At 70.4% G+C, this 57,671-nt stretch carries 46 protein-coding genes and 7 pseudogenes (2 of these 53 running past the window's edge); 32 read left to right on the plus strand and 21 right to left on the minus strand.

What is annotated here, in order from left to right; all coding sequences use genetic code 11:
- Positions 1-2,129, minus strand: partial view of a family 16 glycoside hydrolase gene (locus M2271_RS20675; RefSeq protein ID WP_280888821.1) — the 5' portion only. Its footprint begins 25 nt before the window's first position; 2,129 of the gene's 2,154 nt are visible here — the first part of the coding sequence; it begins with the start codon at positions 2,127-2,129; its stop codon lies off the left edge, out of view.
- Positions 2,130-2,185: 56 nt separating this feature from the next.
- Positions 2,186-4,681 carry a ThuA domain-containing protein gene (locus M2271_RS20680; protein ID WP_280888758.1) on the minus strand — a complete coding sequence of 832 codons (2,496 nt, stop codon included), beginning with the start codon at positions 4,679-4,681 and terminating at the stop codon, positions 2,186-2,188.
- A gap of 186 nt (positions 4,682-4,867) precedes the next feature.
- Between M2271_RS20680 and M2271_RS20685 the strand changes: the two genes are divergently transcribed.
- The gene (locus M2271_RS20685; protein ID WP_280888759.1) at positions 4,868-5,824 is read left to right on the plus strand and encodes a multicopper oxidase domain-containing protein; all 957 of its coding nucleotides are present in this window, start codon (positions 4,868-4,870) and stop codon (positions 5,822-5,824) included.
- A gap of 304 nt (positions 5,825-6,128) precedes the next feature.
- Positions 6,129-7,196, plus strand: a complete 1,068-nt coding sequence (locus M2271_RS20690; RefSeq protein ID WP_280888760.1) for a LacI family DNA-binding transcriptional regulator — start codon at positions 6,129-6,131, stop codon at positions 7,194-7,196.
- An 11-nt stretch (positions 7,197-7,207) separates the two neighbouring features.
- On the opposite strand, the gene M2271_RS20695 is transcribed toward M2271_RS20690, so the two are convergent.
- Positions 7,208-8,002: a VOC family protein gene (locus M2271_RS20695; protein WP_280888761.1), complete on the minus strand. Its 795-nt coding sequence runs from the start codon at positions 8,000-8,002 to the stop codon at positions 7,208-7,210.
- 318 nt (positions 8,003-8,320) lie between these two features.
- Between M2271_RS20695 and M2271_RS20700 the strand changes: the two genes are divergently transcribed.
- Positions 8,321-8,566 (plus strand): WhiB family transcriptional regulator, encoded by a 246-nt coding sequence (locus M2271_RS20700; protein WP_280888762.1) that lies wholly within the window; start codon positions 8,321-8,323, stop codon positions 8,564-8,566.
- A 277-nt stretch (positions 8,567-8,843) separates the two neighbouring features.
- On the opposite strand, the gene M2271_RS20705 is transcribed toward M2271_RS20700, so the two are convergent.
- The 3 genes and pseudogenes from M2271_RS20705 to M2271_RS20715 all read right to left on the minus strand — a co-directional run.
- Positions 8,844-9,821 (minus strand): acyl-ACP desaturase, encoded by a 978-nt coding sequence (locus M2271_RS20705; RefSeq protein ID WP_280888763.1) that lies wholly within the window; start codon positions 9,819-9,821, stop codon positions 8,844-8,846.
- 221 nt (positions 9,822-10,042) lie between these two features.
- Entirely contained in the window at positions 10,043-10,819 is a 777-nt protein-coding gene (gene ddaH / locus M2271_RS20710) for a dimethylargininase (RefSeq protein ID WP_280888764.1), read from the minus strand.
- 283 nt (positions 10,820-11,102) lie between these two features.
- Positions 11,103-11,726, minus strand: a pseudogene (locus tag M2271_RS20715) (LysR family transcriptional regulator); the annotation flags it as partial.
- A gap of 157 nt (positions 11,727-11,883) precedes the next feature.
- On the opposite strand from M2271_RS20715, the gene bla reads away from it, so the two are divergent.
- Positions 11,884-12,879 (plus strand): class A beta-lactamase, encoded by a 996-nt coding sequence (gene bla / locus M2271_RS20720; protein WP_280888765.1) that lies wholly within the window; start codon positions 11,884-11,886, stop codon positions 12,877-12,879.
- 75 nt (positions 12,880-12,954) lie between these two features.
- Here the strand turns inward: bla and M2271_RS20725 are convergent, their stop codons facing one another.
- From M2271_RS20725 to M2271_RS20745, 5 genes are all read right to left on the minus strand, one after another.
- Positions 12,955-13,707: an amino acid ABC transporter ATP-binding protein gene (locus tag M2271_RS20725; RefSeq protein ID WP_280888822.1), complete on the minus strand. Its 753-nt coding sequence runs from the start codon at positions 13,705-13,707 to the stop codon at positions 12,955-12,957.
- 80 nt (positions 13,708-13,787) lie between these two features.
- The gene (locus M2271_RS20730; protein ID WP_280888766.1) at positions 13,788-14,837 is read right to left on the minus strand and encodes an amino acid ABC transporter permease; all 1,050 of its coding nucleotides are present in this window, start codon (positions 14,835-14,837) and stop codon (positions 13,788-13,790) included.
- A 24-nt stretch (positions 14,838-14,861) separates the two neighbouring features.
- Complete coding sequence (locus M2271_RS20735) at positions 14,862-15,824, minus strand: ABC transporter substrate-binding protein (protein WP_280888767.1); 963 nt, start codon at positions 15,822-15,824, stop codon at positions 14,862-14,864.
- A complete protein-coding gene (locus M2271_RS20740) occupies positions 15,824-16,639 on the minus strand; it encodes a deaminated glutathione amidase (protein ID WP_280888768.1) in 816 nt (271 codons plus the stop codon). Before M2271_RS20740 ends, M2271_RS20735 begins: the two co-directional genes overlap by 1 nt.
- A gap of 19 nt (positions 16,640-16,658) precedes the next feature.
- Positions 16,659-17,654 carry a hypothetical protein gene (locus M2271_RS20745; RefSeq protein ID WP_280888769.1) on the minus strand — a complete coding sequence of 332 codons (996 nt, stop codon included), beginning with the start codon at positions 17,652-17,654 and terminating at the stop codon, positions 16,659-16,661.
- A 268-nt stretch (positions 17,655-17,922) separates the two neighbouring features.
- Between M2271_RS20745 and M2271_RS20750 the strand changes: the two genes are divergently transcribed.
- On the plus strand, positions 17,923-19,272 hold the full coding sequence (locus M2271_RS20750) for an aminotransferase class I/II-fold pyridoxal phosphate-dependent enzyme (protein ID WP_280888770.1): 1,350 nt from the start codon (positions 17,923-17,925) through the stop codon (positions 19,270-19,272).
- 242 nt (positions 19,273-19,514) lie between these two features.
- On the opposite strand, the gene M2271_RS20755 is transcribed toward M2271_RS20750, so the two are convergent.
- On the minus strand, positions 19,515-21,119 hold the full coding sequence (locus M2271_RS20755; protein WP_280888771.1) for an ABC-F family ATP-binding cassette domain-containing protein: 1,605 nt from the start codon (positions 21,117-21,119) through the stop codon (positions 19,515-19,517).
- A 299-nt stretch (positions 21,120-21,418) separates the two neighbouring features.
- Here M2271_RS20755 and M2271_RS20760 point away from each other — a divergent pair.
- A pseudogene (locus M2271_RS20760) lies at positions 21,419-21,664 on the plus strand (GPP34 family phosphoprotein); the annotation flags it as partial.
- 319 nt (positions 21,665-21,983) lie between these two features.
- Here M2271_RS20760 and M2271_RS20765 read toward each other — a convergent pair.
- Positions 21,984-22,400, minus strand: a complete 417-nt coding sequence (locus M2271_RS20765; protein ID WP_280888772.1) for an SsgA family sporulation/cell division regulator — start codon at positions 22,398-22,400, stop codon at positions 21,984-21,986.
- Positions 22,401-22,758: 358 nt separating this feature from the next.
- On the opposite strand from M2271_RS20765, the gene M2271_RS20770 reads away from it, so the two are divergent.
- A complete protein-coding gene (locus M2271_RS20770) occupies positions 22,759-23,799 on the plus strand; it encodes an oxidoreductase (protein ID WP_280888823.1) in 1,041 nt (346 codons plus the stop codon).
- A 43-nt stretch (positions 23,800-23,842) separates the two neighbouring features.
- Here the strand turns inward: M2271_RS20770 and M2271_RS20775 are convergent, their stop codons facing one another.
- Positions 23,843-24,139 (minus strand): YciI family protein, encoded by a 297-nt coding sequence (locus tag M2271_RS20775; protein WP_280888773.1) that lies wholly within the window; start codon positions 24,137-24,139, stop codon positions 23,843-23,845.
- A gap of 49 nt (positions 24,140-24,188) precedes the next feature.
- On the opposite strand from M2271_RS20775, the pseudogene M2271_RS20780 reads away from it, so the two are divergent.
- The 8 genes and pseudogenes from M2271_RS20780 to M2271_RS20810 all read left to right on the plus strand — a co-directional run.
- A pseudogene (locus tag M2271_RS20780) lies at positions 24,189-24,275 on the plus strand (endonuclease V); the annotation flags it as partial.
- Between the two features lie 212 nt (positions 24,276-24,487).
- The gene (locus M2271_RS20785) at positions 24,488-25,621 is read left to right on the plus strand and encodes a CaiB/BaiF CoA-transferase family protein (protein WP_280888774.1); all 1,134 of its coding nucleotides are present in this window, start codon (positions 24,488-24,490) and stop codon (positions 25,619-25,621) included.
- Positions 25,622-26,090: 469 nt separating this feature from the next.
- Positions 26,091-27,305 carry an acetyl-CoA C-acetyltransferase gene (locus tag M2271_RS20790; protein WP_280888775.1) on the plus strand — a complete coding sequence of 405 codons (1,215 nt, stop codon included), beginning with the start codon at positions 26,091-26,093 and terminating at the stop codon, positions 27,303-27,305.
- A 69-nt stretch (positions 27,306-27,374) separates the two neighbouring features.
- A complete protein-coding gene (locus M2271_RS20795; RefSeq protein WP_280888776.1) occupies positions 27,375-29,552 on the plus strand; it encodes a 3-hydroxyacyl-CoA dehydrogenase NAD-binding domain-containing protein in 2,178 nt (725 codons plus the stop codon).
- Between the two features lie 405 nt (positions 29,553-29,957).
- Complete coding sequence (locus M2271_RS20800; RefSeq protein WP_280888777.1) at positions 29,958-31,424, plus strand: amino acid permease; 1,467 nt, start codon at positions 29,958-29,960, stop codon at positions 31,422-31,424.
- A gap of 182 nt (positions 31,425-31,606) precedes the next feature.
- A pseudogene (locus M2271_RS42545) lies at positions 31,607-31,708 on the plus strand (Mobile element protein); the annotation flags it as partial.
- 266 nt (positions 31,709-31,974) lie between these two features.
- A complete protein-coding gene (locus M2271_RS20805) occupies positions 31,975-32,799 on the plus strand; it encodes a hypothetical protein (protein ID WP_280888778.1) in 825 nt (274 codons plus the stop codon).
- 191 nt (positions 32,800-32,990) lie between these two features.
- Positions 32,991-33,221, plus strand: a pseudogene (locus tag M2271_RS20810) (DUF1048 domain-containing protein); the annotation flags it as partial.
- Positions 33,222-33,339: 118 nt separating this feature from the next.
- On the opposite strand, the gene M2271_RS20815 reads toward M2271_RS20810, so the two are convergent.
- Positions 33,340-33,822, minus strand: a complete 483-nt coding sequence (locus M2271_RS20815) for an ATP-binding protein (RefSeq protein WP_280888779.1) — start codon at positions 33,820-33,822, stop codon at positions 33,340-33,342.
- A 285-nt stretch (positions 33,823-34,107) separates the two neighbouring features.
- Between M2271_RS20815 and M2271_RS20820 the strand changes: the two genes are divergently transcribed.
- The 3 genes from M2271_RS20820 to M2271_RS20830 all read left to right on the plus strand — a co-directional run bounded on the left by M2271_RS20820 (position 34,108) and on the right by M2271_RS20830 (position 37,062).
- Complete coding sequence (locus M2271_RS20820) at positions 34,108-34,560, plus strand: Scr1 family TA system antitoxin-like transcriptional regulator (protein ID WP_280888780.1); 453 nt, start codon at positions 34,108-34,110, stop codon at positions 34,558-34,560.
- Positions 34,557-34,802, plus strand: a complete 246-nt coding sequence (locus tag M2271_RS20825; RefSeq protein ID WP_280888781.1) for a DUF397 domain-containing protein — start codon at positions 34,557-34,559, stop codon at positions 34,800-34,802. The genes M2271_RS20820 and M2271_RS20825 overlap by 4 nt, the downstream gene beginning before the upstream one ends.
- Before the next feature lie 274 nt (positions 34,803-35,076).
- A complete protein-coding gene (locus M2271_RS20830; RefSeq protein WP_280888782.1) occupies positions 35,077-37,062 on the plus strand; it encodes a Xaa-Pro dipeptidyl-peptidase in 1,986 nt (661 codons plus the stop codon).
- 169 nt (positions 37,063-37,231) lie between these two features.
- On the opposite strand, the gene M2271_RS20835 is transcribed toward M2271_RS20830, so the two are convergent.
- Complete coding sequence (locus M2271_RS20835) at positions 37,232-38,194, minus strand: FAD-dependent oxidoreductase (protein WP_280888783.1); 963 nt, start codon at positions 38,192-38,194, stop codon at positions 37,232-37,234.
- Between the two features lie 66 nt (positions 38,195-38,260).
- Here M2271_RS20835 and M2271_RS20840 point away from each other — a divergent pair, with 66 nt between their 5' ends.
- Both M2271_RS20840 and M2271_RS20845 read left to right on the plus strand, forming a co-directional pair.
- Entirely contained in the window at positions 38,261-39,322 is a 1,062-nt protein-coding gene (locus tag M2271_RS20840; protein ID WP_280888784.1) for an oxidoreductase, read from the plus strand.
- A 79-nt stretch (positions 39,323-39,401) separates the two neighbouring features.
- Positions 39,402-41,042, plus strand: a complete 1,641-nt coding sequence (locus tag M2271_RS20845) for an ABC-F family ATP-binding cassette domain-containing protein (protein WP_280888785.1) — start codon at positions 39,402-39,404, stop codon at positions 41,040-41,042.
- A gap of 115 nt (positions 41,043-41,157) precedes the next feature.
- Here M2271_RS20845 and M2271_RS20850 read toward each other — a convergent pair whose 3' ends face one another.
- Both M2271_RS20850 and M2271_RS20855 read right to left on the minus strand, forming a co-directional pair.
- On the minus strand, positions 41,158-43,560 hold the full coding sequence (locus M2271_RS20850) for a Tex family protein (protein ID WP_280888786.1): 2,403 nt from the start codon (positions 43,558-43,560) through the stop codon (positions 41,158-41,160).
- Between the two features lie 78 nt (positions 43,561-43,638).
- Positions 43,639-43,863, minus strand: a pseudogene (locus tag M2271_RS20855) (zinc-binding dehydrogenase); the annotation flags it as partial.
- Here M2271_RS20855 and M2271_RS20860 point away from each other — a divergent pair.
- Positions 43,860-43,955 (plus strand): annotated as a pseudogene (locus tag M2271_RS20860) (transcriptional regulator); the annotation flags it as partial. The pseudogenes M2271_RS20855 and M2271_RS20860 overlap by 4 nt on opposite strands.
- Before the next feature lie 172 nt (positions 43,956-44,127).
- On the opposite strand, the gene M2271_RS20865 reads toward M2271_RS20860, so the two are convergent.
- A complete protein-coding gene (locus M2271_RS20865) occupies positions 44,128-44,877 on the minus strand; it encodes an enoyl-CoA hydratase/isomerase family protein (RefSeq protein ID WP_280888787.1) in 750 nt (249 codons plus the stop codon).
- A gap of 235 nt (positions 44,878-45,112) precedes the next feature.
- Here M2271_RS20865 and M2271_RS20870 point away from each other — a divergent pair, with 235 nt between their 5' ends.
- Complete coding sequence (locus tag M2271_RS20870) at positions 45,113-45,622, plus strand: ATP-binding protein (RefSeq protein WP_280888824.1); 510 nt, start codon at positions 45,113-45,115, stop codon at positions 45,620-45,622.
- A 9-nt stretch (positions 45,623-45,631) separates the two neighbouring features.
- On the opposite strand, the gene idi is transcribed toward M2271_RS20870, so the two are convergent.
- Entirely contained in the window at positions 45,632-46,225 is a 594-nt protein-coding gene (idi, locus tag M2271_RS20875; RefSeq protein ID WP_280888788.1) for an isopentenyl-diphosphate Delta-isomerase, read from the minus strand.
- A gap of 187 nt (positions 46,226-46,412) precedes the next feature.
- Positions 46,413-47,351 (minus strand): cation diffusion facilitator family transporter, encoded by a 939-nt coding sequence (locus tag M2271_RS20880; protein ID WP_280888789.1) that lies wholly within the window; start codon positions 47,349-47,351, stop codon positions 46,413-46,415.
- A gap of 620 nt (positions 47,352-47,971) precedes the next feature.
- On the opposite strand from M2271_RS20880, the gene M2271_RS20885 reads away from it, so the two are divergent.
- The 10 genes from M2271_RS20885 to hpnE all read left to right on the plus strand — a co-directional run.
- Positions 47,972-49,777 (plus strand): DUF5941 domain-containing protein, encoded by a 1,806-nt coding sequence (locus M2271_RS20885; protein ID WP_280888790.1) that lies wholly within the window; start codon positions 47,972-47,974, stop codon positions 49,775-49,777.
- Positions 49,774-50,526: a phosphocholine cytidylyltransferase family protein gene (locus M2271_RS20890; RefSeq protein ID WP_280888791.1), complete on the plus strand. Its 753-nt coding sequence runs from the start codon at positions 49,774-49,776 to the stop codon at positions 50,524-50,526. The genes M2271_RS20885 and M2271_RS20890 overlap by 4 nt, the downstream gene beginning before the upstream one ends.
- The gene (locus M2271_RS20895) at positions 50,514-51,575 is read left to right on the plus strand and encodes an iron-containing alcohol dehydrogenase family protein (RefSeq protein ID WP_280888792.1); all 1,062 of its coding nucleotides are present in this window, start codon (positions 50,514-50,516) and stop codon (positions 51,573-51,575) included. The genes M2271_RS20890 and M2271_RS20895 overlap by 13 nt, the downstream gene beginning before the upstream one ends.
- The gene (locus M2271_RS20900) at positions 51,553-52,332 is read left to right on the plus strand and encodes a CDP-alcohol phosphatidyltransferase family protein (protein ID WP_280888793.1); all 780 of its coding nucleotides are present in this window, start codon (positions 51,553-51,555) and stop codon (positions 52,330-52,332) included. The genes M2271_RS20895 and M2271_RS20900 overlap by 23 nt, the downstream gene beginning before the upstream one ends.
- 5 nt (positions 52,333-52,337) lie before the next feature.
- Entirely contained in the window at positions 52,338-53,222 is an 885-nt protein-coding gene (locus M2271_RS20905; RefSeq protein WP_280888794.1) for a glycosyltransferase family 2 protein, read from the plus strand.
- Positions 53,223-53,365: 143 nt separating this feature from the next.
- Positions 53,366-54,295 (plus strand): ABC transporter permease, encoded by a 930-nt coding sequence (locus M2271_RS20910; protein ID WP_280888795.1) that lies wholly within the window; start codon positions 53,366-53,368, stop codon positions 54,293-54,295.
- Positions 54,288-55,067 (plus strand): ABC transporter ATP-binding protein, encoded by a 780-nt coding sequence (locus M2271_RS20915; RefSeq protein ID WP_280888796.1) that lies wholly within the window; start codon positions 54,288-54,290, stop codon positions 55,065-55,067. Before M2271_RS20910 ends, M2271_RS20915 begins: the two co-directional genes overlap by 8 nt.
- A 387-nt stretch (positions 55,068-55,454) precedes the next feature.
- Positions 55,455-56,369, plus strand: coding sequence for a squalene synthase HpnC (gene hpnC, locus M2271_RS20920; protein WP_280888825.1), 915 nt, complete (start codon positions 55,455-55,457; stop codon positions 56,367-56,369).
- Positions 56,366-57,316, plus strand: coding sequence for a presqualene diphosphate synthase HpnD (gene hpnD / locus M2271_RS20925; protein WP_280888797.1), 951 nt, complete (start codon positions 56,366-56,368; stop codon positions 57,314-57,316). The genes hpnC and hpnD overlap by 4 nt, the downstream gene beginning before the upstream one ends.
- 136 nt (positions 57,317-57,452) lie before the next feature.
- A protein-coding gene (gene hpnE / locus M2271_RS20930) for a hydroxysqualene dehydroxylase HpnE (RefSeq protein WP_280888798.1) crosses the window boundary here: on the plus strand, positions 57,453-57,671 show its 5' end (the start). Its footprint extends 1,209 nt past the window's final position; 219 of the gene's 1,428 nt are visible here — the first part of the coding sequence; its start codon is at positions 57,453-57,455; its stop codon lies off the right edge, out of view.

Genomic DNA, 57,671 nt, shown 5'->3' on the forward strand with positions numbered 1-57,671 from the left:
CGGTACGAGACCACGTCCGTCGTGCTGTGCACCTGGAGCCCGATGTAGCCGGAGGCGAAGCGCCGGCCGTCCGTGCCCGGGTCGTCGGCGCGGGGTGGCGTGAACTCCTGACCGCCGGTGTTGTCGAACTCGTTGATCAGTACGCCGTTGCGGTAGACCGAGTAGTGCTGGTCGAACACCCGGACCTCGTAGTCGTTCCAGGTGCCCTTCTGGGTGACGCCCGCGCCGGCGAGCCCCACCCGGTCGAAGCCGTAGACCGAGCCCGTCTTGTACATGTCGCCGTCGGGCCGGTCGAGCACCTGCACCTCGTGCCCGTACTTGATGGCGACCCACTCCGGCCGCGGCTCGTCCGGATGGTCGAGGACCCACGGGAACCGCACGAACACACCGGAGTTGGCGTTACCGGTGCCCGGAGCGTCGTCGCGCCACTGCAGCTTGAGCGAGAAGTCGCCGTACTTGCGTTCGGGGAACCACAGCATGCCGAGCCCGTCCCGCGTGGTGCCCGAGGTGATCGACCCGTCCGGGTTCGGCGCGAACGAACCGCCGCCCACCTGCTGCCACTTGGCGAAGGAGTCCGCGGTGCCGTCCAGGATCGTCCGGTAGCCCTCGGTCTGGCCGGGCTTGCCGAGCCCCGACTGGCGGGCGGCCTTCTGTACGGCGTTGTACTCGCGCTGGTCGACGACCCCTTCCTTCAGGAGCTTGTCCAGAACCGTCTTCACATGCTTGAGGAACAGCGCGTGGGAGGTCCACTCCTTCTCGTCCTCGATCAACTCGCCTATCCGGCACCGGTTGTTGGTCACCCGGTTGGGCACGCCCGAGTCGACGGTGCCGACGATCACCGTCAACCGTTCGTCGTACTCGGGACAGTCGGGCGCGGGCACCCCACCCCCGGCCACCACCGTGAAGCTCGCGGTGCGGGCGGCGGACGTGTTGCCCGCCTTGTCGCTCGCCCGGTACGCCACGGTGTGCGCACCCGGACGGTCGACCAGCACGGGGGCCGTGTACGCGAGATAGGGTCCGGCGTCGAGCGAGTAATCGATCCGGTCGATCCCCGACCCGCCCTCGTCCGTCGCGTTCACGGTCACCCTGGCGCTGCGGACGTAGGCCCCTGCTGAGTTCCGGGTGCCGTCGATGGTCACCCCCGTCACCGGCGGGTTCGTGTCCTGCGGGGTCGCCGCGGACACCGTGAACTGTGCGCTCTTCTCGGCGGACACGTTGCCCGCCTTGTCGGTGGCCCGGTAACGGACCGTCTGGGCGCCGACCTGATGCACCATCACGGGGGCGGTGTACGGCTGCCAGGCACCGGAACCGACCGCGTACTCGACGGTGTTGATCCCGGAGCCGGTGTCGGACGCGCTGACGGTGACCGTGGCCATGTCGACATAGGTCCCGTCCGCGTTCTGCTCGCCGCTGACCGTCGCCGAGGTCTCCGGCGCTGTCGTGTCGCCGGAGTCCGGCGCGACGACCGTGAACCGCACGCTCTTCTCCGCCGACACGTTGCCGGCCTTGTCGAGGGCGCGATAGCGGATCGTGTGGCTGCCGACCTCGTCGACGACGACCGGCGTGGTGTACGGCAGCCACGCACCCGTCTCGCCGACCGCGTACTGGACGGCGTCGACACCCGAGCCGCCCACGTCCGTCGCGCTGAGCGCCACGCTCGCCGAACCGACGTACTCACCCTGCCCGTTCTGCGCCCCGGTCACCTGCGCGGCCGCCTCGGGCGGTGTGGTGTCCTCGCCGCTGCCCTCGGTCACCACGAGGATGCCCTGCATCTGGCCGTGGCCGGGAATCGTGCAGTGGAAGAAGTAGCGGCCCGGGGTGAGGGTGACCTCGGTGGTGTAACGGCCGCCCTGGGCGTCGTTCGGGTTGGCGAGGATGTTCAACTGGACGTCGTTGTTGAACTCGGGGTCCGAGGTCGCGAACGTCAACGTGTGCGGCATCCCGGTGGTGTTGCCGGTGGCCACGCTGTTCTCGAAGACGATCGTCGCCGGACCCGCCGTGGCCGTCAACGGTGCCGAGACGTACTTGGTGATGTCGTCACCGGCCGTCCAGGTGAGGACCTGGGCCGCGGCCTGCTCCTGGGCCTGCTGCGTCTGCCCCGCCGCGGGCAGCGCCTGCAGCCCCAGCATGACGAGCACGGCGGCCAGCAGGGCCGTCCAGATTCTTCGTTGGCCTCTTCGGCGTGTCACTGCGTCCCCCTCGCCAGCTGATCGGCGGCCGGAGTGGGCCCGCCGCCCTTGTAAGTGACCCGCCACAGTGCCGACTTGGCGTCCGAGGTGAAGAAGCCGCGGCCGTAGTCGAGGACGTACAGCGTGCCGTCCGGACCGAACTTCCAGTCCATGAGGTTCTTGATGCCGTCGTTGCCGATCGGCACGATCTTCTTCAGGGACTCCGAGTGCACCGGCAGACCGCCGTCGCCCTGTGTCTTCGGGTCGGTGAGCACGGCATTGCGTGGCTGGTCGTCGTCGTAGAAGTCGCCGACGAACCACTTGCCGTCCCAGTAGGCGGGCCACTTCGCCCCGCTGGTGCTCGCCGCGTCGTAACGGTAGACCGGGCCGTTCATCGCGGCCTGCCCGCCGCCCTTGAGCCACGGCAGCAGATAGGTGGCCTCCTCCTGCTTGTACGAGGGCACGCCGTTCGCGTCGCGCGGGAAGTCGGGTCCGCCGCCCTGGGGCGAGTACCAGATGTTGTTGCCCGTGACCGGGGGCAGGTTGATGAGGCCGTCGTTGTTGGGCGACTCGTTCTTCGGGTGGTCGCAGTCGTACCAGCCCAGCGGTTCGGTCGGATCCGGCAGGTTGCGGTCCCGGTAGGGCTGCTTGTTGCCCATGCAGTACGGCCAGCCCCGGTTGCTCGCCTTGGTGATCACGGCGAAGGTGTCGTACTTGGCCGGGCCCCAGGTCGTCGACGGCGCGCTCGCGTCCGGGCCGACCCAGCCCGCGTACAGGGTGTCCGTCTGCTTGTCGACGGAGATGCGGGCCGGGTTGCGAACGCCCATCACATAGATCTCGCCGCGTGTCTTGCCGCCGCCCTCGGCGGTCTCCCGGCCGGTGAAGAGGTTGCCGTCGGGCAGCGTGTACGTCCCGTCGGTCTCCGGGTGGATGCGCAGGATCTTGCCGTTGAGGTTGTTGGTGTTGCCGGCGGTGCGGCGCGCGTCGGCGAAGGACACGCCCTTGTAGTTCGGCTTCGGGTTGTTGCCCGAGTAACCGTCGCTGAAGCCGCTGGAGTTGTTGTCGCCGGTGGCGATGTACAGGTTGCCCTGGGAGTCCCAGGCCATCCCGCCGCCCGCGTGGCAGCAGCTGTGGACCTGCACCGGCCACGTGAGCAGGACCTTCTCGCTGCTCAGGTCGAGCTTGTTGGTGGCGAGGTCGAGCGTGAAGCGGGAGACGCGTCGCTCGGCCATCTGCGTGTCGCGGTTGACGCCCGCGTGGGGCGTGTAATGCAGGTACACCCAGCCGTTCTGCTCGAAGCGCGGGTCGAGTTCGATGCCGAGCAGGCCCTCCTCGACCTTGACCAGCTCGTCGCCGCCGCCCTTGTTGCCGAAGACGGTCAACTCGCCCGCCAGGGTGACCTTCTTGGTCGTCGGGTCGTAGACGTGGATCTGCCCCTTGCCCTTGCCGATGTCGGGGTTGTTCCAGTCGGTGATCACCGGCTGCGAGGAGTCGGCGCCGCCCCGGCCGATGTAGAGGACCCGGCCGTCGGGCGCGGTGACCAGGCCGTGCGGTTCGCCGATCTGGTCGTTCTGACCGGGCTGGTTGGGCTGGGTGAGCCGCTCGGCCTTGTAGTTGCCGGTGATGGTCGCCTTGCAGTCGGCCTGCACGAGGCGGGTGGTCCACAGCAGCGCGCCGCGCAGATGCGTACGGAAGTCCGTCTCGTCGTACGACGAGACCGTGCCGCCCATGCCGGTGTAGAAGGAACGGCCGCCGTCGTAGTCACGGCACCAGCTCACCGGGTGATCCGCGCCGTTGGCGCTCGCACCCGGCTGGTACGTCGACTCGCGCACCCGGGCCACGGTGTGCACGTCGCCCGAGGGGTTCTTCGCCCAGTTGAACCACTGGTCGGGGCGCTTCCACTGGACCGGCAGGTCCTTGGTGGCCGGATGCCGGCGGTCACCGACCTCGACGGTGGCCCGCTGCACGGTCGTAGGACCGGACGCGGCCGGACGGGCGCCGACGAGACCGGTGAACCAGTCCGAGTACGGCTCGGCCCGGGCGGCGTCATGGATGCCGACGAAACCGCCGCCGGCCTCCATATAGGCCTCCAGGCCGGCCTCCTGCTCCGGGTCGAGGACGTCTCCGCCGCCGGTCAGGAACACGATCGCGTTGAAGCGGCCCAGTTTCGTCTCGTTGGTGAAGACCGACGCGTCGTCTGTCGCCTCGACCTGGTAGCGCTGGTTCGTCGGGCCGGTCAGCCCGATCTTCTCGATGGCCTCGATCCCGGCGTTCACGACGGGCGACTCGTCGCCGGCCGCTGCCGAACCGTGGAAGATCAGCACCCGTACGTTCGCGCCGCCCGGCGGCGACTTCACGGACATCGTTGTCAGGGTCGGGTTCGGGTCCGGGCGCGCCGTGGCGGCCGGGCCGGACAGCAGACCGGCGGCGACGACCCCGGTGGCCACGGTGGCCACCCAGGCCCGTCTTCTGGCGTTTCTCGCGCCTCTTGTGCTCAACCCTCGTAAGTGCATGGGCACCTCCTCGGTCACGGCGACAACGTCAAGGAAGCTAGACCTCTTTGCCCGGCTCGCCAACATCTATCACCGCAATCCAACGAACTTTGTCCTGAGTGTGGATAAACGAGCGCGGGGTCGCTACCGTCACACAGGTTCATCACAGGCAGTGCTGCACATGCCGTATGGGTGGGGGAGTTCCGCATGGACAGACGCGGGTTCAACCGACGGGTACTGCTGGGTGGGGCGGTCGCCGCGACATCGTTATCCGTCGGGTCCGAGGCGATGGGCGCCGAAACCACGGCGCCGACGGCCCCGGCCGGGGGCGAGGTCAGGCGCATCAAGCTGTACGCCGAGCGGCTCGACGGCGGGCAGATGGGATACGGCTTCGAGAAGGGCAAGGCGACGGTCCCCGGACCGCTGATCGAACTCAACGAGGGCGACACCCTGCACATCGAGTTCGAGAACACCATGGACGTCGCCGCGAGCCTGCACGTCCACGGGCTGGACTACGAAGTCTCCAGCGACGGCACGAAGGTGAACAAGAGCGACGTCGAGCCCGGCGGTACCCGCACCTACACCTGGCGCACCCACGCCCCCGGCCGTCGCAAGGACGGCACCTGGAGGGCGGGCAGCGCGGGCTACTGGCACTACCACGATCACGTCGTCGGCACGGAACACGGCACCGGCGGTATCCGCAACGGCCTCTACGGCCCGGTGATCGTCCGCCGCACCGGCGACATCCTGCCGGACAAGACGTACACCATCGTGTTCAACGACATGCTGATCAACAACAGGCCACCGCACTCCGGCCCCGACTTCGAGGCCACGGTGGGTGATCGGGTCGAGTTTGTGATGATCACGCACGGCGAGTATTACCACACCTTCCATATGCACGGTCACCGCTGGGCGGACAACCGCACCGGCATGCTCACCGGGCCCGACGACCCCAGCCAGGTGATCGACAACAAGATCGTGGGCCCGGCGGACTCCTTCGGCTTCCAGGTGATCGCGGGGGAGGGCGTCGGCGCCGGCGCGTGGATGTACCACTGCCATGTGCAGAGCCACTCCGACATGGGGATGGTGGGGCTGTTCCTGGTGAAGAAGACGGACGGGACGATTCCGGGGTACGAGCCGCACGAGCACGGCCAGGCAGGATAGGCAGACCGGACGCGACAGGCGGACCGGACGGGCAGTCCGGACGGGGCAGTCCGGACGGGACGGGCAGGCCAGATAGGCCAGGCAGGCCAGGCAGGCCAGGCAGGCCAGATAGGCCAGATAGGCCAGATAGGCCAGACAGGACACACAGAGGGGCACACCCGGTGACCCCTGCATGACGCGCCTTCGCACGTGCCTCCGTCGGCGCCGGAGGTACTTCCTCCGCTGCTCCGCTGTCGAGAGCGCTCTCACCTCCGCCCTCCGACCGGGTCTATCCTGAGCCGCACCTGCCGAGGAGGAGCGCCACGTGACCGAGACAGCGCCGCGTCCGACGCTGGAGGCCGTGGCCGCGTTGGCCGGGGTTTCGCGGGCCACCGCCTCCCGGGTGGTCAACGGCGGGGACGGTGTGCGGGAGCCGCTCGTGGAACGGGTCCGGCGGGCGGTCGAGGAACTCGGGTACGTGCCCAACCAGGCGGCCCGCAGCCTGGTGACGAGACGGCACGACGCCGTCGCCGTGGTGGTCGCCGAACCGGAGACCCGGGTCTTCGCCGACCCCTTCTTCGCCCTGCAACTGCGTGGCATCAGCAAGGAGTTGACGGCTCATGACAACCAGCTCGTGCTGCTGCTCACCGAGGGCCGCGACGACCACGCCCGGGTCGGCCGCTATCTCGCCGGCGGCCATGTGGACGGCGCGCTCGTGTTCTCCCTGCACCTCGACGACCCGCTGCCCGGACTGATCCGCCGGGCCGGCGTCCCCACCGTCTTCGGCGGCCGGCCCGGCTGGGACGACGGCAGCGGTGCCGAGGCCGTGTACGTGGACAGCGACAACCGCGGCGGTGCCCGCGAGGCCGTACGCCACCTCGTCGGCCTCGGCCGCAGCCGTGTCGCCCACATCACCGGGCCCCTCGACCAGACCTCGGCCGCGGACCGGCTCGACGGCTTCCGGGACGTGCTGCCCGACGCCGACCCACGGCTGGTCGTACGCGGCGACTTCACGCCGGCCGGCGGGGAGCGGGCGATGCGGGACCTCCTCGACCGCCGCCCCGACGTGGACGCGGTGTTCGCCGCGAACGATCTCACCGCCGCCGGCGCGCTGCGGGTGCTGCGCGAGCACGGGCGGCGGGTGCCCGACGACGTGGCCGTGATCGGCTTCGACGACATGCTGCCCTTCGCCGAACAGACCGACCCACCGCTCACCACGGTCCGTCAGGACATCGAGGAGATGGGCCGGTTGATGGCCCGCCTGCTGCTCCGCGGTCACGAGGGCCGTGCCACCGCTGAGGACGCGGAGAAGGTGCCCGAGGCGCAGGAGGCGGGAGGCACGCCGTTCGGAGTCGTCCTGCCGACGACCCTGGTCCGCCGTGCCTCGGCATGACCCCGGCGGTGCTATTCCTGCTGTTGTCGCGGCGCGCTCTTGATCACCGCGAAGCAGGCGCCGTACGGATCGGCGAGCTCGGCGATCCGGCCGACGTCCTCCACGTCGGTGGCCGGCATGTGGACCGTGCCGCCCCCGTTCTGCGCCGTGCTGACGGCCGCGTCGGTGTCCGGCACCTCGAAGTACGGCAGCCAGGTTCTGGACCTCGCTTCGGTCGAGTCGCCCTCCGGCGGGACGATGCCGCCGAACATGGCGTCCGCTTCGGTGCCCTGCGGGTGGACGGTGGTGTAGGTGCCCCCGGCGAAGGTGACGGCGGAGGTCTCCCAGCCGAACACGCCATGGTAGAACCCGGCTGCCGCGGGCAGGTCCGGCGTGTACAACTCCAGCCAGCACAGCGAGCCCTGCTCCTGCACCACGTCCAGGCCCTTGTTGGCCGCGGGCTGCCAGATGCCGAAGGGCACGCCCGCCTGGTCGGCGAGGACCGCCACGCGGCCCCGGTCCATGACGTCCATGGGCTGCATCAACACCGTGCCGTGCGCCCGTTCGGCCGCCTTCGCGGTGGCGTCCGCGTCGGACGTCTGGAAGTAGACGGTCCAGGAGGGCGATCCCTGGTCAGGGGTGGTCTGCATGCCGCCCGCGGCCGTCCGGCCGTCGAGCTGGAAGAAGCCGTAGCCGCGGGACTCGGGTCCGCCCGACTGGAACTGCCAGCCGAACAGGCCGCCGTAGAAGGTGGAGGCGCCTTCGATGTCGGGGGTGCCGAGATCGAGCCAGTTCGGAGCGCCGGTGACATAACGGGTGGTCAGCATCTCTGTGCCCTCCTTTGAGGGGTCCCGTTGCCTGCACTGCCGAGTCTTGCACCGCCCACTGACAATCGCGCGGCTTGCGCCCGGACCGGACCAGGTCACCCTGGGTGACCGGCGGGCTGCGTTGTGTTGTCGCACTGCGTCACTGCGTCACTGCGTTCCGTGCGCCGCCGTGCGCCGGGGTGTCCGGCCGGGTCATGATCGGGCGGCCGGGGCGGTGGGCCCGGGCTGTGGGCGGTGGGCCGGGGGCTGTGGGCCGTGGGCCGTGGCGTTGATCTCGCGTTGATGGAATGTTTTTCGCGGTCCGGCACGATCTCGCCCATGCACATCGACACCATCACCCCGGCCGGTCCCGCCTGGCATGCACAGGCCCTGTGCGCGCAGACCGGGGCGGACTTCTTCTTTCCCGAGCCGGGCAGTTCCGTACGTGAGGCGAAGCGCATCTGCGGCATGTGCGAGATGCGGTCCGCGTGTCTGGAGTACGCCTTGGCCCACGACGAGCGCTTCGGCGTGTGGGGCGGTCTGTCGGAGAAGGAACGGCTGCAGCTGAGGAATACGCGACCGTGACGGGCCGGGGTGCTGCCCCGCCCTGGACCGGGGCACCCACGGATGGCTCACCGGACTGCCGGTCGCGAGCACCTCAGCGCCCCTGTGCCGCCGCCGGTCCCTGCCGACGCGGCGGCCGTACGCAGCGTACGCAGAACGGCCCCCGGCAACGGTGGCCGGGGGCCCGGAACTGAGGTCAGGGGCGAGGTCGTGGCGCAGAGGCAGGGCGCCGGTCTCCAGAACCGGAACGCGCCGGTTCGAAACCGGCCGCCCTGCCCTGCCCTGCCCTGCGACGGTGTCAGCCGGCGGCGCGGGCCGCCAGGCGGGCCTTGCGCGCGGCCAGCTTCTCGTCGAACTTCGAGGCCTCCGCGTCCAGACCGCCCATGTACAGCCCGAGTTCTTCCTGCGCCTTGAGGCCCTCCGGGCCGAGGCCGTCGATCTCCAGGACCTTCAGGAAGCGCAGGACGGGCTGGATCACGTCGTCGTGGTGGATGCGCATGTTGTAGATCTCGCCGATCGCCATCTGCGCGGCGGCCCGCTCGAAGCCGGGCATGCCGTGACCGGGCATCCGGAAGTTCACGATCACATCGCGCACCGCCTGCATCGTCAGGTCGGGGGCGAGGTCGAAGGCCGCCTTCAGCAGGTTCCGGTAGAAGACCATGTGCAGGTTCTCGTCGGTCGCGATGCGCGCCAGCATCCGGTCGCACGCCGGGTCACCGGACTGGTGACCGGTGTTGCGGTGCGAGACACGGGTCGCCAGCTCCTGGAAGGCAACGTAGGCCACCGAGTGCAGCATCGAGTGGCGGTTGTCCGACTCGAAGCCCTCGGCCATGTGGGCCATGCGGAACTGCTCCAGCTGGTCCGGGTCCACCGCGCGCGAGGCGAGCAGGTAGTCGCGCATCACGATGCCGTGGCGGCCCTCCTCGGCGGTCCAGCGGTGCACCCAGGTGCCCCAGGCGCCGTCACGGCCGAAGAGCGAGGCGATCTCGTGGTGGTAGCTGGGGAGGTTGTCCTCCGTGAGAAGGTTGACCACCAGCGCGATCCGGCCGATCTCGGTGACCTTCGACTGCTCCTTCTGCCAGGCCTCGCCGTCCTCGAAGACGCCGGGGAAGTTACGGGCGTCGCTCCACGGGACGTATTCGTGCGGCATCCAGTCCTTGGCCACCTTGAGGTGCCGGTTGAGCTCCTGCTCGACCACTTCTTCCAGCGCGTACAGCAGTCGGGCGTCGGTCCACGCGGCGGACGGGCTGCTGAGGTGAGGGGAAGTGATCGTCACGGGTACTCCAGGGGGACGCGGAACAATAACGAGCGGCTTCCGGCGAGCGGTGCCAGCTAACTTACGAAATCGTAGGCTACGTATCCGTAGGTTACGACACCGTAGGTTAAGAACAGTGTAAACATCCCTGATCAGCGGTGTTAGCCGCGCATGACAAACGACTCCCGGGAAGAGCAGGTACGGGGCCGGAAGCGGGCCCGGCGCAGGGCTGGCGCACTCGGTCAGGCGTACAGCTCCCGCATCCGCACCGAGAGGCATGTCACACAGCCCTCGAGCTTCTCGAACTCGCTGATGTCCACCAGGACGGGCTCGTTACCGAGGTCGGCGAGCAGGTCCGCCGTCTTGGGCGCGCTCGCCGCCATCAGCAGCCTGCCCCCGCCGAGCAGCACCACGTGCGCCCCGGACTCCTCCGGCACCGACAGGAAGCGCGGGAACAGGGACGGCTTGTCGACCTTCGGGATGTGCCCGATGACCGTCCCGTCGGGCAGTGCCGTGACCGCCGACTTCAGATGCAGCACCTTGCTCACCGGCACGGCGACCACCTGCGCCCCGAGCGGCTCGAACGCGGCCCGCAGCTGCTGGACACCGGCCGCGTTGGTGCGTCCGCCCCGGCCGACGTATACCGTGTCACCGATCTTCAGCACATCGCCGCCGTCCAGCGTGCCCGGTTCCCAGATCCAGTTCACCGAGCAGCCGAGGCGGGCCACGGCCTCCTCGACGCCCATGGTCTCGTCCCGCCGGGACTCCGCGCCGGGCCGGGTGATCAGCGCCACGTTCTTGTACATGACCACGGTGTCCTCGACGAACACCGAGTCCGGGAAGTCGTCGGCCGGATCCACCTCGATGGTCTCCCAGCCGTACGTGCGCAGGGCCTCGACGTACGCCTCCCATTGTTCGAGCGCCAGGCCGACGTCGACCCGCTCCCGCTCGATGTGCGTCACCAGACCTTCGGCGAGGCGCGGGCTGGGGCGGCGGACGAGGGCCTTCTTGCTGGGCACGAGCGTGACTCCGTATCGGATGGGCGTGTCGGGACCGCGCCGCCGGTGCTTCCGGGATCGCCGGAAGCCGTCGGGCGTCAACGGACCATCATGCAGCGCCATTCTGGGGGACGACACTCCCGGGCCCTCCGGCGGGGACACTCCCGGGCCGTCCGGCGGGGACACCTGCCTGCGGTTCGGCGGGGACGCCCCGTCTGCGGTACGGCACATGCGGCGGGGTTCAGACCGGCTCGGAGCGCAGGTGGTCGCGCAGGCGACGGGCGACCTGCCCCATGAGGGCCTCGGCGTCCCGCAGGCGGACCAGGCGGTCCCGGACATGCTGTACGTCGTCCTCCGGCTGGACCCACACGCGGCGCGGCCGGCGCGCGCGATCGGCGCGACCGGGGCGCAGGACGTCCAGGTAGATGGGTCCGCCGCCCGGATCGTCCGCGACCGCCAGACCCAGCGGCACCGTCCAGGCCGCCTCGCCGGGAGCCACCGCCAGCAGGGCCGCGCGCACCTGCCGGGACATCACGAGGTCGGCGCGCTCCGCCGGCCCGGCGGGGCGCGGGTCGAGAAGGATTCCGTGGTCGTGCGCCTGGGCGATGAGGTGGGCGAGGGCGCCGGTGGGGCAGACGGCGGGGACGGCGAGCCGCAACGGCCGGTGCCGTGCGGTCTCCGCCTCGTGGTCGAGGCGGTCGGCCAGCCGTACGAGCTGCTGCGCCAGCGGCAGCATGTCCCGGCCGAACGGCGTCAGGGTCACCGCGCGAGCGGACCGCACCAACAGCCGTTCGCCGAGGCGTTGCTCCAGCGCGGCGACGCGGCGGCTCACGACCGACTGGGCCGTCCGGGCCACTGCCGCGCCCACCGTGAAACTGCCGTACTCGCTCACGTTGACGAACGCCCGGCACGCCGCGACAAGATCCACGCTCCCACTATGCCAAACCAGCATGGAAGGACGCGCGGACGTCTTGGACAACAGCCGTCCACCGGCCGGAGGGTGGTCTCCGCCAGGGCTTCGCCAGGGCTTCGCCAGGGCGTCGCCCCGGCGTTTCACGATCCTTCGACGACTTGGAGTTCCTCCCATGACGTACCCGCATCGCATGCGCCGCGGCGCCGCCTGGGCGGCCGGTTTACTCGCGCTCGCCGCGGTCCCGGCGTGCGGCCAGGAGACCGGGCTCGCGTTTGCCTCTTCCGCGGCCTCGCCGAAGTCCGGTGCCTCGCCGAAGTCCGGCGCCTCCCCGAGGCCCGATGCCTCCCCGCGATCCGCGTCCTCCACGGCGGCACCGAAACCCACCGCCGAGGCGTTCCGGCAGTTGGAGCGCGAGTTCGACGCGCGGCTCGGTGTCTACGCCCTGGACACCGGCACCGGACGGTCGGTCGGCCACCAGGCGGACGAGCGGTTCGCGTACGCCTCGACATTCAAGGCGCTCGCGGTGGGGGCCGTGCTCGACCAGCGGGGACTGGACGGGCTCGACAAGGTGGTCACCTACTCGCGTGACGACCTTGTCGAGAACTCGCCCGTGTCGGAGAACTTCGTCGAGACCGGGATGAGTCTGCGCGAACTGTGCGCCGCCACCCTCTGGTACAGCGACAACACGGCGGCCAACCTGCTCTTCGACGAACTCGGCGGCCCCGACGGCCTGGAGCAGGCCCTGGAGCGACTCGGCGACGACGTCACCGAGATGGACCGGTACGAGCCGGAGCTCAGCGACGGCACACCCGGCGACCTCCGCGACACCAGCACGCCCCGCGCGATCGCCGGCGACCTGCGGGCGTTCCTGCTCGGCAAGGCCCTGGGCCGGGACGAACGAGCGCTTCTCAGAACGTGGATGGAGACCAACACCACCGGTGAGACGCTCATCCGGGCCGGCCTCCCCGCCGACTGGACCGTGGCCGACAAGAGCGGCAGCGCCGGGTACGGGGGACGCAACGACGTCGCCGTGGTGTGGCCGGACGACGGTCGCCACCCCATCGTGCTCGCGGTGATGTCCAGCCGCGAGAAGGACGGCGCCGAACGCCGGGACGCCCTGATCGCCAAGGCGGCCACGGTGGCCGTGGACGGCCTGGGTCGCGACTGATGTTGTGGTGGTTCGCGCTGCGGCGGCTGTGAGAGGTGCCTGCGGGGCCGGGCTGTCATCGTGCTGTCCCAGCCGTCAGAGGAAACGTCCGAGAAAGGCGCGGGTACGGGGGTTGGACGGCCGGTCGAGTACATCCTCGGGGGTGCCGCTCTCCAGCACGCGGCCACCGTCCATGAACACCACCCGGTCCGCGACCTCCTTGGCGAACCCGACCTCGTGGGTCACCACGATCATGGTGAGGCCGTCGCGGGCCAGGTCCCGCATCGTCGCGAGTACTTCACCGACGAGTTCCGGGTCCAGGGCGCTGGTCGGCTCGTCGAAGAGCATCAGCTTCGGCCGCATCGCCAAGGCGCGGGCGATGGCGACGCGCTGCTGCTGGCCGCCGGACAGCTGCCTCGGGTAGGCGTCGGCCTTGTCCGACAGGCCTACGCGCTCCAGCAGCGCGAGTGCTGTCTTCCGCGCCTCGGCCTTCGGCACCCGGAGCACCCCGACCGGTGCCTCCACGACATTGCCCAGGACGGTCTGGTGCGGAAAGAGATTGAAGTGCTGGAACACCATGCCGATGTCACGGCGCTGCCGGGTCACCTCGCGGGGGCGCAGATGGTGGACGCGAGAGCCGGACGTGCGGTGGCCGATCAGCCGGCCGCCGACATGGATGGAGCCCGCGTCGATCTGCTCCAGATGATTGATGCACCGCAGGAAGGTCGACTTGCCGGACCCGGAAGGTCCCATGAGGACGACGACCTCGCCTTCGCGTACGTCGATGTCGATACCGCGCAGCACTTCCAGGTGCCCGAACCGCTTGTGTACGCCGTGGGCCACCACCAGGGGCGGCGCGACGGCGGGATCGGCCGGATCGTCCCCCTGCGGGGCCTTCGCCAAGGTGTCCTTGGCCAAGATGTCCTCGGTCATCGAGTCTCCTCCTTCTCGGTGGTGGGATCGGCAGGCGAGGCGGACGATGTGCCGGTGGCGGGCGACGTGGCTGCGGCGCCGCGTCGGCGGAAGAGCGCGAAGTCCCAGAAACCCTGCTGGGCGTGGCGGGTCGCCCCGCGTGCGTAGTACCGCTCGATGAACGACTGGCCGACATAGAGCACGCTCGTCATGACGAGGTACCAGAGGCAGGCCACGATCAGCAGCGGGATGGTCTCGAAGGTGCGGTTGTAGATCGACTGCACGGTGTAGAGCAGATCCGCCAGGGCGATGACGCTCACCAGCGAGGTGGCCTTCATCATGCTGATCACCTGGCTGCCGGTGGGCGGCACGATGAACCGCATCGCCTGTGGCAGCACCACGCGCCGCAGTATCCGCGTCTTGCCCATGCCGAGCGCGGCGGCGGCCTCCGTCTGCCCCTGGTCGACGCCCAGCAGGCCACCGCGCACGATCTCGGCCATGTAGGCGGCTTCGTTGAGCCCGAGGCCGAGGACGGCGGCGAGCAGCGGGGTGATGAGCGAGTTCGTCTCGCCGCTGACGAATTCGGGGCCGAACGGCACCCCGAAGGAGATCCGGGGCAGCAGCGCCGAGAGGTTGTACCAGAACACCAGTTGGACCAGGACCGGGATCCCGCGGAAGAACCAGACGTACGCGCCGCAGACGACGCTCAGCACGCGGTTCTCCGACATCCGGCCGACCGCGACGAGTACGCCGCCGACGATGCCGATGAGCATGGCGATGACGGTCAGTTCGATGGTCGTCGCGATGCCCCGCCCGATGACCTCCGCACCGAAGTAGCTGCCTACGGTGGACCATTCGAAGTTGGTGTTGGTCACCAGGAAGTGGCCGAGCTGGGCGCCGAGGACCGCGAGGACCAGGACCGACAGCCACCGCATCGGATGGCGTATGTGGGCGGCTCCGGCCACATCCACGGCGGGGACCGCACCCGGCTCGGCGGCCCGACCGGCATCGTCCGTGGCGGCGTTCATGGTGGAGGTGGTGGAGGTGGGAGAGTGTGCGGTGGCCATGGTCGGCTCACCTCCTCACTGGGATCAGGCGTCGCCGCCGAGGTTGACACCGGGCTTGTCGAGCTGGTTGGCGGACAGACCCCACTGCTTCATGATCTGGCCGTAGGTGCCGTTGTCGATGAGCTTCTGGATCGACTTGAGGAGTACGTCGCGCAGCGGCGAGTCCTTGGCGACGACCGCGCCCTGGTAGAGGTCGTTGAAGCCGTTGGACTGGCCTGTCCCGGCCAGTTCGAGTTCGCCCTTCGCCTGGGAGACGAAGTACGTGAGGGGCGCCTGCGAGGAGAAGAACGCGTCGGCCCTGCCGGACCGTACGGCCAGGATCGAGCCGGGCTGGTCCTTGTACGACTGGGCCTTGACGGCCGGCTTGCCGTCCGCGACGCACTTCTCGGACTGGCTCTTGATCACGCCTTCGGCCGAGCCGCCGCCCATGACGGCGATCCGCTTGCCGCAGGCGGTGTCGAGGTCCTTGATGCCCTGCGGGTTCCCCTTCTTCACGGCGAAGACGACGAACTCCTGCGCCCAGTCCACGAAATCGTTGGCGCTCTGACGGTCCTTGAAGTCTCCGATCGGACCGATCGCGAGGTCGTAGCGGCCCGCCTTGATACCGGTCAGCTCGCTGGGCAGGCCGTCCGCAGTGACGTGCTCGATCTTGACGCCGAGGAGCTGCCCGAGCGCGTCGGAGAGGTCGGCGGAGGCTCCGGTGAGGCTGTGCCCGTCGGGGCCGGCTATCTCGTACGGCGGGAAGGAGCCGTTGTTGACCGAGACCAGCTTGCCGGACGTGCGCACCTTCTCGGGCAGCAGCGCGCTCAGTTCCTTGTCCACGGTCAGCTTGGGCTTCGCCTGGTCGGCGGCGGCGCCGGTGGAGCTGTCCGTGGCGCCCTTGGCCTGGGGCGGGTTGGCGCCGCAGCCCGCGAGGACGAGACAACAGGAGAGGGCGGTGGTGACCACCAGTCCGACTCTCTTGGGGAAGCGGTTCGGGAAACTCATCAGTGGGCTCCAGATGGTGCGAGAGGAATGACGGCCGGGTCGACGGCGAACCGGCGGTTGGCCAGCACGGGCAGGGTCCGGCGGGCCGCGGAGGTCATGTCGGGGTCGGCCTCGGCCCAGGCCAGCCCGCGTACGGCGGCGAGCCGGGTGCGTACGGTGCCGAGCGGGTCCACGACAAGGCTGTTGCCGATGTTGCGCGGGCCGCACTCGCCGCTCGCCGCGACCCAGCAGGTGTTCTCCAGCGCCCGTGCCGTGATCATGACTTCCCAGTGGCGTTCCTTGGCCGGACCGCGTACCCAGGCCGCGGGCAGCGCCAGGACCTCGGCGCCGGCGTCCACCAGGAGCCGGGCCAGTTCGGGGAAGCGCACGTCGTAACAGGTCATGAGGCCGACCTTGGTGCCGGCCACCTCGATGACGACGGGTGGTTCGTCCGCCGGGCGGACGTTCGCCGACTCCTGGTCGCCGAAGGCGTCGTAGAGATGGATCTTGCGGTACCGGCCGACCAGTTCCCCGTCGCGCAGCGCGACGAGGGTGTTGAACACCCGGCCGTCGTCCGACGGTTCATGGATTCCGACGACGACGGTGACGTGGCTCCCGACGGTCGTCGCGCGCAGCTCGCTGACGAACGGGCCGTCCAGCGGCTGGGCCACCTCACGGATGCGGTGGCGGTCCTCGGTGAAGCGGGCGAGTACCCCTTCGGGGAGTACGAGCAGATCCGCCCCGCCCCGTTCCGCCTCGGCGGTGAGTTCCTGGCAGGCGGCCAGATTGTCCTTCCAGTCGGGGCTGGCGGCGAATTGTCCGACGGCTATGCGCATGGTGACGGCTCCGGGAGGCTCAGACGGCGGAAAGGGGAAGAGTGTGGGGAAGTGCGACGTCGGGGACGGTCGCGAGCGCGGGGTCGGGGAAGACCACGGCCGGGTCGATGGGTTCGGGCCAGACCCCTTGCGCGTACAGCTCCTCGCAGAAGGCCCTGGTCATCTCCGCGTTGCTCTCGGCCCCGTACGGCATCCAGTCGCCGCCGAAGAGGACGGCCGACTCGGTCAGTTCGTGCAGCAGCCACGGCGTGGTGTCGGCGAGCAGCCTGCGCCGCTCGACCCAGCGGCGCTTGGACCGCTCCAGGCCCGTGAGCAGCGCGGCGGGCAGCGTGGGATGGGCCTCGACGACCTCGCGCTTGAGCGTGACGAGGTGAATTCCGGGGACGAATCCGGTGGCCGCCCAGTAGGCGCGCTCGGCCGCCCGGTGGTCGTCCAGCAGATGCCGGAAGCGGCTGTCGGGGGTGAAGAGTTCAGCGGGCATGAACGGGCTGAGTATCGCGTCCAGCCGGCCCGCTGCAAGCTCCCCCTCCAGAGTCTCGCTCTCGCCCATGGCGGAGACGTTCGACGGAAGCGGCCTGCTGCCCAGCCGGTCCTTGCCCGACTCCCCCGCTGTCAGCGGCCCCACCCGCCAGGTCACCCCGGTGAGATCGACGCCTTCGGCGCGCAGCAGGGCGCGGGTCCAGGTGTTGCCGGAGTCCGGCCAGCCGGTGAGCCCGACCCTGGCTCCGGCGAGCTGGGCGAGGGAACGCAGCGGGCTGTCCACCCGTACCAGTACGCAGCGCTGGCGGAATCCGCGCATGACGAACGCGGGCAGGCCGACCAGCCGGTCGTCGCCGGCCGCGCGGGCTTGGACGTAGCGGCTGAACGAGGTCTCGCCGCCGTCGAGTCCGGGCTCGGCGAGTACGTCGGGAGTGGTGTCGCGCGAGTCGACCCGGACCGTGAAGCCCGCGACGTCCACCAGCCCGGAGGTCAGCGGTACGACATGGTCCCAGTCACGAAGTCCCAGACGGATCACGGGAGATGACGCGGACGATGACGCGGGCGTCGGTGCGGGGGAAGACACAGCGGGCACTCCTTGCATTCAGCATACTTCGCATATAGATCACTTTCGGCCACATTCGGCCTTGCGATGGCTGGAACACTATTGTTCAGTGATTGAGCAAACAAGGTCCTCTTTGTTCCCGAACATAATTTTTCCGTGCTGTAACCTGCCGTGATCCGCCGCGCGGCCGAGCAGAGCGCGGCTCAGACAGTCGTGGGGTGGGGCAATGCAGGAGAACGCGGTGACCAGAACCGGTCTGGCCGCGCGCATCCCGGACGCCAGTGCACGCGGTATCGCGGCCGCGATGACGGATCTCATCAGGTCCGGGGAACTCGCGCCCGGCAGCACACTGCCCACGGTGCGCGGCCTCGCCGCCGAACTCGGTGTCAGCCCCGGCACCGTGGCGGAGGCCTGGGCGGCACTGCGCAGGCATCGGATGATCACCACGCTCGGCCGCCGGGGCAGCGTCGTCAGCGGGCCGCCGACCGTCCCGCACCCGGCCCGTTTCGAGCGCGTGGGGGACCTCGGATCCCATCTGACCCTGGACCTCGCCGTGGCCGCCCCGGACCCGGCCCTGCTTCCGGGGCTGGAGAACGCCCTGCTCGCGGGAGCACGCAATCCGCAGCTCAACGACTACTCCCGCGCCGCCATCACCCCCGCCCTGCTGGAGGCCGTACGGGACACCTGGCCGTTCGAACCGAGCGCCTGGACGGCCGTGGGCGGCGGCTACGAAGGCGTACAACTGCTCTGCCAGTCCCTGATCGTGCCCGGCGACCGGGTCGCGGTGGAGGACCCGACCGCGGCACGACTGCTGGACATCCTCGAAGCGCTCGACGCACAGATCGTGCCGGTCGCCTGCGACGCGGAAGGACCACTCCCCGACTCCCTCGCTGACGCGCTGCGGCAGCGCCCCGTGCTCTTTCTGCACCAGTCACGGGCGCAGGCGCCGTGCGGCTGGACGGTCAGCGAGGAACGGGCCGCCGCGCTGGCCGCGTTGCTCGAAGGCTCCCCGAACGTCGTCGTCATCGAGGACGACGGCATCGGCCCCGTCGCGATGAGCCCGGCGGCGAGCATCGGCGCCCATCTCCCGCGCCGGACGGCCCTGGTGCGCTCGTACTCCAAGTCGTACGGGCCTGATCTGCGCATCGCGGTGGTCGGCGGGCCGCGAGAAGTCGTCGAACGGGCGCGCGTGTTGCGTACGTTCGGTACGGGGTGGACCAGCCGGATCCTCCAGGATGCCCTGGCCCATCTGCTGACCGACGACGACGCGCGCCGCTGCGTAGGGGCGGCCGCGCACCGCTACGACCTGCGTCGGCGCGCACTGGCCGACCGCCTCGCCGGACACGGCGTGGACACCGTCAACGGGGACGGCCTGATGCTGTGGGTACCGGTCGCGGATGAGACGTCCGCGCTGGTCACACTGGCGGCGCGGGGCGTCACCGTCTCACCGGGCAGCCGCTTCTGCGTCTCCTACGCCGACCCCCATGTACGGATCGCCACCAGCCGCCTCACGGAGGACGCGCGGGCGTTGGACGAGACGGCGGCGCTGATCGCACTGGCGGCGTCGGCCTCGCCGACGGACCTTGGCTGATCTTGTCGGGGTTCGGGTTGTGGTCGAGGTCGGTTTCGGGCTTTGTGTGGCGCCGAAGGTGCGGAGGACGATGGCCAGGCCGGGTACGGGTACCGGTACCGGTACCCGTACCGCCCGCGCACCGGATCCCGCGCCCTCGCCGCCGCCTCACGTCCGGTGAGCACCGCCGCCGCCTCCGCCTCCCCTCCGCCCGTCGCAGGTGTTCGCCGGTGAACGCGCCCTCAGTGTCGATACTGGACCGGCTATGGCGTGGTTTCCCCCAGTTCTCCGTCCTCCAGCAGCAGCCACCGGGTGATGCCGACCGACTCCAGGAACGGCAGGTCGTGGCTGGCCACGATCAGCGCGCCCTCGTAGGACTCCAGGGCCGTCGTCAGCTGCCGCACGCTCGCCATGTCCAGGTTGTTCGTCGGCTCGTCGAGCATCAGCAGCTGCGGAGCGGGTTCGGCCAGCATCAGCGCGGCCAGCGCCGCCCGGAAGCGTTCGCCGCCGGACAGCGTCGCCGCCCTCTGGTCGGCGCGGGCGCCCCGGAACAGGAAGCGGGCCAGCCGCGCCCGGATCCGGTTGTTGGTGGCGCCCGGCGCGAACCGGGCCACGTTCTCCGCGACGGTCAGCTCACCGTCGAGCACGTCCAGCCGCTGCGGCAGGAACCGGAGCGGGACATGGACCTTCGCCTCGCCCGCCACCGGTTCCAGCTCCCCGGCGATCGTGCGCAGCAGCGTGGTCTTGCCCGCCCCGTTGCGTCCGATCAGCGCGATCCGCTCCGGGCCGCGCAGGGCGAAACCGCCCGACACGCGTGCGCCGTACGCGAGTTCCAGATCCTGGAGCGTGAGGACGGTACGGCCAGGCGGTACGGCCGTGTACGGCAGGTCGACGCGGATCTCGTCGTCGTCCCGTACGGCCTCCACCACCTCGTCGAGCCGCTCCTTGGCCTCGGCGAGTTTCTCCTCGTGCATGATGCGGTGCTTGCCCGCGGACTCCTGCGCCGCGCGCTTGCGCGCCCCCATGACGATCTTCGGCTCGCGCTTCTGGTCCGACATCTTCTGTCCGTACCGCTTGCGGCGGGCCAACTTGACCTGGGCGTCGTCCAGTTCACGTTTCTGCCTTTTCAGATCGGCCTCGGCGACACGGACCATGCGCTCGGCGGCATCCTGCTCGGTGGTGAGCGACTCCTCGTACGCCGAGTAGTTGCCGCCGTACCAGGTGATCTCCCCGGAGCGCAGATCGGCGATCTGGTCGACGAGTTCGAGGAGTTCGCGGTCGTGACTGACCACGACCAGGACCCCTGGCCAGGACGCGACGGCCGCGTACAGTCGCCGACGCGCGTACAGATCGAGGTTGTTGGTGGGCTCGTCGAGCAGCAGCACGTCCGGCCGGCGGAGCAGCAGCGCGGCCAGGCGCAGGAGCACCGACTCGCCGCCCGACACCTCGCCGACGGTGCGGTCCAACTCGATGTGACCGAGCCCGAGTTCGCCGAGGGTGGCCAGGGCTCGTTCTTCTACGTCCCAGTCGTCGCCGACCGTCTCGAAATGCTCCTCGGTCACGTCACCGGCCTCGATGGCGTGCAGCGCGGCCCGCCGGGCGGCGATACCGAGCGCCTCGTCCACCTTCAGTGTGGTGTCGAGGGTGACGTTCTGCGGGAGACAGCCGACCTCGCCGGCGACGCGGACGGTGCCGTCCGCCGGGGCGAGTTCCCCGGCGATCAGCTTCAACAGGGTGGATTTTCCCGAGCCGTTGACGCCGACGAGGCCGGTGCGGCCGGGCCCGAAGGCGACGTCGAGGCTCTCGAAGACGGAGGTGCCGTCGGGCCAGACGAAGGCGAGAGAGGTACAGGTGATGGCGATGGACATACGGGGTCTCCGCGGTTGCTCGAAGCGATCAGGGGCAAACGCGTATCGAGACACCTGCGACCGCCGGGGAGAGGCCCCCGGCATGAGACATGAGAAAGGCCCTGTTCCGGAGGGCGGCTCGAATGCCGAGGTCGCAGACAGCGCACACACCTCAGGTGTGTGACGTGGTGTCCCGGAACCTCAGACGAGCAACGTCCTTCTCCTATCAACGACAACAGAACCGCTGTCCACCGTATGAACGGCTCCGATCGGTGTCAACGCATTAACTGAGCCCCGTCACACCGCCCGAAGGAGCCCCCGTGCCCCACGGCCCCCTCTCGCTCCCGGCCCGCCGGTGCCTGCTGGCCCGGGAGAGCACGGAGGTCACCGGCGCCGGCCGGCTGCCCCCTCTGGTCCGGGCGGGGGCCCTCGTCGAGCTGGCCCAGCACGGCCTGCTCACCGACGAGGACGGCATCGCCACGCCCGCCGACCTGGACTCCGGCACCGGGGACCCCGTCCTCGACGGTCTCCTCGACCTGGCCCGTGAGTCACGGCCGCACCACTGGTGGAATTTTCGTCGACGTGGCGCTCGGTGCCGCCCGGAGGTCAGCGTCGGTTCGGGGACCGCGGGGCCGCACAAGCCAAGGTCCGCCGCGCGGCGCGGAAGCTGCTGGACGCGGGGGCCTGCGAGTCGCTGACGGGCTGGCTCGACCACGGCGAGCTCAGCGCCCTGTTGGACGGTGCGTCCGAGGGGCCGGGGGGAGCAGGGAGAACCGGGGGCGCGGGGGGAGCCGGGAGAACCGGGGGCGCGGGGGGAGCTGGGAGAACCGGGGGCACCGGGCGGACGCCGAACCCGTAAGGCTCGGCAGGCGGCGCCCGGAAGCCTCAGCAGGCGTCCCGCATCAGCTCCGCCAGATCGTGGTCCAGGTCCAGTTGGAGATGCTCCAGACCGACCGGTACCAGCTCGCCGGTCGCCTTGAGGAAGCTTCGCAGCTCACCCGAGCGGACGTGCACCACGGCGGTGCCCTCGGGGGCGTGGAACTCCAGGACGGTGCGGTCGTAGCCGTACGGGCGCACCCGCACGTCGCCGTGGCCCTCGGGGTGCTGGAGGCCGGCCGACAGCAGCTCGCGGCTGAAGGTCCAGCAGACCTCCACATTCTCCAGGGTGGCCGGGGCGGGGAAGGTCATGCGAACGGCGAACGGGTCGCGCCGGTCGTAGTGCAGTGTGGCGGGGATGCTCGGCATCCGCGGCGCAGCGGCGACGAGGCGGGCCTCGACCGGCTGCTCGATGACGATGGACAACGCCTTGCTCCCTTGTGACGGCGGAACGGACTTCCGGGAATGAGGCCGGGCACTGGAAGAGACGCCGGAATGACTCCATCCGTGCATGCGAATATCGAGTGACCTCTGTCACCGCGTTCATTCACCGGAGTGATTCAACTCATCGCATGGTTCCCGAGGGGCACTTGGGGCGAGTGAGGCAAACCCGCACAGGGCGGACCTGCCGTCTGGACGGCACCCGGGTGATCGGCTAGCTTCGCCCGCCATGACGCCCTTGGGGAACACGCGACGGACGAGCCGGACGATACGTAGGAGCCGGACGAGCCGGACGAGCCGGACGAGCCGGACGATCGCCGTGGGGGCGGCCTGCGTGGCGGCACTGGCCGCCCTGACGGCCGCACCCGCACAGGCGGAGGAGTCCCACTCCCGGGCCTCGCATTCCCGGACCCCGCACTGGCAGCTCAAGGACACCGGCACCCCCGAGGTCCGTTTCCGGGGCCTCGCGGCCGTCGGCCGGAGCACCGCGTGGGTCGCCGGAACGCAGGGCACCGTGCTGCGCACCACCGACGGCGGGACGAGCTGGCGGAACATCTCGCCGCCGGGCGCCGCCGAGCTGCAGTTCCGGGACATCGAGGCGTTCGACGCGCGACGCGCGGTGGTGCTGGCCATCGGCGAGGGCGAGGCGTCCCGCGTGTACCGCACCGAGGACGGCGGCAAGACCTGGACCGAGTCCTTCCGCAACACCGACGCGAAGGCCTTCTACGACTGCCTCACCTTCTTCGACGACCGTCACGGCCTCGCGATGAGCGACCCCGTGGACGGAAGGTTCCGCATCCTGTCCACCGGCGACGGCGGCCGTACCTGGAAGGTGCTGCCCGGCGCCGGGATGCCGGCCGCGCAGGACGGGGAGGCGGGCTTCGCGGCGAGCGGCCAGTGCCTGGTCTCGTCCGGCCCCCGGGACGTGTGGCTGGCCACCGGCGGAGCCGCCCGCGCGCGGGTGCTGCACTCCTCCGACCGAGGGCTGACCTGGACGGCCTCCGTCACACCGATCCCGGCGGGCGATCCGGCCCGGGGCGTGTTCGCGCTCGCCTTCCGCGACCGGGCGCACGGCCTCGCCGCCGGCGGCGACTACCGCCCGGGCCAGACCTCCCCGCAGCCGGCCGCGCGGACCACCGACGGCGGTCGCGCCTGGCAGCCCGCCGCCCAGCCGCCGCCCGCCTACCGCTCCGGCGTCGCCTGGCTCCCGCACAGCCGCACGGAAGCCCTCACCGTCGGCCCGACCGGCACCGACCTCACGACGGACGGCGGCCGCACCTGGCGGACCGTGGACACGGGCTCGTACGACACCGTGGACTGCGCCCCGGACCGGGGCTGCTGGGCGGCCGGCGAGCAGGGGCGGGTGGCCCGCCTGGAAAGCTGACCGGTCATCGGCATGCCGCACACGCCGGAATCCGGGTACTCGTTCACCGGATGGTCTCCCGGTATCGCTCCAGTGCCGGCGCCGTTTTCGTGGCGGTGAACTCGGTGATGCGGTACGAGCACACCCCGGCCGTGACAAAGGGGTCGCCGGCGGCGATCTCCTCGGCCTGTGCGCGGTCCTCCGCGACGGCGAGGATCACTCCGCCGTCGCGGGGGTTCTTGCGCCCGGACGCCAGGAACACGCCTCGCGCGTACTGCTCGTCGAGCCAGGCGACATGCGCCTCCAACACGGCGTCGACGGCATCGAGCGGGGCGGTGTAGGTCAGCTCCAGTACGAACATGATCACGAGCGTACGCCGTCCGGGCGACGGGTCGTAGGCTCGCAGCATCATGACGACCGTGAGCATTCCCGCCGGCTGGCCCGCGACCGAGGACGAGGCCCGCGCCGTACAGGACGAACTGCGGGGGCGGGTGGTGGTGCGACTGGATCGAGGAGAGCTACCGCTCGATCGCCCCCAAGCGGCTGATAACGGAGCTGGACGGTCGCTGAACCGTCCGATATCGGCCACCATTGGCTAAGCGCTTGCTCGCCCGGGCCTTGTCTCCGGTGTGACCCGTTCCTAACATCACCGGTGATACAGCAGTTGTGTCATTGACCAGTCGCGATCAGTCACGACCATGGGGGCCGAATGGCAACGACGTCGGGGCAGGGCCCGCTCAGCGGTGTACGGGTGCTCGAGCTGGCCGGTATCGGGCCGGGCCCGTTCGCCGCCATGCTCCTCGCCGACCTGGGCGCCGACGTGGTCCGGGTGGACCGCCCCGGCGGCTCGGGGCTCGCGATCGATCCGGCGTACGACGTCACCAACCGCAACAAGCGCTCTGTGATCATCGACCTGAAGGCACCCGACGGTCCCGCCCGGGTCCTCGACCTGGCCGCCCACGCCGACATCCTCGTCGAGGGCTACCGCCCCCAGGTCGCCGAACGCCTGGGTATCGGCCCCGAGACCTGCCATGCCCGCAACCCGAGGCTCGTCTACGGCCGTATGACCGGCTGGGGTCAGGACGGCCCCCTCGCCCCGCGCGCCGGCCACGACATCGCCTACATCGCCCTCACCGGCACTCTCGGCATGATCGGCGCCCCGGACGCGCCACCGCCCGCCCCCGCCAACCTGCTCGGGGACTACGCCGGCGGTTCCCTCTACCTCGTCGTCGGTGTCCTCGCCGCCCTTCACCACGCGCGCGCGACCGGCACCGGCCAGGTCGTCGACGCCGCCATCGTCGACGGCACCGCCCACCTCTCCGCGATGATCCACGGCATGATGGCCGCCGGCGGCTGGCAGGACCGGCGGGGCGCCAACCTCCTCGACGGCGGCTGCCCCTACTACGGGACCTACGAGACCGCCGACGGGAAGTACATGGTGGTCGGCGCCCTGGAACCCCGGTTCTACGAGGCGTTCCTGGAGCTGCTCGGCCTCAGCCGCTTCGCGGACGCCCGCAAGGACTGGACCCGCTGGAGCGAGCTGCGCGAGGCGGTCGCGGCCCGCTTCGCATCGCGCACCCGTGAGGAGTGGACGGCCGTCTTCGAGGGCACGGACGCGTGCGTGGCCCCCGTGCTCTCGCTCAGCGAGGCCCCGCACCACCCGCACCTCACCGCACGCGGCACCTTCACCGAGCACGACGGCCTCACCCAGCCCGCACCGGCCCCCCGTTTCTCGGCCACACCGGCCACCGTCCGCACCGGCCCTGCCCTGCCGGGCGCCGACACCGCGGACGTGGCGCGCGACTGGGACGTACCCGACCTCCTGAAGGGCCAGGGTCGGTGACCTCGACGAGGGTGGCGGGCGGCCGGTAGTCGATGTGGGACTGTCGCTCTCCCGGGCGTCGACGAGGAGCGGTACCGGGCGACCATCCCGTACCGCGGAACCGAATCCGGCGGGTCCCGTGAGTACCGCGGTACTACGTACGCCCTGTGCTCCTCGAAATCCCGCCCGCCGGCGATGTCCCGATCGAAGAGAGACGGTGACCACGACGCAGGCGCCGCGGGTTTGCGCCGGCCGGTCGAAAGCGCGCAGATTTTTCACGCGGGCGATCGAGCGTGCGTGGCACCCTCATCCACCTGCTGAGATGCTGTTCCCGGGCCGTCAGAGCTCCAACGGAACCCGCGCGTACTCCGCTGAGGAGCCACGAATGAGAGGGGCCATGATGAAGGGTTCACGATGAAGGCCACGAGATCATGAAGGAGATCATCGGCCGTTCCCCGCTGGGCTGACCCCCACCCGAAAGGCTTGACCTGTGAGCACCGAAGCGTACCTGTACGACGCGATCCGCACCCCGCGCGGCCGCGGCAAGGCGAGCGGCGCCCTGCACGGCACGAAGCCCATCGACCTGGTCGTGGGGCTCATCCACGAGATCCGCGCCCGCTTCCCGGGGCTCGACCCGGCCGCCGTCGACGACATCGTGCTCGGTGTCGTCGGCCCCGTCGGTGACCAGGGCTCCGACATCGCCCGGATCGCCGCCGTCGCCGCCGGACTGCCGGACACCGTGGCCGGCGTCCAGGAGAACCGCTTCTGTGCCTCGGGTCTGGAGGCCGTCAACATGGCCGCCGCCAAGGTCCGTTCGGGCTGGGAGGACCTCGTCCTCGCGGGCGGCGTCGAGTCCATGTCCCGGGTGCCGATGGCCTCGGACGGCGGTGCCTGGTTCAACGACCCGATGACCAACCTCGCCGTCAACTTCGTGCCGCAGGGCATCGGCGCCGACCTCATCGCCACCATCGAGGGCTTCTCCCGGCGGGACGTCGACGAGTACGCGGCCCTCTCGCAGGAGCGCGCGGCCACCGCCTGGAAGGAGGGCCGTTTCGACAGGTCCGTCGTCCCGGTGAAGGACCGCAGCGGGCTCACGGTCCTCGACCACGACGAGCACCTGCGCCCCGGCACCACCGCCGACTCCCTCGCAGGGCTCAAGCCGTCCTTCGCGGACATCGGCGACCTGGGCGGTTTCGACGCCGTGGCGCTGCAGAAGTACCACTGGGTGGAGAAGATCGACCACGTCCACCACGCGGGCAACTCCTCCGGCATCGTCGACGGCGCCTCGCTCGTCGCCATCGGATCGAAGGAGGTCGGCGAGCGCTACGGGCTCACCCCGCGCGCGCGGATCGTCTCCGCCGCCGTCTCCGGCTCCGAGCCCACCATCATGCTCACCGGCCCCGCCCCCGCCACCCGCAAGGCACTCGCCAAGGCCGGGCTGGCCATCGACGACATCGACCTCGTCGAGATCAACGAGGCCTTCGCGGCGGTCGTCCTGCGCTTCGTCAGGGACATGGGCCTGTCCCTCGACAAGGTCAACGTCAACGGCGGCGCGATCGCCCTCGGACACCCGCTCGGCGCGACCGGCGCCATGATCCTCGGCACCCTCGTCGACGAACTGGAACGCCAGGACAAGCGGTACGGACTCGTCACACTGTGTGTGGGCGGAGGCATGGGCGTCGCGACGATCGTCGAGCGCGTCTGAATCCCGGCGGAATCCGGATCCCCACCTGATTCACCTCCGGATCCAAGAGACCTCTACGGAGACCCTGTCATGACACAGAGCACCACCATCCGCTGGGAACAGGACCGCACCGGCGTCGTCACCCTCGTCCTCGACGACCCGGACCAGTCCGCGAACACCATGAACCAGGCGTTCCGCGACTCCCTCGCGGTGATCACCGACCGTCTGGAGGCCGAACAGGACACCATCCGCGGCATCATCGTCACCTCCGCCAAGAAGACCTTCTTCGCCGGCGGCGACCTGCGGGACCTCAGCCGCGTCACGCCCGAGACCGCGCAGGACCTGTTGGACGGCAGCCTGGCCATCAAGCGGAACCTGCGCCGCATCGAGACCCTCGGCAAGCCGGTCGTCGCCGCGATGAACGGCGCGGCCCTGGGCGGCGGTTACGAGATCGCCCTCGCCTGCCACCACCGCATCGCCCTCGACGCCCCCGGCTCCAAGATCGGCTGCCCCGAGGTCACCCTCGGTCTGCTCCCAGGAGGCGGCGGCGTCGTCCGGACCGTACGCCTGCTGGGCATCGCCGACGCTCTGCTGAAGGTCCTCCTCCAGGGCACCCAGTACAGTCCGCAGCGCGCGCTGGAGAACGGTCTGATCCACGAAGTGGCCGCCACCCAGGAGGAGTTGCTCGCCAAGGCCCGCGCCTTCATCGAGGCCACCCCCGAGTCGCGACAGCCCTGGGACAGGCCGGGCTACCGGATCCCCGGCGGCACGCCCGCCCACCCCAAGTTCGCGGCGAACCTGCCAGCCTTCCCGGCCACCCTGCGCAAGCAGACGAACGGCGCCCCCTACCCGGCCCCGCGCAACATCCTCGCCGCGGCCGTCGAGGGCTCCCAGGTCGACTTCGAGACCGCACAGGTCATCGAGGCCCGCTACTTCGTAGAACTGGCCGCGGGACAGACGTCCAAGAACATGATCCAGGCGTTCTTCTTCGACCTCCAAGCCGTCAACTCGGGCGCCAACCGGCCCAAGGGGATCGAGCCACGCCAGGTCCGCAGGGTCGCCGTCCTCGGCGCCGGGATGATGGGCGCGGGGATCGCCTACTCGTGCGCCCGCGCGGGGATCGACGTCGTCCTCAAGGACGTCTCCCTGGAAGCGGCCGTCAAGGGCAAGGGCCACTCCGGGAAGCTGTGCGCGAAGGCCGTCTCCCGGGGCCGTACGACCCAGGAGAAGGCGGACGCGCTGCTGGCCCGCATCACCCCCACCGCCGAGGCCGCCGACCTCGTCGGGTGCGACGCCGTCATCGAGGCCGTCTTCGAGGACACCTCGCTCAAGCACAAGGTGTTCCAGGAGATCCAGCACATCGTCGAGCCGGACGCGGTGCTGTGCTCCAACACCTCCACCCTCCCCATCACCGCCCTCGCCGAAGGGGTCGAGCGCCAGGCCGACTTCATCGGACTGCACTTCTTCTCGCCGGTCGACAAGATGCCCCTCGTCGAGATCATCAAGGGCGAACGCACCGGTGACGAGGCCCTCGCGCGCGCCTTCGACCTGGTCCGGCAGATCAGGAAGACGCCGATCGTCGTCAACGACTCGCGCGGTTTCTTCACCTCGCGGGTCATCGGGCACTTCCTCAACGAGGGCGTGGCGATGGTCGGCGAGGGCATCGAGCCGGCATCGGTCGAACAGGCGGCGGCCCAGGCGGGCTATCCGGCCAAGGTGCTGTCCCTGATGGACGAACTGACGCTCACCCTCCCGCGCAAGATCCGCGGCGAGACGAGACGGGCGGTCGAGGAGGCGGGCGGCACCTGGACGGCCCACCCCGCCGATGCCGTCGTCGACCGCATGGTCGACGAGTTCGGCCGCACCGGCCGCAGCGGCGGCGCGGGCTTCTACGAGTACGGGGAGGACGGCAAGCGGGCCGGGCTCTGGCCGGGCCTGCGCGAGCACTTCACGCGCGAGGGCGCCGAGATCCCCTTCCAGGACATGCAGGAACGCATGCTCTTCTCCGAGGCCCTGGACACCGTCAAGCTCCTCGAAGAGGGCGTCCTGACCTCCGTCGCCGACGCCAACATCGGCTCCGTCTTCGGCATCGGCTTCCCGGGCTGGACAGGCGGTGTCCTCCAGTACGTCAACGGCTACGAAGGAGGCCTGCCCGCCTTCGTGGCCCGCGCGCGGGAACTCGCCGAGCGCTACGGGGAGCGGTTCACGCCGCCCGCACTGCTCGTGGAGAAGGCGGCGAAGGGGGAGACCTTCAGCGACGGGCGCTGACCGCGCGGTCGCGGGGGTGGGCGCGAGGGTGCCCCGGCACCCGTCTGCGGGCGTGCGCGGGGGTGCCCCGGCCGCCGACCTCGGGTGTGCCCATGGCACCCTCCGCAGGTGTGTCCGCGCGGCCAGTTCGTCGATGGTGAGGGTGGGCTCCTCGGCGTCGCTCGTCGTGTGCAGCAGTACCGCTGTCTCACCCATGGTGGGAAACCGCTTCGGCGCCCCTGGGCGGTCATGTGAGGGTCCTGCGACGACGGTGTGACACGTCCGTGCTGTGACGTGTGCCATCGCGTGCCGCGCGATCTGCGGGGCAGGGGCCCCCTTGGCCCGTGCCCCGACCGAGCACGGGTCAAGGCACGTCCGAAGACCCGAGCGAGAGCCGCCGGGGCGTACCAGAGAGTGGAATCACCCGTGAGCAAGGACGCCGTGGATTCGGCACAGGCCGCCTCCCGCACCGAGACGGCCCAGGTGCCCGCGGACGCGGGCGACGCCGGGTACAGCAAGGACCTCAAGGCCCGCCACGTCAACATGATCGCCATCGGCGGCGCGATCGGCACCGGGCTCTTCCTGGGCGCCGGAGGACGCCTGCGCGACGCGGGCCCGGCGCTCGCGCTGGCCTACCTCGTCTGCGGTGTCTTCGCCTTCTTCGTCGTGCGTGCACTCGGAGAACTGGTCCTCTACCGCCCCTCCTCGGGCTCCTTCGTGTCGTACGCGCGGGAGTTCCTCGGCGAGAAGGGCGCGTACGTCGCCGGCTGGATGTACTTCCTGAACTGGTCGACGACCGGGATCGCCGACATCACCGCGATCGCCCTCTACACGCACTACTGGAGCCTGTTCACCGACGTCCCGCAGTGGGTGCTGGCACTGGTCGCCCTCGCCGTGGTCCTCGCGGTGAACCTGATCTCGGTGAAGATCTTCGGCGAGATGGAGTTCTGGTTCGCGATCATCAAGGTCGCCACCCTCGTCGGCTTCATGCTGATCGGCATCTTCCTGCTGGCCACTCAGCACGAGGTGGGCGGCCGGACTCCCGGCGTCGGCGTGATCACCGACAACGGGGGCGTCGTCCCGCACGGCGTGATGCCGGTGATCCTGGTCATGCAGGGCGTGATCTTCGCGTACGCCGCCCTGGAGCTGGTCGGCGTCGCAGCCGGCGAGACCGCGGAGCCTCAGAAGGTGGTCCCGCGCGCGGTGAACTCGATCATGTGGCGCGTCGGCCTGTTCTACGTCGGCTCGGTGGTCCTCCTCGCCCTCCTCCTGCCCGGCTCGCTCTACTCAGGCGACGAGAGCCCCTTCGTCACGGTCCTGTCGAAGGTCGGAATCCCGGCGGCGGGTGACGTGATGAACCTGGTGGTCCTCACGGCGGCGATGTCCTCGCTGAACTCCGGCCTGTACTCCACGGGCCGCATCCTGCGCTCCATGGCGATGGCGGGCTCGGCGCCCAGGTTCACCGCCCGGATGAACCGCAGCCAGGTCCCGTACGGCGGCATCCTGCTGACCTGCGCGGTGTGCGTGCTCGGCGTCGGCCTGAACTTCCTCATGCCGAGCCAGGCCTTCGAGATCGTGCTGAACGTCGCCTCCCTCGGCGTCATCAGCACCTGGGTGATCATCATGGTCTGCCACCTGGTCTTCGTCCGCCGCGCCCAGGAGGGCGTGGTGACCCGCCCGTCCTTCCGCCTCCCGTTCAGTCCGGTCACCGAGATCGCCACCATCGTCTTCCTCCTGGCCTGTCTCGCCATGATGTGGAACGACGCCGAGGTCGGCCGCAAGACGCTCTTCCTCATCCCCGTGATCGCCGTCCTCCTGATCGCCGGCTGGTTCGGCGTCCGCCGCCGGGTGTCGGGGACGGCGGACAGGGAACTGTCGGACTTCACCAAGTAGCGACTTCACGAAGTAGCCCCTGAGCGCCGCGGCGAACGTCAGTGCTCGTGCAAGCCGTTCGTCGCCGCGATCTTCTTCCACGACCTCGGCGGTACGGGAGTGGTCACGGCCTTCGTGACGGAGGCCGCGCGGGCCGCGGGCGCTGGTGCCGTATCAGCAAATTTTGCGCTGTTGTGATGTGACGTACCGAGCACGTCTACGCGATCGCCGACAGTGAGGTCATACCCGGCGACGGCGAGCCCGAAGTCGTCCTATGCCTGGACGAGTTCAGGCCGCTCAACCTCTAGCCCCGGCGCTCCGTGAAAGCGGTTCCGGCCTCGCCGGTGCCACCTCCTCCGCCACCAGCTTCACCGCGCCGGTCTGCAGATTCCGTGAAGGATCTTGCTGCAGAGGAGCGGGGCAGCGGCCGACAGCTCTGCGCCTTGGCCAGTTGTTCCCCCACGCCATCCCGGCTGCCTGTAATCATCCGATTCGCGAACTAGCTGGGTGGGTAGGTGCGTTATGTCAAGATTGCCTGACTCTGACTGCTAGGGGAAAAATGACAGTCTCTGTGTACTCTGACCCTGGTTCGTTCACCTTCACCGTTCCAGAAGGCGTCACCTCGATCGCCGCGACAGTGTTGGGCGGCGGCGGTGGGGGCGCGGGCGGTGGCGGGGGCGGTGCCGGTACCTCCAGGACGGGCGACGCCGTGCTCGGCGCGGTGGGCAGCTTGACCCAGAGTTGCGGCGGCGGGGGCGGTGGGGGCGGCGGAGGCGGCGGCGCGGCAGCCAACGAAGGCACCTTCGCGGTCCAGCCCGGTGAGACCCTGACCGTCATCGTCGGTGCCGGCGGCAAGGGAGGCCGCGGTGGTCAGGAAGCCGTGTACAACTTCGCCGGCCTGGCCCTGCTCCAGACCGCCGAGGCGGGCGCCCCGGGATCCAACGGTGGAGATTCGACGCTCGTCCAGCGATCCAGCGGGAGCGCGCTGACCGGCGGCGGCGGGTCCGGCGGCACCTCGGGCGGCCAGTGCGGCAACAGCGCCACCAAAGGCCACGCCAGTGGAGGAGCGGGCGGCCAGGGCGCCGAGGGCGGCGCGGCCACCGGCAGCGGTCAGGCGTTCAGCCAGGACACCACCAACCCCCAGCCTGGCAACCACGGCGGCGACGGCGGCGATGGCGGCACCGGCGGCAATGAGGGAGCCCGAAGTGGAAGCGCGGGCACACGCGGGACCGCAGGCATCCTCGCCGCACTCAAGCAGGCCCCCCACGGCAACGACGGAAACGGCGGAGCCGGAGGCCAGGGAGGCAGCGGCGCCAGCCCCGCCGGCGACCACCCCAACGGGCCAGGACTCCCCGGCGACGACGGTCAGCCCGGCTGCGTCATCCTGACCTACTGACACCGCCAGCTCGCGGCCCCACCTCGCCGAGAATCCGACACTCCAGCTGACACTGGAGAGCAGGACGGCTTGCAGGCCGGCACGGCCCAGACCCGGCCGGTCGCCACACGGTGTACCGGCCGGACTCTACCGCCCGCGCTGATGACGCTCTTTGAAAGAAAGCGACCACCCCCTGCTTGGGGGAAACCCCAGAGATGCAGAAGTACCTGTTCAAGGTCGGACCGATCGACCTGTCTGACGGGCCTCTCCTCTCCGGGATCGTCGACTTCTTCGAGGAGGGAGTCGCCGCGGGCAAGGGGGTCTTGGAACTCATCGGCAACGATGTCGCCGCGTTCTGCGATGACCTGATCAAGGACTCACGCACCTATGCGGACGTCTATCAGGAGTCCATCAGCGGAGAACCCAGCCCGGCCGAGAAGTAACACCCGTCTCCTCATGCCGGTGGGTGCACCGCAGCCGTCCGACACATCCATGCAGTAGGTCCACCGGTCTGCGGCGGCGGCCGGACCGGCCGTAGGTTCGCCGGCCGAACCCGATGTGTCAGTGCGGCAGGTTCAGTTCGGCGCGTACGGTCTTGCCGACCGGCACCCGGTCCAGCACCTCCCACCGGTCGGCCAGCGTGTCGACGAGCAGGAGTCCCCGCCCTTCGACGGCCAGGGCGTCCGGGACGGCGACCTCTCCGGGCCGGGGCGGGCGGCACTCGCCGCGCGTGTCGGAGACGTCGATACGGAGGATGGGGGCGAGTTGGGATGCGGGCTCGTCGTCGATGTCCGTGCGGGGGCCGGGCCCGAGGCCCGCGTATGACGCCTCCTCCCCTCCGCGCAGCGTGAGCTGGAGCTCGAAGTCGCGTCCCGGTACGCGGCCGTGCGTGACGGCGTTCGCGGTCAACTCCGCGACGATCAGGGCGACGGTGTCGGAGACGGCCGATCCGTACGGGTAGCCCCAGCGGTGCATCCGGTACAACGCGAGATGCCGGGCGAGACGGGCGCCCAGCGGGGTGGAGCTGAACCGCTGGGTGAACATACGTACGGTAACCGGGGTTCGGTGGGGGACGGTTGGGTTCATGGCTCCAATCTGTCGGGGCTCGGGGGCCGTTCACCAGGTCAGCCACCCGTACGCGGGCTCAGCGTACGAGTTCACGGAATGGACAGGAGGGGTAACCGTCCGTGACCATGGGTGGGTTGGCGGGGTTGACAGGCACAGGTGAACGGAGGGCCTGGCATGGCGGACGGTACGGGCGGGGCGGGTGCCCTTGGCTGCGGGGGCGGTAACGGTAGCGGTGGGGGTGGGGGTAGCGGTGAGCCGGAGGTGTCGGACAGTCTCAAGACGTTCGGTGAGGTCGTCAAGGCCTTCCGTAAACGGGCGGGCCTGACACAGGAGGTGTTCGCCCCGCGGGTGCAGTACTCGGTGCCGACGGTGGCCAGCATTGAGCAGGGCCGCCGATGGCGCACGGGCGGTGACGAGGTCACGCGGGAGATGTACGACCACCTGCTGGACTTGATCGAACGTCACTGGAACGTGGAGTTCCAGCTGATGCCGTTGCAGCAACCGGTGCATGCGGGGTTGGACGGGCCGCTTCAGTTGGCGGAGACCCCGGACAACCGGTGGTTCGGGTACTCGGAGGGGCAGGAAAACGGACGACTCATCACCGCCTCGAAAGAGATCAGCCGACTCCACCAGCGCTATGCCAAGATGCGTTCACAGGCCATGACCCCCGAGGACTCCCTGGGCCTGTTGAAGCGAATGCGAGGAGCGCTATGAACACGTCCGACCGGGCCTGGTTCAAGAGCAGTTACAGCGGCTCCCAAGGCGACGACTGCGTCGAAGTGGCGTTGTCCTGGCACAAGTCCAGCTACAGCAGCGGCAGCCAAGGAGACTGCGTCGAGGTGGCAGCGTGCCCGGACACCATCCACGTCCGGGACTCCAAGGTGCGCCAGGGCCCGCAACTCGCCCTGACCGCAACGGCCTGGACCACCTTCCTCTCGTACGCGACCCACGCCTGACTGACCCCTCCTGCACGTACGAGCGCCCCGATCCGGACACACCCGGGACGGGGCGCTTCGGCTTACGAGCCGGGGTCCCATGTCTCCTTGGCGACCGCTTCCTGAAGCCGCTCCGAGAAGGAGGCATGAGCGGCTTCAGGAACCGGTCGCCAGAACGTAGGCACTCACATCGCGCCATTCGGCCTCATGAGCCCGGCACCGGAAACCTCATGCGCCTCACGCGTGTGTGATTGCCCTCTTCTGCACGGGAGTTGACCGAGGTACCGTCCGGCGCATGCCGACACGCATGCGTTTCACGACCTGGAGATCGCTCGCCGCGGTGGCCGTCGCAGCCCTGACGGCCGCCCTCCTCACCCCGGCCGTGGCCGACGCCGCCTCGCGCGAGAGCCGCCCGGTGTACTCGTACGAGAACGCCGTCCGCGAGGCCGTCTGGGTGGACACCGGGCTCGACGGCGACGGGGACGGGAGGACCGACCGCGTCGCCGCGGACATCGTCCGGCCGCGCGAACCCGCCCAGCAGGGCCGCAAGATACCCGTGATCATGGACGCCAGCCCGTACTACTCCTGCTGCGGGCGCGGCAACGAGGGCCAGCTCAAGACGTACGACGCCGACGGGGACGTCGTCCAGATGCCGCTGTTCTACGACAACTACTTCGTGCCCCGCGGCTACGCCGTCGTCGGCGTCGACCTGGCCGGAACCAACCGCTCCGACGGCTGTGTGGACGTCGGCGGACGCTCCGACGTCCAGTCCGCGAAGGCCGTCGTCGACTGGCTCAACGGCCGCGGCAAGGCCTACACCAGCCGCACCGGCACCACCCGCGCCAACGCCACCTGGACCAACGGCAAGACCGGCATGATCGGCAAGAGCTGGGACGGCACCATCGCCAACGGCGTCGCCGCCACCGGGGTCGAGGGCCTGAAGACCATCGTCCCGATCAGCGCCATCTCCACCTGGTACGACTACTACTTCTCCCAAGGCGCCCCGCTCTACGACTCCGGCCCCGACTGGCTGTCCGACTACGTCGACAGCCCCGACGCTCGCACCACATGCGCCGCCGTCCAGCAGAGCCTCGTCGACGGGGCCCCGCGCACGGGCGACCTGACCCCGCTGTGGAGCCAGCGCGACTACGTCAAGGCCGCCTCGAAGGTGAAGGCGAGCGTCTTCCTGGTCCATGGCATGCAGGACCTCAACGTCCGTATGCAGCACGTCGGTCCGTGGTGGGACGCCCTCGCGAAGAACGGCGTCGAGCGCAAGATCTGGCTCTCCCAGACCGGCCACGTCGACCCCTTCGACTTCCGCCGCGCCGCCTGGGTCGACACCCTGCACCGCTGGTTCGACCACGAACTCCTCGGCTATGACAACGGCATCGACCGGGAGCCCATGGCCGACATGGAACGCCACCCCGACCAGTGGACCACCTCGACGTCCTGGCCGCCGACCGGCACCGCCCCCACCACCCTGCGCCCCGCCGAGGGCTCCCAGGAGGGCGTCGGCGCCCTCGGTCTGCGCACCGGCACCGGCACCGAGACCTTCACCGACGACCCGCAGCTGAGCGAGACCGACTGGGCCGCGCGGATCGACACGCCCACGCCCGACAAGGCGGGCTTCACCACCGGACCGCTCACGAAGGAGCTCCGCCTGTCCGGCTCGTCGAAGGTCACCGTCACCGCCACCCCGACCACCTCGACGGCCCATCTGTCCGCCGTCCTCGTGGACCTCGGCCCCGACACGATCCGCGACTACGGGGCCGCCGGCGAGGGCATCACCACGCTCACCGACCGCACCTGCTGGGGCGCGAGCACGACCGGTGACAGCGCCTGCTACCGGGAGACACAGGCGAAGACCGCCGCCGTCGACCACACGGTGGTCAGCCGCGGCTGGGCCGACCTCGGCACCTACGCCTCCGACCGGAAGGGCCTCCCGCTGACTCCCGGCACGGCGTACACCATCACCCTCGACCTGGGCGCCACGGACCACGTCGTCCCGGCCGGGCACCGCCTCGCGCTGATCGTCGCGGGCACGGACAAGGACCTCATCGACCCGCCGTCGACCAGGCCCACGCTGACCGTCGACCTGTCCCGCACCTCGGCCCGCCTCCCGTTCGTCGGCGGTACGGCCGCCTTCGCCCGCGCCACCGAGGGCGCCGTGTCCACCGCCCCGGGGGCCACCGCCCCGGACGCCACCGCCTCCGAGGCCCCGGCCCTCGACGGCGTGACCGCGCCGCGCGGCGTCCACCGTGTCCCGGGGGGCGGCCGATGATCCGAGGCACACGCGCCCCGTACCACCTCACGGCCGGTGAGCCCGTCACCGACTGCTGACCCCCGTCAGGAGGAGGCGGCCAGGTGAGGCGGCCGGGCCGCCGACCGCTGCCCCGTCAGGAGGAGGCGGCTTCAGGTGAGCCGGCCGGGTCACCGACTGCTGACCCTCGTCAGGAGGAGGCGGCCCCGTGAACCAGCCGGGCCGCCTCCTCCGCGCATCCCCAGGCCACCGTCACACCCGCGCCGCCGTGACCGTAGTTGTGCACCGACACCCGCCCGCCGGGCAGCGGTTCGCGTTCCAGCCGGACCGCGTCCCGCGCGGGCCTGAGGCCCACCAGGTGCCCCAGCACCCGCGCCCCCGCGATCTCGGGCCGCAGCGCCGCACACCGCGCTACGATCGCCTCCGCCACGGCGGGATCCGGCGCCGGCGACCACGCGTCCTCGTCCGCCGTGCCGCCCAGGACGAGTCGCCCCGGCTGCGGAAAGAAGTACGCCATCTCCCCGGCGGCGTCCGTGGAGACCAGCCAGGTGTTCACGCCCGGGTTCTCCACGACAACCAACTGCCCGCGCACGGGACGCACGGTCGCGTCCGGCACCAGGTCGCGGGCGCCGAGCCCGGTGCAGTTGACCACGACCGGCGCGTCGACCTCGGCGAGAGCGGACACCGAACGGGTCTCGATCACCCCGCCCGCCGCCAGGAACCGCCTCCGCAGCCACGGCAGATGGGTCGACATGTCGATGAGCGGCAGCCGCGCCCACACGCCCTGCCCGGCGTACTCCTCGACCGTCGCCGCCCGCAGCCCCGGCACCCGGTCGCCCACCCACGCCCGGGCCCCGTCCAGGTCCGCCTCGCCCAGTACCCCTTCGACCATGCGTACGCCCGTCACCTCGGGCGAGTCCGCCAGCTCCTCGTAGACGTCCAGCGAGCGCAGCGCCCACCTCCGCGCGGACGCCACCGGCTCGATCGCATACGGCCACCACAGCGCCCCGGCAACCGCCGAGGTGGTCCGCTCGACGGGATCCCGCGTCAGCACCCGCACCCGCCGGCCGCGCTCGGCGAGCACCACGGCCGTGGTCAGCCCGATCACACCGCCGCCGACCACGACGACATCGTCCCTCAGTTCGCTTTTCACGCCGGGACGTTAGCGGAATATGTCATGCCGTGCTCATACCGGTCCCGCTCTGGGGATACTCACAGCATGTCTGCCGCTTACGCGACTTTCGGCCTGGCACCGGCGATGCGTGCCGGTGGAGTCCTCGCCGACGGTGGCTACCAGGTGCACCGGGACTTCGTGGACTTCATCGTCGACGGCCGCCCGCTCCTCTTCCAGCTCTCCGACCTCGACGCCGTCTCCCCGCTCGCCTCCGACATCCCGCCCGCGATCTTCACCGCCCAGGTCCGCAGCCTGCTCCTGGAGACGGACGCGCCGCTGCCCGACGGCCGCTACGTCGTCTACGGCTGCCCCGAGTGCGAGGACCTGGCGTGCGGCGCCGTCACCGCGGTGATCCAGAGCGACGGCGAGGACTTCATCTGGCGGGACTTCGCCTGGCAGACCGACGAACACGCCGACCTGGAACTCAACGGCTACCACGGCATAGGGCCCTTCCGCTTCCACGGCACCGAGTACCGCCAGGCGCTGGCCTCCCTGCTGGACGGCGCCGCCCCTCTCGTGCCCCGGCGCCGGGTCCTGCTGATCGGCGCCCGCGTCGCCCTCCTGGCCAAGCTCGCCGCCGCGCTGCGCACCATCGGCATCGGCGCCGACATCACCCGCGACGCGCAGGGCGTCTTGGCGGAGGAACTGCGCGGCTACGGCGCCGTCGTCTTCGGCCATGCGATCACCGAGGGGGAACGTGCCGCCGTACGCCGCTCCTTCGAGGACGCCGGCGTCGAGGTGGCCTACGTCGACGGCCTCGCCCCGATCCTCCCGCTGCTCGTCGCCCAGACAGAACACGCCCTCGACCGCAGCCCGCCGGAACAGCGCCGGCTCACCCGCCTGGTGGCCGCTGACAGCGAGGCGGTCGTCGAGGTCACCTCCCCCTGCCGGGTACGCCTCACCGCGTACCGTCTCGACCGCCTCCACCGCGCCCACACCCACGAACTCTTCGACGGCATCCTCGAACCGGCCCGGCACCGCATCGCCCTGGACGCCAAGGCGGTCAAGGGGGAGTCCTTCGTGGTGGCCCGGACGTCGGGGAGCGTACTGGTGGAGGCGATGGGGCACGGAAACACCGGGACGCGGACCGCGCGGGCGGCCCGTTAGGACGGAACGCGGGCCGCGCGGGCCGCCCATGAGTACGGAACCCTGACCGCTCGGGCCGCCCATTAGAATCTGCGGTCTGATGACTGCCACCCTCGTCGCCAAGAACCTCGCCGCCGGCCACGGCGACCGCTCCCTGTTCACCGGGCTCGACCTCGTCGTCGCGCCCGGAGACGTCATCGGGCTGGTCGGTGTCAACGGCGCGGGCAAGTCCACGCTGCTCAGGATGCTCGCCGGCCTCGCCGCGCCGGAGGAGGGAGAGGTCAGGCTGTCCCCGCCGACGGCGACCGTCGGCCACCTCCCGCAGGAGCCGGAACGCCGGCCGCAGGAGACTGTGCGGGAGTTCCTGGCCCGCCGCACCGGCGTGGCCGAGGCCCAGCGGGTGATGGACGAGTCCACCCAGGCCCTCGTCGACGGGACACCGGGCGCGGACGACGCGTACGCCACGAGCCTGGAGCGGTGGCTCGACCTCGGCGGCGCCGACCTGGACGAGCGGGCCGAGGAGATCGCCGACTCGCTCGGCCTGGCCGTCGACCTGGGCCAGCCGATGACCTCCCTGTCCGGCGGCCAGGCGGCCCGCGCCGGCCTCGCCTCGCTGCTCCTGTCCCGCTACGACGTCTTCCTCCTCGACGAGCCGACCAACGACCTCGACCTGGACGGACTGGAGCGCCTGGAGCGCTTTGTGAGCGGTCTGCGGGCCGGCACGGTCGTGGTCAGCCACGACCGCGAGTTCCTCACCCGCACCGTCACGAAGGTCCTCGAACTCGACCTCGCCCAGCAGCAGATCACCCTCTACGGCGGCGGCTACGAGGCCTATCTGGAGGAGCGGGAGGTCGCCCGTCGGCATGCGCGGGGCGACTACGAGGAGTACGCCGACAAGAAGACCGCCCTCCAGGATCGCGCCCAGATCCAGCGCGGCTGGATGGACAAGGGTGTCAAGAACGCGCGCCGCAAGGCGGCCAACGACAACGACAAGATCGGCCGCAAGTTCCGCAGCGAGGCCAGCGAGAAACAGGCCGCGAAGGCCCGCCAGACCCAGCGCATGATCGAACGCCTCGATGTCGTCGAGGAGCCCCGCAAGGAGTGGGAGCTGCAGATGGAGATCGCGTCGGCCCCGCGTTCCGGCGCGGTCGTCGCGACCCTGCGGGAAGCCGAGGTCCGGCGCGGCGACTTCGTGCTCGGTCCGGTGTCCCTGCAGATCGACTGGGCCGACCGGATCGCGGTGACCGGCGCCAACGGCTCGGGCAAGTCCACGCTCCTGGGCGCCCTGCTGGGCCGCGTTCCGCTGGACGCCGGTTCGGCCGCCCTCGGCTCCGGCGTCCTGGTCGGCGAGGTCGACCAGGCCCGCAAGCTGTTCCACGGGACGGAAGCCCTGCTGGACGCCTTCGGCGCGGCGGTCCCGGACACCGAACCCGCGGAGGTGCGCACCCTCCTGGCCAAGTTCGGCCTCAAGGCGGACCACGTCCTGCGTCCGGCGTCCACCCTCTCCCCGGGCGAACGCACCCGGGCCGCGCTGGCCCTGCTCCAGGGCCGGGGCGTCAACCTGCTGGTCCTCGACGAACCGACCAACCACCTCGACCTGCCGGCCATCGAGCAACTGGAGTCGGCCCTGGACGCGTACGAGGGCACACTGCTCCTGGTCACCCACGACCGGCGGATGCTGGACGCGGTCCACGTCACCCGCCGCTTCGAGGTGACCGACGGCAAGGTGACCGAGCGCTGACGCCGGGCGTTGACGCCGAGCGTTGACGCCGAGCGCTGACTACGATCGCCATGGCCCGTCGCGGCGCCGGGACGAGGGCGGACGCCGCGCCGCCAGTCCCCTCAGCCCCTACCGCTCAACTCCGGCCCTTCTTCGGGTCGGTCAGTCCCGCCCGGCGCAGGGCGTCGGCCATCACACTGTTGGCCGGCGGCGGAGCCTGACGCCCGCCGCCACCGCGCTGCCCGCCGTTACCACCGCGCCGGTCGCCCTGCTGGCGCGGCTGCGGCGGACGCCCGCCGCCCCGCTGAGGCCGGCCCTCGCCCGACGGGCCGTCCTTGGGTGCCGCCTCGTCGTCGAGCCGCAGCGTCAGTGAGATCCGTTTGCGCGGGATGTCGATGTCGAGGACCTTCACCTTGACGATGTCGCCGGGCTTGACCACGTCCCGTGGGTCCTTGACGAACGTCTTGGACAGCGCGGAGACGTGCGCCAGACCGTCCTGGTGGACGCCGACGTCGATGAACGCCCCGAAGGCGGCCACGTTCGTGACCACGCCCTCCAGGATCATCCCGGAGGACAGGTCGGAGATCTTCTCGACACCGTCCTTGAAGGTGGCCGTCTTGAACGCGGGCCGCGGGTCACGCCCGGGCTTCTCCAGTTCCCGCAGGATGTCCGTCACGGTCGGCAGACCGAACGTGTCGTCCACGAACTCCTGCGGCCTCAGCGAGCGCAGCACACCGGTGTTGCCGACGAGGGAGGCGACCTCCTGTCCGGACGTCTTCACCATCCGCCGGACCACCGGGTAGGCCTCGGGGTGCACGCTGGACGCGTCCAGCGGGTCGTCGCCGCCGCGGATGCGGAGGAAGCCCGCGCACTGTTCGTACGCCTTCGGGCCGAGCCGGGCCACGCCCTTGAGCTGCTTGCGCGACGTGAAGCGCCCGTTGGAGTCGCGGTGCGACACGATGTTCTCGGCGAGCCCGGACGTGATGCCGGAGACCCGGGCCAGCAGCGGGGCCGACGCCGTGTTGACGTCGACACCGACGCCGTTCACACAGTCCTCCACCACCGCGTCCAGCGAACGCGACAGCTTCACCTCGGACAGGTCGTGCTGGTACTGGCCGACACCGATCGACTTCGGGTCGATCTTCACCAGCTCGGCCAGCGGGTCCTGGAGCCGACGCGCGATCGACACGGCGCCGCGCAGCGACACGTCCATGTCGGGCAGCTCCGCCGAGGCGAAGGCGGAGGCGGAGTACACGGACGCGCCCGCCTCGGACACCATCACCTTGGTGAGCTTCAACTCCGGGTGCTTGGTGATCAGTTCACCGGCGAGCTTGTCGGTCTCACGGGATGCCGTGCCGTTGCCGATCGCGATCAGTTCGACCGCGTGTTCCTTCGACAGGCGGGCCAGCTTGGCGATCGCCTCGTCCCACTTGTTCGCCGGGACGTGCGGGTGGATGACGTCGGTGGCGACGACCTTGCCGGTCGCGTCGACCACGGCGACCTTCACGCCCGTACGGAAACCCGGGTCCAGGCCCAGCGTCGCGCGCGTGCCGGCCGGGGCGGCGAGCAGCAGGTCGCGGAGGTTCGCCGCGAAGACGTTCACGGCCTCGTCCTCGGCGGCCGTCCGCAGCCGCAGCCTGAGGTCGAGGCCGAGGTGTACCAGGATGCGGGTGCGCCAGGCCCAACGGACGGTGTCCTGAAGCCACTTGTCGCCGGGCCGACCGCGGTCGGCGATGCCGAAGCGGTGGGCGACGATCCCCTCGTACGAGGACGGGCCGGGCTGCTCGGAGGCCTCCTCCGGCTCCAGAACGAGGTCGAGGACCTCCTCCTTCTCCCCCCGCAGCATCGCCAGGATCCGGTGCGAAGGCAGCTCGGTGAACGGCTGGGCGAAGTCGAAGTAGTCGGCGAACTTGGCGCCCGCCTCCTCCTTGCCCTCCCGCACCTTGGCGGCCAGCCGCCCGCGCACCCACATCCGCTCGCGCACCTCGCCGATCAGGTCGGCGTCCTCCGAGAACCGCTCGGTGAGGATCGCCCGGGCACCGTCGAGGGCGGCCTGCGGATCGGCGACGCCCTTCTCGGCGTCCACGAAGGCGGCCGCCGCGGCGAGGGGCTCCTTGCTCGGGTCGCCGAGCAGCCCCTCGGCCAGCGGCTCCAGGCCCGCCTCGCGCGCGATCTGTGCCTTGGTGCGCCGCTTCGGCTTGAACGGGAGGTAGATGTCCTCCAGGCGGGCCTTGGTCTCAGCGCCCCGGATCCGCGCCTGAAGCTCCTCGGTGAGCTTGCCCTGCTCGCGCACCGACTCCAGGATCGCCGTCCGCCGCTCCTCCAGCTCCCGCAGATAGCGCAGCCGCTCCTCGAGCGAGCGCAGCTGCGCGTCGTCGAGCATCTCGGTCGCTTCCTTGCGGTAGCGGGCGATGAAGGGAACCGTGGAGCCGCCGTCGAGCAGCTCCACAGCAGCCTTGACCTGCCGCTCCCGTACGCCGAGTTCCTCGGCGATCCTGCCTTCGATGGACCCTGATTCGATGGACCCGGGTGTCGTCACGATCCCGTACCGCCTTCTCCGCTGAGGTTGCGCGGCAATTGTGGCAGGTGGCACCGACACTCGGGGACCATGACGGGATCAGACGGTGAGGACGAGCTTGCCCTGGAGGTGACCGCCGTCGAGCAGGCGGTGCGCGTCGGCGACGCGCTCGAACGGGAACGTCTCCTGCACGTGGACCCGGAGCCTGCCCTGTTCGACGAGTTCGAGGAGACCTCGCAGGGCGACCGGATCGGGGTCGACCGCGATGCCGCTGAAGCGCATGCCGGCCGCCTCGTACTTGGCGATGAGCTCCGGATCATCCTCTCCACATGCTGACCGAGTGGGCGAGGGCGAACGGCGACGCAGTGCTCGACGCGCTCGACGCCGATCACGAGCCGGTCGCCCACAGCGACTGAGGCACCCGCCAGGGCGGCAAGGCCCTCGGAGCCGCCCCGGCCGAGTACCGCCGCCGGTTCCGCCCCGCCGCCACCCGCTGAAGGCACTCGGCGGCCCCCTTGCCCAGCGCTCCGAAGCCCGGCGAACGCAAGCTCCCTGAAGACCTCGAGGCGCTCCGCGGCAAGAGCCGCTTCACCCTGACGTAGTCCAGGTGAAGCGCGGCTGCCTGCGCTCCAGGAAGGCGCCGACCCCCTCCGCGGTGTCGCCGCTGCCGCCCGCCTGCCCGGCCCAGTGGGCGTCGCGGTCCGTGCGGCCGTCCGCGAACTCCTTCGCCGCGGCCTGCGTCAGCTGCGAGCGGGACACCAGGATCCGGGTGAACTCCGCGACCCTCTTGTCGAGTTCGCCCGCGGGCAGCACCTCGTCCACCAGACCCGTGCGCAGTGCCCGCCCCGCGTCGATCAACTCCCCGGAGAACAGCAGGTACTTGGTCGTCGCCGGGCCCACCAGCGACACCAGTCGCCGGGTGGAGGACACCGGATACACGATCCCGAGCTTCGCCGGTGTCACCCCGAACAGCGCGCCCTCCTCGGCGAACCGCAGATCACACGCCGCCGCGAGCTGCGACCCGCCGCCCACACAGTGCCCGCGAACCGCCGCCACCGTCGGCTTCGGGAAGGCCGCCAGGGCCTCCTCGGCACGCACCGCGAGCCCCTGCGCCTCCTGAGACGACCCCCGGAGGGTGGAGATGTCGGCGCCCGCGCAGAACGTTTCGCCCTCACCGGTCAGTACCAGCGCCCGTACGCCCGGATCGGCCGCCAGCGTGTCCAGCAGCGGCGGCAACGCGCGCCACATCGCGGCGGTCATCGCGTTGCGCTTGGCCGGATGGTGGATGACGACGGTGGCGACCGAGTCGGTGACCGCGTGCAGCAGCTGGGGCTCCATGCGCCCGATGCTATCCGCCCCGGCCACAGCGCCGATCGGCAAACCCGTACAACCCGAAGAGTGCGCGAGGTCCACGCAAGAGGGGCAGGAGCGGTCCCACATCTGACTGTGTCATACGCCAACGGTCAGAAGCGCTCGATACCTGCTGACTTCTGTTCAGGTCTCGGTACGGGAGGAATCGGTTACCAACACTCGATGCGTGGTGACAATCGAGCGCAAGGGTGGCGACCGGACGATGGAGAACCATGGGCGCGGGTCCGCCCCACGCCCAGCGGACGGAACGGACGAGCCTTTCGACCCGGCACCGCCGGATCCGCTGCCGTACGAGGGTGTGTGGCGGTTCACCGCACCCGCCCTCGACGCATCCGTCCCGCAGGCGCGGCACGCCGTACGGGACCTGGTGTCCCGCCAGGGCGTGCCGGCCTCCGAGGACCTGGTCCAGGGCCTGTTGCTGATCGTCTCGGAGCTGGTGACGAACGCGGTCCGGCACGCGGCGCTGCTGTCGCCGATGCTGGCCGTGGAGGTAGCCGTGGGCGCCGAGTGGCTGCGGGTGTCGGTGGAGGACGATCACCCCTACCGACCTGCGGCTCTGGAGGCCGACCACGGCCGGACCGGCGGCCGCGGACTGCTGCTGGTGCGGGAGATCACCCGCGAGGCGGGCGGGGTGTGCGACGTCGACCACACCGCGAGCGGCGGCAAGGTGGTCTGGGCCGTCCTGCCACTCAAGCCCGGTCGGGCGCCGTAGGCCGCCCGCTCACCAGCCGGCGGACGGGCCTGTCAGCTCCCTGACCGCGGGACGGGCCGCGTCCAGCACGGTCATGAACCAGGACGAGAAGGTGTCCTTGGCGTGCCGCTCCGCCAGCTCGGCGGGGGTCACGAAGACCGTCTCGCCGACCTCCTCCGGGTCCGGCCGCGGCGGGGACTGCACCAGCCCGACGAAGAGGTGGTTGTACTCCTGCTCCACCAGACCCGAGTCCGGGTCGGGGTGGTTGTAGCGGACCGTGCCCGCCTCGGCGAGCAGCGACGGGGAGACCCCGAGCTCCTCGAACGTCCGCCGGGACGCCGCCGCGAAGGGCGCCTCGCCGGGGTAGGGGTGGCCGCAGCAGGTGTTCGACCACACACCGGGGGAGTGGTACTTGCCCAGCGCCCGCTGCTGGAGCAGCAGTCGACCCCCCTCGTCGAAGAGGAACACGGAGAAGGCGCGGTGCAGCTGCCCCGGCGGCTGGTGCGCGGCGAGCTTCTCCGCGGTGCCGATCGTCACACCGTTCTCGTCGACCAGTTCCAGCAAGATCCCGTCTGCGGTGCCGTTCGACGTACGGTGCGTCGCGGTGGCAGGTGTGATCGGCATACCCATCCTTCACATCGGTCTTCGCGCCCCAAGTGTGCCGTACGAATCTGACACTCCCGGCAGTTGATCGTGCCCGGCGCGGCGACGAAGGAACCGTCCGGGGCGGGACTGTGAGTATGAGGACGCAACCATGTACCGGATCGCTGCATTCCATCAGAACGCGCTTGGCGCCGACCGAACGGGAGTGTCAGTGGCACAGCCGGGCCTCGTGTTCCGCGTGCCCGCTCGGCTCCAGCTGGAAGGTGCAGTGCTCCACGTCGAAGTGGTGGCCGAGGCAGCCCTGCAGCTCATGCAGTATCTTCTCGTGGCCGATCGCGCTGAGTACGTCGGAGCGCACCACCACATGGGCCGCCAGCACCGGCATCCCGGAGGTGATCGTCCACGCGTGCAGGTCGTGCACGTCCTCGACGCCGTCCAGGGCCAGGATGTGGGACCGGACCTCCGCGATGTCGACGCCCTTGGGGGCCGCCTCCAACAGCACTTCGAGGGTCTCGCGCAGTAGTTTCCAGGTGCGCGGCACGATCATCAGGCCGATGATCAGCGAGGCGGTCGGGTCGGCGGCCTGCCAGCCGGTGGTCAGGATCACCACGGCCGAGACCAGCACCGCGAGCGAGCCCAGCGCGTCCGCGGCCACCTCCAGGAACGCGCCGCGCACGTTCAGGCTCTCCTGCTGGCCGCGCACCAGCAGCGACAGCGAGATCATGTTCGCCACGAGACCGATCAGACCGAACACGATGGTCAGTCCGCCCTCGGTGGTGGTGGGTGTGACGAACCGCTGGATCGCCTCGTAGAGGACGTAGCCGCCCACCCCGAGCAGCAGCAGACAGTTGGCGAGCGCGGCGAGGATCTCCGCGCGGGCGAAACCGAAGGTGCGGCGGTTGCTCGGCGGCAGGCTCGCGAAGTGGATCGCGAGGAGCGCCATGCCCAGGCCCAGCGCGTCGGTCGCCATGTGGGCCGCGTCCGCGACCAGAGCGAGCGAGTCGGCGACCACGCCGCCGATGATCTCCACCACCATGACGGTGAGCGTGATGCACAGCGCGACCCGCAGCCGTCCCCGGTACGCCGCCGTCGCCGTGCCGCCCGCCGGCGCACCGTGCGTATGTCCGTGATCGTGCCCAGCCCCCATGAAAAGCGCCTCCTGTCATCCGCCCGGAATCACAGTGAACTACGGGTGGGGGGTATCAGGCAACGCGGCACTGAACACCGTTGTCATGTGCTGTGACCTGCGGAAACGTTACGCAGGTCAGGGCCGTGCGTCGGACCGGCGGCCGTGGTGCCGCAGTCACCCCCGCCACGCCGACTCGACCATCTCGCGGCCCGGGCGGGCGGCGCCTGCACTTCGCGCCGGGCGCTCCAGCCGAGCGCCTCGGCGGCCCGGACGCCCTACGCGACCGCGCGGGGCGCGTCCCTGTCATGGTTGCCCCTGTCACGGTTTCCCCCGTCACGGTTGCCCCCGTCATGGTCGCCCACCCTGCGCCGAGGCCCTCAGTCGACGCAATGTCCCGGATGCACGGTATGGGAACGCACGTTTGTGGGCGGGGCCCGTGATGCCCGATGATGATCGTGGCGAAGGCCGGGGGAGACCCTGTTGATCGGCACCTGAACGGCCGGTGAACACCGTCTTCCGGTCATCCGATAGCCTCTGCCGACATGCCGCCCGCCTGGTGCAGTCTCACCATGCCAAGGGGCGCCCCCACCATGTACATGCCCGGCGCGGACGCGTCGGCACCCAGGGAGTGAGTTCGGTTGCCGACCGCCATCCTCACCGGTCAGCCGGTCCCCGGATCGTCGATCGAGGGCGATCTGCGGTCCCTCGGCTTCGACGTACGGATCGCCTCCGACGCCGCCGACGCCGAGACGCTCCTCGCCCAGGTCCCCGGGGACCAGCGGGTCGCCGTGGTCGATGCCCGGTTCGTGGGCCATGTCCACGCGTTGCGCCTCGGCCTCACCGACCCCCGCTTCCCGCTCGCCGCGGTCCCGGGCGCCGTCACCGCCCAGCCGGCCGGGCGCCAGGCCCTGACCCGGGTGATGGCGCGCGACAACTCCGCCGCCGGCGGCGGCACGGCCCTGGCCGTGGACAGCCTCGCCGACCGCGTCGTCACCGGCCTCGACGCCGACGGCACCAAGGTGTACCGCCCCGAGCTCGGCAGCCTGGTCGCCGAGGTCCCGGCCGACCCGCAGGCCCGCAACGAGGCACGGCAGTCCGTCGCCGCCGTCGACGACGAGGCCGTACGCCTGAAGTCGGCCGTGAAGGCCCGCGACGGCTTCTTCACCACCTTCTTCATCAGCCCCTACTCCCGCTACCTCGCCCGCTGGTGCGCCCGCCGGGGCCTCACCCCGAACCAGGTCACCACCGCATCCCTGCTCACCGCCCTGATCGCGGCGGGCTGCGCGGCCACCGGCACCCGCGGTGGCTTCATCGCGGCCGGTGTTCTGCTGATCGCGTCCTTCGTCCTGGACTGCACCGACGGCCAGCTCGCCCGCTACTCCCTCCAGTACTCCACGCTCGGCGCCTGGCTGGACGCCACCTTCGACCGGGCCAAGGAGTACGCCTACTACGCCGGCCTCGCCCTGGGGGCCGCCCGGAACGGGGACGACGTATGGGCCCTGGCGCTGGGCGCGATGATTTTGCAGACCTGCCGGCACGTCGTCGACTTCTCCTTCAACGAGGCCAACCACGACGCCACCGCCAACACCAGCCCCACGGCGGCCCTTTCGGACAAGCTCGACAGCCGCGGCTGGACGGTCTGGGCGCGCCGCATGATCGTGCTGCCGATCGGCGAGCGTTGGGCGATGATCGCCGTCCTCACGGCGGCGACCACGCCCCGTATCACCTTCTATGTGCTGCTCGTGGGCTGCGCCTTCGCGGCGACCTACACCACGGCGGGCCGGGTACTGCGCTCGCTGACCCGCAAGGCACAGCGCACGGACCGGGCCGCGCAGGCACTGGCGGACCTCGCGGACAGTGGGCCGCTCGCCGAGCTGCCGGCCCGCGCGGCACGCGGTGGAACGCGTCGTTCGATGGCCTACCTGTCCTTCGTCGGCGCAGCCCTCGTGATCTGCTCGGCCCTACTCTGGGGCGCCGGCTGGCAGACGGTCCTGTGTGCCGTCGGTTACGTCCTGATGTCGGCCGTGGCTGTCCTCCGCCCCCTCAAGGGTGCCCTCGACTGGCTGGTTCCGCCCCTGTTCAGGGCGGCTGAATACGGCACCGTCCTGGTACTGGCGGCCCAAGCGGACGTGAACGGGGCCCTTCCCGCGGCTTTCGGGCTGGTGGGGGCCGTCGCCTACCATCACTACGACACGGTGTACCGCATCCGCGGTGACGCCGGAGCGCCCCCGGCCTGGCTGGTGCGTGTCATCGGGGGCCACGACGGACGGACGCTGCTCGTCACCGTTCTGGCCGCGGTGCTCACCGCTTCGCAGTTCACGGTCGCGCTCACGGTTCTCGCCGTGGCCGTCGCCCTGGTGGTGCTCCTGGAGAGCATCCGCTTCTGGGTGGTCTCCCATCTGGGAGGCGCGCCCGCCGTACACGATGAAGGAGAACCCGCATGATCGGCCTCGTGCTGGCGGCCGGCGCCGGACGGCGTCTGCGCCCCTACACCGACAGCCTGCCCAAGGCGCTGGTGCCGGTGGGGCCCGCGGGTATAGAGGGCGAACCCACGGTCCTGGACCTGACGCTCGGCAACTTCGCCGAGATCGGTCTGACCGAGGTCGCGGTCATCGTCGGCTACCGCAAGGAGGCCGTGTACGAGCGCAAGGCGGCCCTGGAGCAGAAGTACGGGCTGAAGCTCACGCTCATCGACAACGACAAGGCCGAGGAGTGGAACAACGCCTACTCCCTGTGGTGCGGCCGTGACGCCCTCAAGGACGGCGTGATCCTCGCCAACGGCGACACCGTGCACCCGGTCTCGGTCGAGAGGACGCTGCTCGCCGCCCGCGGCGACGGCAAGAAGATCATTCTCGCCCTCGACACCGTGAAGTCCCTCGCGGACGAGGAGATGAAGGTTGTCGTCGACCCCGAGCGGGGCATGACGAAGATCACCAAGCTGATGGACCCCGCCGAGGCCACCGGCGAGTACATCGGTGTCACCCTCATCGAGGGCGACGCCGCCCCCGAACTCGCCGACGCGCTCAAGGCCGTGTGGGAGAGCGACCCCCAGCAGTTCTACGAGCACGGCTACCAGGAACTCGTCAACCGCGGCTTCCGTATCGACGTGGCGCCGATCGGCGACGTGAAGTGGGTGGAGATCGACAACCACGACGATCTCACCCGTGGACGGGAGATCGCATGCCAGTACTGACCAGGCTGATCCCCTCACCGCTCGTCGTCGACATCCGCCCGGGTGCCCTCGACGACCTGGGCTACGTCCTCGCCGACGAGCGCATCTCGCACTCCGGCAAACTCGCCGTCGCCGTCAGCGGCGGCTCGGGCGCCCGACTGCGCGAGCGGATCGCGCCCAGTCTGCCCGGCGCCACCTGGTACGAGGTCGGCGGCGGCACCATCGACGACGCCGTGCGGCTGGCGAACGACATAAAGGCCGGCCACTACGACGCGGTCGTGGGCCTCGGCGGTGGAAAGATCATCGACTGCGCCAAGTTCGCGGCCGCACGCGTCGGCCTGCCGCTGGTCGCCGTCGCCACCAACCTCGCGCACGACGGCCTGTGTTCGCCCGTCGCCACCCTCGACAACGACGCCGGCCGCGGCTCGTACGGTGTACCGAACCCGATCGCGGTGGTCATCGACCTGAACGTGATCCGTGAGGCACCCGTCCGCTTCGTGCGCTCCGGCATCGGCGACGTCATCTCCAACATCTCCGCGGTGGCGGACTGGGAGCTGGCCAACCGGATCAACGGCGAGAAGGTCGACGGTCTCGCCGCGGCCATGGCACGCCAGGCCGGTGAGGCGGTGCTGCGGCACCCGGGCGGGGTCGGCGACGACGCCTTCCTGCAGGTCCTGGCCGAGGCACTGGTCCTCACCGGGATCGCCATGTCCGTGTCGGGCGACTCCCGCCCGTCCTCCGGGGCCTGCCACGAGATCAACCACGCCTTCGACCTGCTGTTCCCCAAGCGGGCGGCCGCCCACGGAGAGCAGTGCGGCCTGGGCGCGGCCTTCGCGATGTATCTGCGCGGAGCCCACGAGGAGTCGGCCTACATGGCCGAGGTGCTGCGCCGGCACGGGCTGCCCGTGCTGCCGGAGGAGATCGGCTTCACCACGGACGAGTTCGTCCGCGTCGTGGAGTACGCCCCGCAGACCAGGCCCGGCCGCTACACGATCCTCGAACACCTCGACCTCACGACCGACCAGATCAAGGACGTCTACGCCGACTATGTCAAGGCCATCGGTAGCTGAACTCCGCCCCGTCGTCCACCCCGCAGGTGTGAAGGACCGGCGCAGCGGTGAGCACTGGATGGGACGCCTCTACATGCGTGAGGTGTCCCTGCGCGTCGACCGCTACCTGGTGAACACCAGGGTGACGCCCAACCAGCTCACGTACCTGATGACCGTCTTCGGCGTCCTCGCGGCCCCGGCCCTGCTGGTGCCGGGGATCACGGGCGCCGTGCTCGGTCTGGTGTGCGTGCAGCTCTATCTGCTGCTCGACTGCGTCGACGGCGAGATCGCACGCTGGAAGAAGCAGTACTCGCTCGGCGGGATCTACCTGGACCGCGTCGGTGCCTATCTGACCGACGCCGCGGTGCTGGTCGGCTTCGGTATGCGCGCCGCCGACCTGTGGGGCTCCGGGCGCATCGACTGGCTGTGGGCCTTCCTCGGCACGCTGGCCGCGCTCGGCGCGATCCTGATCAAGGCCGAGACCGACCTTGTCGGCGTCGCCCGCCACCAGAGCGGGCTGCCCCCGGTGAAGGAGGCCGCGTCCGAGCCGCGCTCCTCCGGCATGGCCCTGGCCCGCAGGGCCGCCGCGGCCCTGAAGTTCCACCGGCTGGTGCTCGGCATGGAGGCCTCCCTGCTGATTTTGGTCCTCGCGGTGGTGGACCAGATACGGGGCGACCTGTTCTTCTCCCGCCTCGGAGTCGCGGTGCTGGCCGGCATCGCGCTCCTGCAGACCCTGCTGCACCTGGTCTCCGTCCTCGCGTCGAGCAGGCTCAGGTGACGCCCATGGAGACGGGGCTGAAGGTCGGCGCGGTGATCATCACCATGGGCAACCGCCCCGACGAACTGCGTGCCCTGCTCGACTCGGTCGCCAAGCAGGACGGCGCCCGCGTCGAGGTGGTCGTGGTCGGCAACGGCTCGCCCGTACCCAACGTCCCCGAAGGCGTACGGACCATCGAACTGCCGGAGAACCTCGGCATCCCCGGCGGCCGCAACGTCGGCATAGAGGCCTTCGGGCCCGGCGGTCGAGACGTCGACATATTGATGTTCCTCGACGACGACGGCCTTCTCGCGGGCCACGACACCGCCGAACTCTGCCGCCGGGCCTTCACGGACGACCCCGAGCTCGGCATCATCAGCTTCCGCATAGCCGACCCCGAGACGGGGATCACCCAGCGCCGCCACGTGCCGCGCCTGCGCGCCGCAGACCCGCTGCGCTCCTCCCGGGTCACCACCTTCCTGGGCGGCGCCAACGCCGTCCGCACCCGAGTCTTCGCCGAAGTCGGCGGCCTCCCGGATGAATTCTTCTACGCGCACGAGGAAAGCGACCTTGCATGGCGGGCCCTCGACGCGGGCTGGATGATCGACTACCGGTCCGACATGGTGCTGTACCACCCCACGACCGCGCCTTCGCGGCACGCGGTCTACCACCGCATGGTCGCCCGCAACCGGGTCTGGCTCGCCCGACGCAACCTGCCCGCGCTCCTGATCCCCCTCTACCTGGGCGTCTGGCTGCTGCTCACCCTGGTGCGCCGCCCCTCGCGCCCCGCCCTGCGGGCGTGGTTCGGCGGATTCCGGGAGGGCTGGAGCACACCGTGCGGACCGCGGCACGCCATGAAGTGGCGTACGGTGTGGCGGCTGACTCGGCTGGGCCGGCCCCCCGTCATCTGACAAGCTCGTGTCCGACAGCAACCGGGCCCAGCCGAGGCCCCGGGCCCGCACCGGGCTCCCGGCTCCTGCCAGGCCCGCACAGGCTGCGCATCGCGAAGACGAAAGTTTCCACTTGCGCATCTCGAAGACGAAAGTTTCCACTAGTGAGTGAGACAACGCACGACGGCACGGTCGCGGTGAGCGCGTCCGTGCCGCCCGACGCGGGCCTGACGGCGGCCCAGCTCGCCGCCGCACACGGGCTGACCGTGAGCGGCGCCCGGCCCTCCCTCGTCGAGTACGTCCGCCAGCTCCGGGACCGGCGTCACTTCATCATCGCCTTCTCCCGGGCGAAGCTGACCGCCCAGTACAGCCAGGCCAAGCTCGGCCAGGTGTGGCAGGTGGCGACCCCGCTGCTGAACGCGGCCGTGTACTTCTTCATCTTCGGCGTCATCCTGAACGCCGGCCGAGGCATGTCGAAGGACGTGTACATCCCGTTCCTGGTCACGGGTGTCTTCGTGTTCACCTTCACGCAGAGCTCGGTCATGGCCGGCGTGCGCGCCATCTCCGGCAACCTCGGCCTGGTCCGAGCGCTGCACTTCCCGCGCGCCTCGCTGCCGGTCTCCTTCGCGCTCCAGCAGCTCCAGCAGCTGCTGTTCTCGATGGTCGTGGTGTTCGCCGTGGTGATCGGCTTCGGGAGCTACCCGAGCCTGTCCTGGGTGCTGATCGTCCCGGTGCTCGTCCTGCAGTTCCTCTTCAACACCGGCCTGTCGCTGATCATGGCCCGCGCCGGCGCCAGGACCCCGGACCTCGCCCAGCTGATGCCGTTCGTGATGCGTACCTGGATGTACGCGTCCGGCGTGATGTTCTCCATCAAGGTCATGCTGGAGGACAAGCCGACCTGGATCGCCAACGTCCTGCAGTGGAACCCGGCCGCGATCTACATGGACCTGATGCGCTTCGCCCTCATCGACGGCTACGGCTCCGAGAACCTGCCCGGCCACGTCTGGGCGGTGGCGGGCGCCTGGGCGGTGCTGTTCGCCCTGGGCGGCTTCGTGTACTTCTGGAAGGCGGAGGAGAGGTACGGCCGTGGCTGAGCACATCGAGGACGCGCGAGTCCCCACCGTCATCGCGGACGAACTGCACATCGTCTACCGCGTGAACGGCGCCAAGACCGGCAAGGGCAGTGCCACCGCCGCTCTCAGCCGCATCCTGCGGCGCGGAGAGGAGCGGGGGGTACGCAAGGTGCACGCGGTCAAGGGCGTCTCCTTCGTCGCCTACCGCGGCGAGGCCATCGGCCTCATCGGCTCCAACGGCTCCGGCAAGTCGACCCTGTTGCGTGCCATCGCCGGTCTGCTCCCGGCCGAGAAGGGCAAGGTCTACACCGGCGGTCAGCCCTCCCTGCTCGGCGTGAACGCGGCTCTGATGAACGACCTCACCGGTGAGCGGAACGTCATATTGGGCGGGCTCGCCATGGGCATGTCCCGCGAGCAGATCAAGGAGCGCTACCAGGAGATCGTCGACTTCTCGGGGATCAACGAGAAGGGCGACTTCATCACTCTCCCGATGCGCACCTACTCCTCCGGCATGGCGGCCCGGCTGCGCTTCTCCATCGCCGCCGCCAAGGACCACGACGTCCTGATGATCGACGAGGCCCTCGCCACCGGTGACCGCAAGTTCCAGAAGCGTTCCGAGGAACGCATCCGGGAACTGCGCAAAGAGGCGGGCACGGTCTTCCTCGTCAGTCACAACAACAAGTCGATCCGTGACACCTGCGACCGCGTCCTGTGGCTGGAACGGGGCGAGCTGCGCATGGACGGCCCGACCGACGAGGTCATCAAGGAGTACGAGAAGTTCACGGGCAAGTAGTCCACCCGCACCCGGTCGAAAGAGACCGCCCCGCTTCCCAGGGCCCCGCCGGAACTGCTCCGGCGGGGCTCCGCGTCTGCAAAGGAAAGGTCAACTGGGGCCCGCGTCAGGAATCTTGGGACCAATCGGTGTGTTCTTGTGATGTGCAGGACACCCCAGCGATCAGCGCCGCGTTGTACAACGTAAGCTGTACAGGTCCCGAAACGCGGCAAGTAGGGCGATAATGCGCCACACCCTGCGCCAGTGCTGCCGCGTGGGCGGCCGGGCGGCGTGTCCGAAATAGTGTGCATTGGGTCGGCAGTGTAGAACGGGAGATGTGACGGCAATGGCTACGGAAACTCCCCAGATCCACGCAGCATGTGCCGTCCCCGCCCAGGGCAGCCAGTGGTGAGGGGAAGCGGCACGCCGCACGCCGGTGATGCGGAGCGCGGCACGCTCGACAAGGCCGCGGCGGAGAACTTCCCCGTGGCCCCGTTCTTCCTGCCCAGGGCCTGGCGCACCGACCTCATGGCCGTCTACGGCTTCGCCCGTCTCGTCGACGACATCGGTGACGGCGATCTGGCCCCCGGCGGCGCCGACGCCCGCCTGCTCGGCGTGTCGCCCACGGACGCCGAGGACCGGACGGTCCTGCTGGACGCCTTCGAGGCCGACCTCCACCGCGTCTTCGCCACGTCGTCGCGTCCGGGGCCGCGCCACCCGCTGCTGCGCCGCCTCCAGCCGACCGTCCGCCGCCACGCGCTGACCCCCGAGCCGTTCCTCGGGCTGATCGCCGCCAACCGCCAGGACCAGCTCGTCGCGCGCTACGAGACCTACGACGACCTCCTCGCGTACTGCGAACTGTCCGCCAACCCCGTCGGCCGCCTGGTGCTCGCCGTCACCGGGACATCGACCCCCGAGCGGATCCGCCGCTCCGACGCGATCTGCACAGCCCTGCAGATCGTCGAACACCTCCAGGACGTCGCCGAGGACCTCGGCCGCGACCGCATCTACCTGCCCGCCGCGGACATGAAGCGCTTCCACGTTCAGGAAAGGGATCTCGCCGCGAAAACCGGGGGCGCGTCGGTGCGTGCTCTGGTTGCATACGAAGCGCAACGCGCCAGCGATCTCCTGAATGAAGGCGCCCCCCTGGTGGGTAGCGTCCACGGCAGGTTGAAACTGCTGCTCGCAGGGTTCGTGGCGGGGGGAAGGGCGGCGATCCGGGCGATCGCCGCCGCCGAATACGACGTACTTCCCGGCCCGCCCGAGCCCGGCAAGATCCAGTTGCTGCGCGAGGTGGGCGTCACTCTGCGAGGAAAGAGGTGATCCGGACCGTGGAGTCGGAACCACACGTGTCCGCACCGGTACTCGCCGCCTACAGCTACTGCGAGACCGTGACCGGGCAGCAGGCCCGTAACTTCGCGTACGGCATCAGACTGCTGCCGACGCCCAAGCGTCGCGCGATGTCCGCGCTGTACGCGTTCTCCCGGCGCGTCGACGACATCGGCGACGGCGCGCTGGCGAACGAGGTCAAGAGCGCGAGACTGGAGGAGACCCGGGAGATGCTGGCCCGGGTGCGCGACGGTGCGATCGCCGAGGACGGCACCGACCCCGTCGCGGTCGCCCTCGCCCACGCCGCCGAGGCCTTCCCGATCCCGCTGGGCGGCCTGGACGAACTCATCGACGGCGTGCTGATGGACGTCCGCGGCGAGGCCTACGAGACCTGGGACGACCTGAAGGTGTACTGCCGTTGCGTGGCGGGCGCCATCGGGCGGATCTCGCTCGGCGTGTTCGGCACCGAGTCAGGAGCGCGCGGTGTCGAGCGCGCGCCGGAGTACGCCGACACGCTCGGACTGGCACTCCAGCTCACCAACATCCTGCGGGACGTCCGTGAGGACGCCGAGGGCGGGCGCACCTACCTGCCCGCCGACGACCTCGCCAAGTTCGGCTGCTCGGCCGGCTTCAAGGGGCCGAAACCACCGGAGGGCGCCGACTTCGCGGGCCTCGTGCACTTCGAAGTGCGTCGGGCCCGCGCCCTTTTCGCCGAGGGCTACCGGCTGCTCCCGATGCTCGACCGGCGCAGCGGCGCCTGTGTCGCCGCCATGGCCGGCATCTACCGCCGCCTCCTCGACCGCATCGAGCGCGACCCGGAGGCCGTGCTGCGCGGCCGGGTCTCGCTGCCCGGACGGGAGAAGGCGTACGTCGCCGTACGCGGCCTGTCCGGCCTGGACACCCGCCACGTGACCCGCAGAACCGTCAGGAGGCGCGCCTGATGGACAATCCGGTCCAAGGTGATGCCACCGGAGAAAACTGGCACGCAACCCTCCGGCCGGGGACGGCGTCCCTGACTGCAACGGCCTGCCGTGCATCGTTCGACCCCCACGGCGGCCGGGCAGGGGAGGACGCACCATGACCGACGGCACGCGGTCCGACGAGCCGCTCGCGGACACGCCGGAACACTCCGGCAAAGACGCCGTCGTGGTCGGCGGCGGGCTCGCCGGCATCACCACCGCGCTCGCACTCGCCGACGCCGGAGTCCGGGTGACGTTGCTCGAAGGCAGGCCGCGCCTGGGCGGGCTCGCCTTCTCCTTCCAGCGCGACGGGCTGACCGTCGACAACGGACAGCAC

Origin of the sequence: Streptomyces sp. LBL (assembly GCF_029893585.1) — a bacterium.
Classification (GTDB): Bacteria; Actinomycetota; Actinomycetes; order Streptomycetales; family Streptomycetaceae; genus Streptomyces.

Excerpts from the sequence above, each read along its gene's own strand:
- M2271_RS20680 (WP_280888758.1), bottom strand. The coding sequence starts at position 4,681 with ATGCACTTACGAGGGTTGAGCACAAGAGGCGCGAGAAACGCCAGAAGA.
- M2271_RS20685 (WP_280888759.1), top strand. The coding sequence starts at position 4,868 with ATGGACAGACGCGGGTTCAACCGACGGGTACTGCTGGGTGGGGCGGTC.
- M2271_RS20695 (WP_280888761.1), bottom strand. The coding sequence starts at position 8,002 with ATGCTGACCACCCGTTATGTCACCGGCGCTCCGAACTGGCTCGATCTC.
- M2271_RS20700 (WP_280888762.1), top strand. The coding sequence starts at position 8,321 with ATGCACATCGACACCATCACCCCGGCCGGTCCCGCCTGGCATGCACAG.
- bla (WP_280888765.1), top strand. The coding sequence starts at position 11,884 with ATGACGTACCCGCATCGCATGCGCCGCGGCGCCGCCTGGGCGGCCGGT.
- M2271_RS20730 (WP_280888766.1), bottom strand. The coding sequence starts at position 14,837 with ATGGCCACCGCACACTCTCCCACCTCCACCACCTCCACCATGAACGCC.
- M2271_RS20735 (WP_280888767.1), bottom strand. The coding sequence starts at position 15,824 with ATGAGTTTCCCGAACCGCTTCCCCAAGAGAGTCGGACTGGTGGTCACC.
- M2271_RS20740 (WP_280888768.1), bottom strand. The coding sequence starts at position 16,639 with ATGCGCATAGCCGTCGGACAATTCGCCGCCAGCCCCGACTGGAAGGAC.
- M2271_RS20755 (WP_280888771.1), bottom strand. The coding sequence starts at position 21,119 with ATGTCCATCGCCATCACCTGTACCTCTCTCGCCTTCGTCTGGCCCGAC.
- M2271_RS20775 (WP_280888773.1), bottom strand. The coding sequence starts at position 24,139 with ATGTTCGTACTGGAGCTGACCTACACCGCCCCGCTCGATGCCGTCGAC.
- M2271_RS20785 (WP_280888774.1), top strand. The coding sequence starts at position 24,488 with ATGGCAACGACGTCGGGGCAGGGCCCGCTCAGCGGTGTACGGGTGCTC.
- M2271_RS20795 (WP_280888776.1), top strand. The coding sequence starts at position 27,375 with ATGACACAGAGCACCACCATCCGCTGGGAACAGGACCGCACCGGCGTC.
- M2271_RS20815 (WP_280888779.1), bottom strand. The coding sequence starts at position 33,822 with ATGTTCACCCAGCGGTTCAGCTCCACCCCGCTGGGCGCCCGTCTCGCC.
- M2271_RS20825 (WP_280888781.1), top strand. The coding sequence starts at position 34,557 with ATGAACACGTCCGACCGGGCCTGGTTCAAGAGCAGTTACAGCGGCTCC.
- M2271_RS20830 (WP_280888782.1), top strand. The coding sequence starts at position 35,077 with ATGCCGACACGCATGCGTTTCACGACCTGGAGATCGCTCGCCGCGGTG.
- M2271_RS20840 (WP_280888784.1), top strand. The coding sequence starts at position 38,261 with ATGTCTGCCGCTTACGCGACTTTCGGCCTGGCACCGGCGATGCGTGCC.
- M2271_RS20845 (WP_280888785.1), top strand. The coding sequence starts at position 39,402 with ATGACTGCCACCCTCGTCGCCAAGAACCTCGCCGCCGGCCACGGCGAC.
- M2271_RS20865 (WP_280888787.1), bottom strand. The coding sequence starts at position 44,877 with ATGGAGCCCCAGCTGCTGCACGCGGTCACCGACTCGGTCGCCACCGTC.
- M2271_RS20870 (WP_280888824.1), top strand. The coding sequence starts at position 45,113 with ATGGAGAACCATGGGCGCGGGTCCGCCCCACGCCCAGCGGACGGAACG.
- idi (WP_280888788.1), bottom strand. The coding sequence starts at position 46,225 with ATGCCGATCACACCTGCCACCGCGACGCACCGTACGTCGAACGGCACC.
- M2271_RS20880 (WP_280888789.1), bottom strand. The coding sequence starts at position 47,351 with ATGGGGGCTGGGCACGATCACGGACATACGCACGGTGCGCCGGCGGGC.
- M2271_RS20890 (WP_280888791.1), top strand. The coding sequence starts at position 49,774 with ATGATCGGCCTCGTGCTGGCGGCCGGCGCCGGACGGCGTCTGCGCCCC.
- M2271_RS20895 (WP_280888792.1), top strand. The coding sequence starts at position 50,514 with ATGCCAGTACTGACCAGGCTGATCCCCTCACCGCTCGTCGTCGACATC.
- M2271_RS20900 (WP_280888793.1), top strand. The coding sequence starts at position 51,553 with ATGTCAAGGCCATCGGTAGCTGAACTCCGCCCCGTCGTCCACCCCGCA.
- M2271_RS20905 (WP_280888794.1), top strand. The coding sequence starts at position 52,338 with ATGGAGACGGGGCTGAAGGTCGGCGCGGTGATCATCACCATGGGCAAC.